The sequence below is a fragment of the Collinsella sp. HCP28S3_E12 genome (assembly GCF_052065595.1).
Taxonomy (GTDB): domain Bacteria; phylum Actinomycetota; class Coriobacteriia; order Coriobacteriales; family Coriobacteriaceae; genus Collinsella.
In genome coordinates, this window is record NZ_JBQHTS010000014.1 from 1 (window position 1) to 57,671 (window position 57,671).

The 57,671-nt window shown below is 60.6% G+C and carries 46 protein-coding genes, 1 tRNA gene and 1 other RNA gene (1 of these 48 running past the window's edge); 38 read left to right on the forward strand and 10 right to left on the reverse strand.

Annotated elements, in window-relative coordinates; genetic code table 11:
• Positions 1-584 precede the first annotated feature (584 nt).
• Positions 585-1,136 (reverse strand): LemA family protein, encoded by a 552-nt coding sequence (locus ACTNBY_RS06570; RefSeq protein WP_427719860.1) that lies wholly within the window; start codon positions 1,134-1,136, stop codon positions 585-587.
• A gap of 211 nt (positions 1,137-1,347) precedes the next feature.
• On the opposite strand from ACTNBY_RS06570, the gene ACTNBY_RS06575 reads away from it, so the two are divergent.
• Positions 1,348-1,932, forward strand: coding sequence for a TetR/AcrR family transcriptional regulator (locus tag ACTNBY_RS06575; RefSeq protein ID WP_195838605.1), 585 nt, complete (start codon positions 1,348-1,350; stop codon positions 1,930-1,932).
• 2 nt (positions 1,933-1,934) lie between these two features.
• Here ACTNBY_RS06575 and ACTNBY_RS06580 read toward each other — a convergent pair.
• Positions 1,935-2,024, reverse strand: a tRNA-Ser gene (locus ACTNBY_RS06580).
• A gap of 51 nt (positions 2,025-2,075) precedes the next feature.
• On the opposite strand from ACTNBY_RS06580, the gene tadA reads away from it, so the two are divergent.
• The 5 genes from tadA to bilS all read left to right on the forward strand — a co-directional run bounded on the left by tadA (position 2,076) and on the right by bilS (position 8,876).
• Positions 2,076-3,857: a tRNA adenosine(34) deaminase TadA gene (tadA, locus tag ACTNBY_RS06585; protein ID WP_441063874.1), complete on the forward strand. Its 1,782-nt coding sequence runs from the start codon at positions 2,076-2,078 to the stop codon at positions 3,855-3,857.
• 176 nt (positions 3,858-4,033) lie between these two features.
• Positions 4,034-4,129, forward strand: an RNA gene (gene ffs, locus ACTNBY_RS06590) — signal recognition particle sRNA small type.
• A gap of 341 nt (positions 4,130-4,470) precedes the next feature.
• Positions 4,471-6,354 carry an ABC transporter ATP-binding protein gene (locus ACTNBY_RS06595; protein ID WP_441063876.1) on the forward strand — a complete coding sequence of 628 codons (1,884 nt, stop codon included), beginning with the start codon at positions 4,471-4,473 and terminating at the stop codon, positions 6,352-6,354.
• The gene (locus ACTNBY_RS06600; RefSeq protein WP_441063877.1) at positions 6,355-8,214 is read left to right on the forward strand and encodes an ABC transporter ATP-binding protein; all 1,860 of its coding nucleotides are present in this window, start codon (positions 6,355-6,357) and stop codon (positions 8,212-8,214) included.
• Positions 8,215-8,324: 110 nt separating this feature from the next.
• On the forward strand, positions 8,325-8,876 hold the full coding sequence (gene bilS, locus ACTNBY_RS06605; protein WP_441063879.1) for a flavodoxin family protein BilS: 552 nt from the start codon (positions 8,325-8,327) through the stop codon (positions 8,874-8,876).
• Positions 8,877-9,566: 690 nt separating this feature from the next.
• Here the strand turns inward: bilS and ACTNBY_RS06610 are convergent.
• Complete coding sequence (locus ACTNBY_RS06610) at positions 9,567-11,867, reverse strand: LTA synthase family protein (protein WP_441063880.1); 2,301 nt, start codon at positions 11,865-11,867, stop codon at positions 9,567-9,569.
• Between the two features lie 213 nt (positions 11,868-12,080).
• On the opposite strand from ACTNBY_RS06610, the gene ACTNBY_RS06615 reads away from it, so the two are divergent.
• The 4 genes from ACTNBY_RS06615 to ACTNBY_RS06630 all read left to right on the forward strand — a co-directional run bounded on the left by ACTNBY_RS06615 (position 12,081) and on the right by ACTNBY_RS06630 (position 17,668).
• Positions 12,081-12,950 (forward strand): nitroreductase family protein, encoded by an 870-nt coding sequence (locus ACTNBY_RS06615; RefSeq protein ID WP_154517858.1) that lies wholly within the window; start codon positions 12,081-12,083, stop codon positions 12,948-12,950.
• Between the two features lie 158 nt (positions 12,951-13,108).
• Positions 13,109-15,136, forward strand: a complete 2,028-nt coding sequence (locus ACTNBY_RS06620; RefSeq protein ID WP_441063882.1) for a KUP/HAK/KT family potassium transporter — start codon at positions 13,109-13,111, stop codon at positions 15,134-15,136.
• Positions 15,137-15,324: 188 nt separating this feature from the next.
• The gene (locus tag ACTNBY_RS06625; protein ID WP_441063883.1) at positions 15,325-16,950 is read left to right on the forward strand and encodes a sensor histidine kinase; all 1,626 of its coding nucleotides are present in this window, start codon (positions 15,325-15,327) and stop codon (positions 16,948-16,950) included.
• A gap of 4 nt (positions 16,951-16,954) precedes the next feature.
• Entirely contained in the window at positions 16,955-17,668 is a 714-nt protein-coding gene (locus ACTNBY_RS06630; RefSeq protein WP_441063885.1) for a response regulator, read from the forward strand.
• A gap of 95 nt (positions 17,669-17,763) precedes the next feature.
• On the opposite strand, the gene rlmKL is transcribed toward ACTNBY_RS06630, so the two are convergent.
• Positions 17,764-20,331, reverse strand: coding sequence for a bifunctional 23S rRNA (guanine(2069)-N(7))-methyltransferase RlmK/23S rRNA (guanine(2445)-N(2))-methyltransferase RlmL (rlmKL, locus tag ACTNBY_RS06635; RefSeq protein WP_441063886.1), 2,568 nt, complete (start codon positions 20,329-20,331; stop codon positions 17,764-17,766).
• A 75-nt stretch (positions 20,332-20,406) separates the two neighbouring features.
• Here rlmKL and ACTNBY_RS06640 point away from each other — a divergent pair, with 75 nt between their 5' ends.
• Both ACTNBY_RS06640 and ACTNBY_RS06645 read left to right on the forward strand, forming a co-directional pair.
• Complete coding sequence (locus ACTNBY_RS06640; RefSeq protein ID WP_441063888.1) at positions 20,407-21,234, forward strand: HAD-IIB family hydrolase; 828 nt, start codon at positions 20,407-20,409, stop codon at positions 21,232-21,234.
• Positions 21,235-21,427: 193 nt separating this feature from the next.
• Positions 21,428-22,132 (forward strand): transaldolase, encoded by a 705-nt coding sequence (locus ACTNBY_RS06645; protein WP_441041423.1) that lies wholly within the window; start codon positions 21,428-21,430, stop codon positions 22,130-22,132.
• Positions 22,133-22,356: 224 nt separating this feature from the next.
• On the opposite strand, the gene ACTNBY_RS06650 is transcribed toward ACTNBY_RS06645, so the two are convergent.
• The 4 genes from ACTNBY_RS06650 to ACTNBY_RS06665 all read right to left on the reverse strand — a co-directional run bounded on the left by ACTNBY_RS06650 (position 22,357) and on the right by ACTNBY_RS06665 (position 29,074).
• Positions 22,357-24,504 carry a Tex family protein gene (locus ACTNBY_RS06650; RefSeq protein WP_441063890.1) on the reverse strand — a complete coding sequence of 716 codons (2,148 nt, stop codon included), beginning with the start codon at positions 24,502-24,504 and terminating at the stop codon, positions 22,357-22,359.
• Positions 24,505-24,848: 344 nt separating this feature from the next.
• Positions 24,849-26,768: an ABC transporter ATP-binding protein gene (locus ACTNBY_RS06655; protein ID WP_441063891.1), complete on the reverse strand. Its 1,920-nt coding sequence runs from the start codon at positions 26,766-26,768 to the stop codon at positions 24,849-24,851.
• Entirely contained in the window at positions 26,761-28,575 is a 1,815-nt protein-coding gene (locus ACTNBY_RS06660; protein WP_441063892.1) for an ABC transporter ATP-binding protein, read from the reverse strand. Before ACTNBY_RS06660 ends, ACTNBY_RS06655 begins: the two co-directional genes overlap by 8 nt.
• The gene (locus ACTNBY_RS06665; RefSeq protein WP_441048921.1) at positions 28,568-29,074 is read right to left on the reverse strand and encodes a MarR family winged helix-turn-helix transcriptional regulator; all 507 of its coding nucleotides are present in this window, start codon (positions 29,072-29,074) and stop codon (positions 28,568-28,570) included. Before ACTNBY_RS06665 ends, ACTNBY_RS06660 begins: the two co-directional genes overlap by 8 nt.
• 675 nt (positions 29,075-29,749) lie before the next feature.
• Here ACTNBY_RS06665 and ACTNBY_RS06670 point away from each other — a divergent pair.
• The 3 genes from ACTNBY_RS06670 (at position 29,750) to ACTNBY_RS06680 (ending at position 32,441) form a co-directional block, all read left to right on the forward strand.
• The gene (locus ACTNBY_RS06670; protein WP_441048922.1) at positions 29,750-30,574 is read left to right on the forward strand and encodes a PfkB family carbohydrate kinase; all 825 of its coding nucleotides are present in this window, start codon (positions 29,750-29,752) and stop codon (positions 30,572-30,574) included.
• The gene (locus ACTNBY_RS06675; RefSeq protein WP_441063893.1) at positions 30,567-30,896 is read left to right on the forward strand and encodes a TIGR04076 family protein; all 330 of its coding nucleotides are present in this window, start codon (positions 30,567-30,569) and stop codon (positions 30,894-30,896) included. The genes ACTNBY_RS06670 and ACTNBY_RS06675 overlap by 8 nt, the downstream gene beginning before the upstream one ends.
• Before the next feature lie 183 nt (positions 30,897-31,079).
• Positions 31,080-32,441 (forward strand): ATP-binding protein, encoded by a 1,362-nt coding sequence (locus tag ACTNBY_RS06680; protein ID WP_432317693.1) that lies wholly within the window; start codon positions 31,080-31,082, stop codon positions 32,439-32,441.
• A gap of 154 nt (positions 32,442-32,595) precedes the next feature.
• Here ACTNBY_RS06680 and ACTNBY_RS06685 read toward each other — a convergent pair whose 3' ends face one another.
• On the reverse strand, positions 32,596-33,042 hold the full coding sequence (locus ACTNBY_RS06685; protein ID WP_441048925.1) for a low molecular weight protein-tyrosine-phosphatase: 447 nt from the start codon (positions 33,040-33,042) through the stop codon (positions 32,596-32,598).
• Between the two features lie 372 nt (positions 33,043-33,414).
• Here ACTNBY_RS06685 and ACTNBY_RS06690 point away from each other — a divergent pair, with 372 nt between their 5' ends.
• From ACTNBY_RS06690 to ACTNBY_RS06785, 20 genes are all read left to right on the forward strand, one after another.
• Complete coding sequence (locus ACTNBY_RS06690; RefSeq protein ID WP_441063894.1) at positions 33,415-34,062, forward strand: isopentenyl-diphosphate Delta-isomerase; 648 nt, start codon at positions 33,415-33,417, stop codon at positions 34,060-34,062.
• 138 nt (positions 34,063-34,200) lie between these two features.
• On the forward strand, positions 34,201-35,517 hold the full coding sequence (locus tag ACTNBY_RS06695) for an ATP-binding protein (RefSeq protein WP_441063895.1): 1,317 nt from the start codon (positions 34,201-34,203) through the stop codon (positions 35,515-35,517).
• Between the two features lie 125 nt (positions 35,518-35,642).
• A complete protein-coding gene (locus ACTNBY_RS06700) occupies positions 35,643-36,509 on the forward strand; it encodes a hypothetical protein (RefSeq protein WP_441063896.1) in 867 nt (288 codons plus the stop codon).
• 114 nt (positions 36,510-36,623) lie between these two features.
• Positions 36,624-37,517: an aldose 1-epimerase family protein gene (locus ACTNBY_RS06705; protein WP_441063898.1), complete on the forward strand. Its 894-nt coding sequence runs from the start codon at positions 36,624-36,626 to the stop codon at positions 37,515-37,517.
• A gap of 388 nt (positions 37,518-37,905) precedes the next feature.
• Positions 37,906-38,973, forward strand: a complete 1,068-nt coding sequence (prfA, locus tag ACTNBY_RS06710; RefSeq protein ID WP_154518366.1) for a peptide chain release factor 1 — start codon at positions 37,906-37,908, stop codon at positions 38,971-38,973.
• Between the two features lie 630 nt (positions 38,974-39,603).
• Positions 39,604-40,854 carry a N5-glutamine methyltransferase family protein gene (locus ACTNBY_RS06715; protein WP_441063899.1) on the forward strand — a complete coding sequence of 417 codons (1,251 nt, stop codon included), beginning with the start codon at positions 39,604-39,606 and terminating at the stop codon, positions 40,852-40,854.
• Between the two features lie 201 nt (positions 40,855-41,055).
• Positions 41,056-41,859 (forward strand): L-threonylcarbamoyladenylate synthase, encoded by an 804-nt coding sequence (locus ACTNBY_RS06720; RefSeq protein ID WP_441063901.1) that lies wholly within the window; start codon positions 41,056-41,058, stop codon positions 41,857-41,859.
• On the forward strand, positions 41,813-43,354 hold the full coding sequence (glpK, locus tag ACTNBY_RS06725) for a glycerol kinase GlpK (RefSeq protein WP_154518372.1): 1,542 nt from the start codon (positions 41,813-41,815) through the stop codon (positions 43,352-43,354). Before ACTNBY_RS06720 ends, glpK begins: the two co-directional genes overlap by 47 nt.
• A 121-nt stretch (positions 43,355-43,475) precedes the next feature.
• Complete coding sequence (gene upp, locus ACTNBY_RS06730) at positions 43,476-44,123, forward strand: uracil phosphoribosyltransferase (protein ID WP_040359658.1); 648 nt, start codon at positions 43,476-43,478, stop codon at positions 44,121-44,123.
• Between the two features lie 468 nt (positions 44,124-44,591).
• Positions 44,592-44,885: a hypothetical protein gene (locus ACTNBY_RS06735; RefSeq protein WP_441031998.1), complete on the forward strand. Its 294-nt coding sequence runs from the start codon at positions 44,592-44,594 to the stop codon at positions 44,883-44,885.
• 45 nt (positions 44,886-44,930) lie between these two features.
• Positions 44,931-45,728, forward strand: a complete 798-nt coding sequence (gene atpB, locus ACTNBY_RS06740; protein ID WP_441032000.1) for a F0F1 ATP synthase subunit A — start codon at positions 44,931-44,933, stop codon at positions 45,726-45,728.
• Between the two features lie 98 nt (positions 45,729-45,826).
• Positions 45,827-46,018 (forward strand): ATP synthase F0 subunit C, encoded by a 192-nt coding sequence (locus tag ACTNBY_RS06745; RefSeq protein WP_427727739.1) that lies wholly within the window; start codon positions 45,827-45,829, stop codon positions 46,016-46,018.
• A gap of 21 nt (positions 46,019-46,039) precedes the next feature.
• Positions 46,040-46,636, forward strand: coding sequence for a F0F1 ATP synthase subunit B (atpF, locus tag ACTNBY_RS06750; protein WP_427727741.1), 597 nt, complete (start codon positions 46,040-46,042; stop codon positions 46,634-46,636).
• Positions 46,629-47,105, forward strand: a complete 477-nt coding sequence (locus tag ACTNBY_RS06755; protein WP_441049237.1) for a F0F1 ATP synthase subunit delta — start codon at positions 46,629-46,631, stop codon at positions 47,103-47,105. Before atpF ends, ACTNBY_RS06755 begins: the two co-directional genes overlap by 8 nt.
• A gap of 2 nt (positions 47,106-47,107) precedes the next feature.
• The gene (atpA, locus tag ACTNBY_RS06760) at positions 47,108-48,715 is read left to right on the forward strand and encodes a F0F1 ATP synthase subunit alpha (RefSeq protein WP_441063903.1); all 1,608 of its coding nucleotides are present in this window, start codon (positions 47,108-47,110) and stop codon (positions 48,713-48,715) included.
• Positions 48,716-48,720: 5 nt separating this feature from the next.
• Positions 48,721-49,629, forward strand: a complete 909-nt coding sequence (gene atpG / locus ACTNBY_RS06765; RefSeq protein ID WP_441049241.1) for an ATP synthase F1 subunit gamma — start codon at positions 48,721-48,723, stop codon at positions 49,627-49,629.
• Complete coding sequence (atpD, locus tag ACTNBY_RS06770) at positions 49,629-51,083, forward strand: F0F1 ATP synthase subunit beta (protein WP_427727748.1); 1,455 nt, start codon at positions 49,629-49,631, stop codon at positions 51,081-51,083. The genes atpG and atpD overlap by 1 nt, the downstream gene beginning before the upstream one ends.
• A 5-nt stretch (positions 51,084-51,088) precedes the next feature.
• Positions 51,089-51,481 (forward strand): ATP synthase F1 subunit epsilon, encoded by a 393-nt coding sequence (atpC, locus tag ACTNBY_RS06775; protein ID WP_441063908.1) that lies wholly within the window; start codon positions 51,089-51,091, stop codon positions 51,479-51,481.
• A gap of 88 nt (positions 51,482-51,569) precedes the next feature.
• Positions 51,570-52,853, forward strand: a complete 1,284-nt coding sequence (gene murA, locus ACTNBY_RS06780) for a UDP-N-acetylglucosamine 1-carboxyvinyltransferase (protein ID WP_154518387.1) — start codon at positions 51,570-51,572, stop codon at positions 52,851-52,853.
• 12 nt (positions 52,854-52,865) lie between these two features.
• The gene (locus tag ACTNBY_RS06785; RefSeq protein ID WP_441063905.1) at positions 52,866-54,101 is read left to right on the forward strand and encodes an LCP family protein; all 1,236 of its coding nucleotides are present in this window, start codon (positions 52,866-52,868) and stop codon (positions 54,099-54,101) included.
• A 253-nt stretch (positions 54,102-54,354) separates the two neighbouring features.
• Here the strand turns inward: ACTNBY_RS06785 and pepT are convergent, their stop codons facing one another.
• Complete coding sequence (pepT, locus tag ACTNBY_RS06790) at positions 54,355-55,602, reverse strand: peptidase T (protein ID WP_154518393.1); 1,248 nt, start codon at positions 55,600-55,602, stop codon at positions 54,355-54,357.
• Between the two features lie 120 nt (positions 55,603-55,722).
• Here pepT and ACTNBY_RS06795 point away from each other — a divergent pair, with 120 nt between their 5' ends.
• The 3 genes from ACTNBY_RS06795 to ACTNBY_RS06805 all read left to right on the forward strand — a co-directional run.
• Entirely contained in the window at positions 55,723-56,145 is a 423-nt protein-coding gene (locus ACTNBY_RS06795; RefSeq protein WP_441063906.1) for a metal-dependent transcriptional regulator, read from the forward strand.
• A gap of 12 nt (positions 56,146-56,157) precedes the next feature.
• Complete coding sequence (locus ACTNBY_RS06800) at positions 56,158-57,051, forward strand: homocysteine S-methyltransferase family protein (protein WP_154518399.1); 894 nt, start codon at positions 56,158-56,160, stop codon at positions 57,049-57,051.
• 175 nt (positions 57,052-57,226) lie between these two features.
• Positions 57,227-57,671, forward strand: the 5' portion of a protein-coding gene (locus tag ACTNBY_RS06805; protein WP_441063907.1) for a phosphoglucomutase/phosphomannomutase family protein. 956 nt of this gene lie beyond the right edge of the window; the window shows 445 of its 1,401 coding nt (coding positions 1-445); the start codon lies at positions 57,227-57,229; the stop codon falls past the right edge of the window.

The window sequence follows — 57,671 nt, forward strand, 5'->3', positions numbered from 1 at the left end:
CTCGAAGAGCCCGATCGCCGCCTTCCTGGCCTCGATGTCGTGCTTCACCCTCAAGTCGACACGCATAAAAAGCCTCCCATTTCTCATGTCCAAGAAATGGGAGGCAGTTCACACTACGTGCGGCGGGGGTTCTTTCGTCCTGCGGAGTGCGCCTGGGTGTGGGCTCCATAAGGAGCTTGGCCCTAGTGACCCCGCGCAGTTCTGTAGGAAAACCCGCACCAGGAAGAGGTGCGTGCGCGGTTTTCCGGTTGCCGCTCGCCTGGGGTGGGACGGGGCGTACATTTTTGGGAGTTTTCAGCAGCCGGGTGCGCATGCATACGGGATTTTGGGCGAAAGTCAGGCGCCGTGAGCCGCATCCTGTAGAAAATGAGTGATCCCTGAGGTGCTGAGGGCTCAGAATCAGGGTTTTCAACGCGGTTTTGTGGGCCCGTTCCTGTTCCTTTGGGCTCCAGGATGCTGAAAACTCCAAAATTTGCACGCCGCCCTCTGGGGTACCTGTGGGCAAAAAGCAACCGTCCCGCCGAAGTATGCATTCGACGGGACGGTTTATGCATATACCCGATTAAGGATACGCTGCGGATCTGTTAGAACTTGACGGTCGGTGCCTGGCGGGCAGCTTCGGCGGCCTCGAAGCCCTGGCGCTCCTTAAACTGGAAGATGCCGGCAAAGATAACGGCCGGGAACGTCTGGATGGCGTTGTTGTAGCTGAGCACGCAGTCGTTGTAGCTCTGGCGCGCGTAGCTCACCTTGTTCTCGGTGTCCTCGAGCGTAGCCTGGAGCTGCATAAAGTTGGTGTTCGCCTTAAGGTCGGGGTAGGCCTCGGCCACGGCAAAGAGCTGGCGCAGCGCACCGGTCAGCACGTTGTCGGCTTCCATTTTGGCCTCGGGGGTGGTGGCGCTTACGGCGGTGTTGCGCGCGTTGATCACGGCGGCGAGCGTGTCCTGCTCGTGCTTGGCGTAGCCCTTGACGGTCTCGACCAGGTTGGGGATCAGGTCGTTGCGGCGCTGCAGCTGCGTGTCGATGTTCTGCCAGGCGTTATCGATACGATTGCGCTTGGTAACCATGTTGTTGTAGATGCCAGCGATGGCGCAGACGATCACAACGACAACAACGATACCGATGATGACGGGAAGCATGATGTCTCCGTTTCGAATGGCAGCGGCGTTTTGCGCCGGCCGTTGTTGGTATAACGTATCTAGTATACCCGCAACCTTTGGCGGTGCCGAACTTTCCGGTAAGCGTTTTGTTTCAACCAGGGAGGGGGCGCCAATATCGAACGGTTGGTACAGGTGTAAGATATGCGACAAATTACGGAATGCTGTCTACGCCTTGAGGATGGCGATACGGATGGACCTTCGCATCAAGAAAACCTATCGTGCCCTGTTCGACGCCTTTACCGAGCTTTTGGAAGAGTATCGGTTTGAGGATTTGACGGTTGCCATGCTTTGCGACCGGGCCCTGATTCGCCGCACGACGTTCTATAAGCATTTTCGCGATAAAAACGATTATTTTGCCTTCTATATCGATGAGCTTATGACGGGCTTGCCGCAAAACCAGACCGACGCAGCGGACGCGGAGCCGCTTGTGGATGTACAGGCGCTTCGCCATGAGGTCTTTGACGATGCCATGAATATGGTACTGGCGCATGAGCAGCTCATGGATAACCTTTTGGCGAGCAGCATGTCGGGCATGCTGACCGGCATGATTTGCGACCGCATCGCGCATTCCATCCGTGAGCGCGTGATGAGCTCGCTTGCCGAAGACGCCCTGGCGCCCGTTTCGCTTGAGACGACATCGGAATTTATCGCCGGTGGCATTATTCGAGTGTTCACAAATTGGTGGGAATCGGGCCACGATCTTGAGCGTCGACCCGAGATGGCCGACGTGGTCGATGCGCTGTTTGAGCGCACCATGACGCCGGTGAATCACTAAGGTGGCGGAGAGAGGGGGATTCGAACCCCCGGAACGCTCTCGCGCTCAACGGTTTTCAAGACCGCCGCATTCAACCGCTCTGCCATCTCTCCGTGAGTCGTAATGATAGCATCGTTTTGAATTTGCAACAGGGAAGGCGAACGATGACGATCACCGAAATCGACGAGAAGTTCATGCGCGAGGCGCTGGCGGAGGCGCGCGCCGCTGCGACAGTGGGCGAGGTGCCGATTGGTGCTGTGGTGGTGCGTGCGGGCGAGATTGTCGCGAGGGCGCATAATCGCCGTGAGCTCGACCAGGACCCTTCGGCACATGCCGAGTTTTTGGCCCTGTGCGCCGCCGCTCAGACGCTTGGGCGTTGGCGCCTTTCCGATTGTACGGTCTACGTGACGCTCGAACCCTGCTGCATGTGCGCGGGGCTTATGGTTAACGCGCGCGTGGGGCGTTGCGTGTATGGTGCGGCTGATGCCAAGGCGGGCGCGGTGGGCTCGCTGTATGACCTCAATGCCGATTCGCGCCTGAACCATCGGTTTAATGTGACCGCCGGCGTGCTGGCAGACGAGTGTCGTGAGGTGTTGAGCGGCTATTTTAGTGGGCTGCGTGACACCGATGGTGCTGTCTGCGGTTGTGGGGCCGATCTTGAGACGCATGCCGCTCATGCCAAGGCACTCACGTGTGCCGAAGATATTGCCGTTGAGGCGGTCGATTTTGGTGTCGCGTGCCGCCGGCCCCGCCGTGTGCTGCTGGCGATCGACTCCTTTAAGGGCAGCGTTTCGAGTGCACAGGCGGAGTCGGCGGTTGTCGAGGGTGTACGCCGCGCTTGGCCCGATGCCGATGTGTGCACATTGCCGCTGGCAGATGGTGGCGAGGGAACGCTCGATGCCGTCGCCGCGCGCGGCGGCGAGCTTTTGACCTGCGAGGTTGCAGGGCCCTTGGGCGATCGCGTGTCTGCCCGGATGCTGGTGGACGGCGAGCACGAGTCGGCTGTAGTTGAGACGGCCGAGGCGGCGGGTATTGGGTATTCGCCCTGCACGGAATCGGCGGCGATCGCGGCTTCGACCTATGGCGTGGGCGAGCTCATGCTTCGCGCGGTCCGTGCTGGGGCAAAGACTATCTATATTGGCTTGGGCGGCAGCGCTACCAACGATGGCGGCGCCGGTATGCTGCAGGCGCTGGGCGCGCATCTTGTCGACGAGTGTGGCTGCAATATCGCCCCCGGTCTTGCGGGTCTCGAACACGTGGTGAGTATCGATTTGGCGCCAGCGCTTCGGGCGCTGAATGGCGTGCGTATCGTGGTGCTTTCCGATGTTGAGAATCCGCTCGTGGGGCGCCGAGGAGCCCTGACGGTGTTTGGCGGGCAGAAAGGCCTGCCGACGGGTGACGTCGAGGCGCTGCGCGGGTACGACGGATGGATGGTCGGCTATGGCCGCCTGCTCGATGCGGCGATTGCTAGGGCGCGGGCTCAGGGGTTGTTGCGCACACCCGAGGGCGCACGGGCATTTGGCTCGGTGCTCGGCGTGCCCGGCGCGGGCGCGGCGGGTGGCTTGGGTGCCGCGCTGCTGGCGCTCGGTGCGGAGCTGCGCTCGGGCGTGGAGACGGTGCTCGATTTGATTGGGTTTGACGAGTGCGTGCGCAATGCCGATCTGGTCATAACGGGCGAGGGCAATATGGACGAGCAATCCGCCGCCGGTAAGGCGCCGGTGGGCGTGGCCCGTCGTGCGAAGCGATATAGCAAGCCGGTGGTCGCCGCCGTAGGCGGTCGTGCCGACAACCTGGATGCGGTGTATGGACAGGGTATCGACTTGGTTCTGCCGGTTTGCCGCAGGCCCATGCCCCTTGACCAAGCGCTCGACCCCCAGGAAGCCACAACCAACCTCATCTGTGCCGGCGAGGCAGCCGCTCGAGCCTACGACCTCGGCCGTATTTGAGTTTATCCAGGCAAGTCTCAATAAGTTGCGGTGGAATAGTTCCTGTTTTTGGCCTTGGCCGTAAAACAGGAACTATTCCACCGCAACTCAAAAGTAGTCTTTTTGGCCCCGTCCCAAATTAGCTACCTTGCCCCATCGGGCGGGAGCGGGTAAGATATACCGAGCGCCAAGCGCGCTCGATGGGTTCGGATGACGACATGTTCCGAATCTGGTCAGGTCCGGAAGGAAGCAGCCATAAGGAGCCTCTGTCGGGCATCCGAATCCATCGAGCGCACGGGCGCTTTTTGGTGCCGCGATGCGGTCCCGGTGCCGGCGGGCTGTTTGGTGTCTCGCTGGTCCTCGGCTTTGCCTGCGGGATCGCTCGACTACCAAACAGCCCGCCGGCACCGGGACCACTTCGTCCAAAAATCACCCGTAGAGGGCGCATTTATCTGAAGAATTGAATCCCGTGTCTTGCGGCGCTCGCTGGCGTTGCCAAAGCATCGGCTGCTACATGCCTTGGGCGCTAGTGACCGTCGCCCTTACATCTGTAACGAGTTGCTTACGCATCTCCAGGGCTCGCCGTACTATCATGAATCAGATTGAAGAGAGATGATGATAGGGAGCGCCTTCTATGATTGAGCTGCTCAGGCGTTTTGGTGGTAAGTTTCGCCGGTATATGGTGATTGGCCCTGCGTGTAAGTTGATCGAAGTGATTTTTGACCTGCTTACGCCGCTCGTGATTGCCCAGATGATCGATAAGGGTATTGGCGCACGCGATGTCAACGCCGTCGTCCACTACGGTATGGTGCTCGCCGCCATGGCTGTGATCGGCATCTCGTTTACGCTCGTCTGCCAAAAGATGGCGGCGCTCACCTCGCAGGGCATGGGCACCGACATTCGCGGCGCACTCTACCAGCACATCAATAAGCTGAGCTATGCCGAACTCGATCGCTTTGGTACGCCGTCGCTCATCACGCGCATCACCAACGATGTCAACCAGGTGCAGCTTGCCGTGGCGCTGGGCGTGCGCATGCTCATTCGCTGGCCCTTTTTGGCGGTGGGCTCTATGTGCGCGGCCCTTGCCATCGACCTTAAGCTCGGCATCATCTTTTTGATTTGCACGCCCGCCATCGGCTTGGTGTTTTGGTTTGTCATGGCGCGCTGCATTCCGTATTACAAGCAGCTGCAGGCAAAGCTCGACCGCATCGCGCTTGTCTGCCGCGAGGGCCTTTCGGGCGCCCGCGTGGTCCGCGCCTTTGTGCGCGAGGATCACGAGCGCGAGCGCTTTGCCCAAGCCGCCGACGACCAGGCCCATACCGCCATCGCGGTAGGCAAGCTCTCGTCGATCCTTAACCCCGTAACGTTTTTGATGATGAACCTAGGCGTGTGCGCCATCCTGTGGGTGGGCGGCATCCAGGTCAACGTGGGCGAGCTTACGCAGGGCCAGGTTATGGCGTTCGTCAACTACATGACGCAGACGCTCACCTCCATCGTGTACGTCGCCAACCTGGTCGTGGTCTTTACCAAGGCGAGCGCGAGCGCTTCGCGCATCAACGAGGTGCTCAATTGTGAGCCGAGCATCACCGACGAGGGCAACCAGCCGGTCGCGCTGCCCAAGCCGAGCGACCTGGCGGGTGGCTCGGCTCCAGTCCCCGCGCTGAGCTTGAGCCATGCGAGCTTTTCGTTTGGCGCCGGCGCTGTCAACGCCGTCAACGATGTGACCCTGGAACTGCCGCTGGGCAAAACGCTCGGCATTATCGGTGGCACGGGTAGCGGCAAGTCCACACTCGTCTCGCTTATCCCACGCCTGTACGATGCGGGCGTGGGCAGCGTGAGCGTGATGGGTGCCGACGTGCGCACCTGGCCGCTCGACCAGCTGCGCCACGTGGTCGCGACCGTTCCACAGCGCGCGTCGCTGGTGAGCGGCACTATCCGCAGCAACCTGACCTGGCGCGACGAGGCGGCAACCGACGAGGAGCTGTGGGCGGCGCTCGATATGGCGCAGGCCAGCGAGTTTGTGCGCAACAAGCCGCAGGGCTTAGATGCCCCGGTCGAGGCGGGCGGCAAGAACTTTAGCGGTGGCCAGCGCCAGCGCCTGACCATCGCACGTGCCCTGGTGGGCTCTCCGCAGATTCTGATCATGGATGACTCCGCCTCGGCGCTCGACTTTAAGACCGACGCAGCGCTTCGCCGTGCCATTCGTGAACGAAGCGTGTGCGGTGCTGCCGAGGGCGGGCTGCCGCTGACGACCATCATCGTGAGCCAGCGCGTCTCGACCGTGCGCGACGCCGACGTGATTTGCGTACTCGACCACGGCTCGGTCGCGGGCTTGGGCACGCACGATGAGCTGTATGCAAGCTGCCAGCTCTACCGCGAGATTTGCCAGTCGCAGCTTCGCCGCGAGGAGCTCGAGGGTCAGCAGGGGAGTACGGCGCCCACGCCCGCTCCAAGCCCCGCGTCCGCCTCAGGCGCCCCGACCGCCCCCGCATCCGTCTGCGCAAGGGAGGGCTGCTAAATGAATCCCTACACTTCCTCCGGTTCGGTTGCCACGATGACGGCCAACGTGTCCGGCAACGATAACCTCAACGACCTGGGCGACGGTCCGCGCCAGCCCGGCGATCCCGAGCGCTATCCCGTGGGTGCGGTGACCCGCCGCCTGCTGGGCTATGTTCGTCCGCACCGCATTTCGTTTGTAGCGTCGTTTGTGAGTGCCGCCGCTTCGGTGATCTTGCAGCTCTACACGCCCATCCTCGTCGGCGAGGGCATCGACCTGATCGTCGCCGCCGGGCAGGTGGACTTCGATGCGCTGCTGCCGCTTGTCACCAAGCTCGCGATTGTCGTCGTAGGTGCTGCGGCTTTCCAGTGGCTGCAGGGCTACTGCGTCAACCGCCTGTCCTACGAGACGGTGCGCGACATGCGCGTGGAGGCGAGCGACAAGCTCAGCCGCATGCCGCTCAGCTTTATCGACAGCCATGCCCACGGCGACCTTATGGGCCGCGTGGTCAACGATGTCGATCAGGTGGGCGATGGCCTGCTGCAGGGCTTTACCCAGCTTTTCACCGGCGTTATCACCATCGTGGGCACGCTCGCGTTTATGCTTTCCATCAACCTGACCATGACGCTCGTGGTGGTGCTCGTCACGCCGCTTTCCATTTTTGCAGCCGGTGCTATTGCCAAGCTCTCCAACAAGAGCTTTACGGCACAGCAGCGCATCCAAGGCCAGCTCGGTGGTCATATCGAGGAGTACGTGGGCGAGCAGAAGCTTGTCGACGCTTTTGCCTATGGCTCCAACGCGCAAGCGAGCTTCGATGCCCTCAATGCCGAGCTCTACACCGCGGGCGAGCGCGCGCAGTTTATGGGTTCGCTCTCCAACCCCGGCACGCGCTTTATCAATAACATCATCTATGCCGTGGTCGCTGTGATCGGCTGCGTGGGCGTGATCACGGGCGTGCCCGCGGCGCTTACGGTGGGCGGCGTGCAGATCTTTCTGTCCTATGCTAACCAGTACACCAAGCCGTTCAACGAGGTCACCAACGTTATTACGCAGATCCAGTCGGCGTATGCCTCGGCGCGCCGCATGTTTGCGCTGCTCGATGCGCGCGAGCAGGAGCCCGACGCGTCGGACGCTGTAGAGCTTGCCGCACCGCAGGGCGAGGTCGCCTTTGAGCATGTGGACTTTAGCTACGTGTCCGACCGCAAGCTGCTGCAGGATATCTGCATCGAGGCCAAGCCCGGCATGCGCTTTGCCCTGGTCGGCCCTACGGGCTGTGGCAAGACAACGCTCATCAATTTGCTGCTGCGTTTTTATGATATCGATGCCGGCCGCATTGCGGTCGATGGCCGTTCCTCGCGTGACTACACGCGCGCAAGCATGCGCCGTGCCTTTGGCATGGTGTTGCAGGATACGTGGCTGTTCGAGGGCACGGTGGCAGATAACATCGCCTACGGCTGTCCCGATGCCACGCGCGAGCAGGTTATCGAAGCTGCCAAGCGCGCGCATGCGCACAAGTTTATCGTGCAGCTGCCGCAGGGCTACGACACGGTGATTGGCGAGGACGGCGGCACGTTTAGCCAGGGTCAAAAACAGCTGCTGTGCATCGCGCGCGTCATGCTCACCGACCCGGCGATCTTGCTGCTGGACGAGGCGACCTCGAGCATCGACACCCGCACCGAGCTGCAGGTGCAGGCGGCATTCGACGAGCTCATGGCCGGTCGCACAAGCTTTGTGGTGGCGCACCGCCTGAGCACCATTCGCAACGCCGACTGCATTCTGGTGATGCGCGACGGCGAGATTATCGAGCGCGGCACACACGACGAGCTGCTGGCGGCAGACGGCTTCTATGCCGATCTTTACCGCAGCCAGTTTGCCCAGTAGGGGCCACCGATTAGCGGCAGGTGGTTTACATCTGTCACGTTGGTACTAAGATATTCATCTAATAAATTGCATTAGTGGCTTTAGTTTTGGGGAAACGAGGCAACGTGACTATGACGTGCTCTTTGGTGGTTAACAGCAAGAGCGGCAATACCAGGATGGTTTCGGGCGCGATCAAGCGCGCTCTGCAGGCTGCGGGTGTTGAGTTTGTCCATGCCGCGGCGTTGAGCGACGATGCGGATGCAGATCAGGTTGCGCTCGAGGCGCAGGGCGCCTGCGCGGCCGACACGGTGCTCGTCGGTTTTTGGTGTGACAAGGGCGCGTGCACGCCTTCGGTCGCGGCGTTGCTCTCCACCTTGCACGGCAAGCGCGTCTTTTTGTTTGGCACCTGCGGTTTTGGCGCCGACCAGAGCTATTATCAGCAGATTATCGATCGCGTGACCTCCAATTTGGCCAATGATGCCGAGCTTGTAGGTTGGGCGATGTGCCAGGGCAAGATGGGCCTTGCGGTCAAGCAGCGCTACGAGGCCATGCTCGAGCAAGATTCCGACAACGCCCGCGCTAAGTTGCTGCTCGACAACTGGGTTGCCGCGAAGGACCATCCGACCAAGGAAGATCTGGACAACATGGCGGCAGCCGCCAAGAAGGCCGTGCTGGGCGAGTAGGTCTATCGCCGTCGTGCGTGCGAAATAATACAGAAGCGTAAGCCCCGAAATTCTCGAGGCTTTTTCTTGACACTCGCGGGAGCAACCGTGGCAAGCGTGTGGGGCGACATTTTCCATCACCCCGATGACGAGGCCGTCCTGGAAGACACGCTCTCCTGCGTCCGCTGGATGTATTGAGCGTGGGACGGGCTTTCCAGATGGGCAGGGTTTCGGGAAGTGTGTCCCAGAATCGGCGCTCAGACTGGGATACACTTTCCGCTTTACGCCTTGTCCGGAAACTGTGTCCCGGAATTAAGGCTTGGAATGGGATGCACTTTCCGGTTGAGAGCCTTAGCGGAAAGTGCGATCCGGAATTTACTCTTGAAGTGGGATGCGCTTTCCCAACAGGCCCTCAAGCGGAAACTGCGTCCCATTCCGGACGTGAATTCTGGGACACAGTTTCCGCGATTCGCATGACAGGCCACGCTTCTACCATGAGGTGAGCGCAGTTTCTTTATCAGCCCACTCAACCCGCAACGGGTGAGGGGCGGCGGCAGGCGAAGGCACGGGAAAGGTCTGTCGCGAGTTCCGCACGCAAAGGGGGCCACTTAATGTGGCCCCCGTCTTGCGCAGGACTGTTTGAGCAGCAGACCTTTCCCGTGCCTCCGCCTGCCGCCGATTCGGGCCCCCGACCCCGTTACTTGATCCCCGCTACTTGATCTTGGTCGTACCCGGCGCCAGGTTGGGGTCGGTCTCGTTGGCCTCGGTCTGGAGGTGCTCGGTGTACACGTTCTTGCCGTCGCGGAACATCTCGTAGTACTGCATCTTGGCGTAATCCTCGAGCGCCTTGGTGGCCGCTGCGGCGACGGCGTCGTCACCGGTGACGTTGGAGGAGAGCGCCCAGCGCAGGCTAGCGTCCTCGTAGCCCACCGAGTTAATGGCGGGCAGCGACTTGCGCAGCGTCATGTGCGCTTTCTGGTAGTCGGTCAGTGGTGCGCCGATCAGCTGCATCAGCTGGGTGGACAGGTAGTTGGTGGACAGGTCGTCGACCTCGCTTGTCTGGTCGCAGCCGGCAACGTCGTAGTTGGCCCAGATGATGTAGTCGGTCTGCCACAGGCGCTCCTGATGCGTAGCGTCGTCCTCGCCGGTAAACCACTTATCGTTGAACTTGGACGGGAAGAACGGCTGATGGTCGCCCCAGAACACCACGACCACCTTGCGGTCGAGATTGCGCAGGGCATTGAGGAAGTAGCGCAGCGCCTGGTCGGACTGCTCGATGCACGAGACGTACTCGTCGACATCGGAGAGTGTGCCGTCCTCGATGGTCTTGGCGTCCAGATCGGTCGTGTCGATGTTCAGGTGCATCTGCTTATCTGCCGGCAGCAGGCCCGTATCGTAGCCCGAGTGGTTCTGCATGGTCACGTCAAAGATGAACTGCGGGTCGGCGTTCTGGTTGAGCAGCTCAAGGATTTTGTCGTAGGTTGCCTGGTCGGTCACCATGCCGCGCAAGGTGTCGGCTCCCTGGAAGTCGTTGATGGACAGGAACTGGTCAAAGCCAAAGTCCTTGTAGACGTTCTCACGGTTCCAGTTGGTTGCGTGGTTGGGGTGCATGGCCGTTGTGGAATATCCGAGCGACTTGAACTGCTCTGCCAGGTTTCCGGTCGTTTCCATGTTGTAGATGGTGTAGGGGTACACGCCCGAGCCCAGGTTGGCCATGGAGTTGCCGGTCATAAACTCAAACTCGGTATTGGCGGTACCGCCGCCGTAGGCACTCACGTAGAGCTTGCCGCGGCTGAGGCAGTCGGACAGGTTCTTAAAGTACTGCGGGCCCTCGTAGCCGGCGTGCATCTCCTGATAGATCGAAAGATCCGAGAAGGTTTCGTTCATAATGGCGATGACCGTGGGCTTCTCGCTATCGAACTGCTCTTGGGCGGCGGTACGGGCGTCGCTTGTGGCGGCATCGGACTTGTCATAGGCCTTGGCATACTTTTTGAGCGTTGCCTTGGCGTCGTCGGCGGAGTAGTTGGCGGGTTTGGGCGGCTTGATGGACTGTGCCGCACTAATAAAGGCAGGCAGATAACCCTCGCGCCAGTAGCTCTCGAGCGGGCGCCAGGTGTAGACGGTGATGCCGAGGGTGTTGTAGTAGTCAATAAGCGTGACATGCGCGGTCACGCCGCCCAGGCACAGCACCGCCACGAGCAGGTTGGTGAGCAGCATGCGCTTGGCGTTGGCGGCGCCCTTCTGACGGTGCGGTGCTACCAGGCCGGCGTACTCGCATAGCAGCATGGCGATGGCGGTAAAGCCCATGGACAGCACGCAGAACAGCGAGATCGAGTAGGTGTAGCCGCTGCCGGCGACCGCGGCGGCGGTGGAGATGGCCGAAAGGTCGCCCGGCTGGATGGGCATGGATTTAAACGTGATGACGAAGAACTCGGCAATGCCCAGGATAAAGAGGGCGAAGGTCAGGACGGCGGGAGCTGCGCCGCGGCGCTGGAACAGGAAGAACAGGCCGACCATGAGCGTGGTGATGATGGCCCACTCGAGCAGTATGCACAGGGGGTAGACCCAGGTAAAGTCGTGGTTGGACGAGACCTCCATGCCCAGCAGCGCAAAGACGCCGGCGAGCAGCAGGCACAGCACGGCGGCGACGAGCGGTTTGCCCACAAAGGCGCCGCGCAGACGGGCGAGCTTGCCGGTGGGGGCGGGGGCGTCGGGCGCGGCGAACGCAAAGACGCGCGGGGCGATGCGGTCGCGTGCGATGCTGGCCCAGGCGCAGCCGGTGAGGATGGCGTTGGTCAGGATGAGCATCACAAAGGCGAGCGGCTCGTTTTGGGCGACGAGGCCCATGGCGCCCCAAATGGTCAAAAAGACCTGGAACAGACCGAAGGCGACGCTCCATCCAAGAGCGCCCTTGGCAACGGTGCCCAACTGCGCGCGAATGGCCTTGGCCTCGCGCAAGACAAGGAAGACGGTCGCCGCAAGACCGACGAGCGAGATGGCGGCAGCGAACATGCTGAGACTCCTCACAAACTTAAAACTACGAAAGCGGGGGTTTACCCGATTGTTACCAAGATATGCGCTGCGATTGGTGGCTGCGCACAACAACCAGCCATATTAGCGCGCATGTGTGGCGGTGTGGCGCAATGTAGTGGCGACCTGCGCGATAATGGACGGGAATTACACGGAAACGTAAAGGCTTCCTAAAGAAATGGCGAGGTTAAGGCGATGAACGAGCAGGTTTGTATGACGAGTGCGGGCGACGTGGGCGCTGGCATGGGCGCGGGCGGCTATCCGGTCGAGACCACGGGCAATGCGGTGCTGGACATTTTGGAGCACCGTTCGTCCACGCGTGCCTTTGCGCGCGATGACAACGACCGTCCCGTAGCGGTGACCGACGAGCAGCGGGCGGCGATTCTGCATGCGGCGAGCCGCGCGCCGTCGGCAGGCGCCATGATGATGTATTCCATCGTGAGTATCCGCGAGCAGACAACGCTCGATCGCCTGGCCGACCTGTGCGACCACCAGCCCATGATCGCCAAGGCGCCCTGGGCACTTATATTTGTGGTCGACTATGCCAAGTGGATCGATCTGTTTGAGCACGTGGGTTGCTTTGAGCCCGAGTTTGTCGAGCGCACGGGCAAGGCGCCCCGCCGCGCGCCGGGTTTAGGCGACTTTGCCATCGCGGCGCAGGATGCCGTGATCGCTGCCCAAAACGCCGTGGTCGCCGCCGAGGCCCTGGGGCTGGGGAGCTGCTATATCGGCGATGTCGTCGAGAACGCCGAGGAAGTTGCTGCGCTGCTGGACTTGCCGCCCTATACCATGCCGCTGTCGATGCTCATCATCGGCACGCCCCGCAAGGAGCGCCCGGCGATTGCGCATCCCGTGGTGAACCTGGTGCACGAGGAGCGCTATCGCCGCGCCGATGCCGCGACCATGGATGCGCAGGTGGCCGAGATGGACGCGATGTTCCGTCCGCATGCCCGCGAGGTGGGGGAGCGCGTCGTGGATATCTACACCCGCAAGCACACGAGCCCCTTTATGGCCGAGATGAGCCGATCCATGGAGTGGTGGTTCAAAAACTGGCTCGGAAAATGACGAATGTGACAAAGGGACAGTCCCTTTGTCGCATTCCATATCGCCGCGGTGGCCTAAAGGCCGTATAAATGTTTATCTAGCTGGGAAAACAGTGCATTAAAACATGGGACGATTATCTATAATCCCCTCGAACGTTAAAGTTGGGAGGAAACCGGCTTATGGAACAAAAGGCCAAGGAGGCAGCCTCGCACGCTGCGATTCCTGTGAGCATCTCGGCGATGCTCGTCACGCTGGGCGTGGTGTATGGCGATATCGGCACCAGCCCCATGTATGTAACCAAGGCGCTCGTTGCCGGCAACGGCGGCATCGGAAGCGTCACGGAGGAGTTCGTGCTCGGCGCGCTCTCGCTCGTCGTGTGGACGGTCACGCTGCTGACGACCGTCAAGTACGTGCTCATCTCGCTGCGCGCCGACAACCATGGCGAGGGCGGTATCTTTGCTCTGTACAGCTTGGTTAAGCGCTGCGGCAAATGGCTCATCATCCCCGCCATGCTGGGCGGCGCGGCACTGCTCGCCGATGGCATCCTCACGCCTGCCGTTACCGTGACTACGGCTATCGAAGGCCTGCGCACCATTCCGGCAGTCCATGCCGTGCTGGGCGACGATCAGGCCCGCGTCGTGGCCATCACGCTTGCCATCATCATTGCGCTCTTCTTGGTGCAGCGCATCGGCACGGCCAAGATCGGCCACGCCTTTGGCCCCATCATGACGCTGTGGTTCCTGTTCCTGGGCGGCACGGGTCTGTTCTTTGTCTTCCAGCACCCCGCCGTGCTGCTGTGCCTCAACCCGGTGCGCGGCATCGCCTTTTTGTTGAGCCCCAACAACCATGCGGGCATCATGATTCTGGGCAGCTGCTTCCTCGCCACCACCGGTGCCGAGGCGCTCTACTCCGACATGGGCCACGTGGGCCGTGGCAACATCTACGCAACCTGGCCGTTCGTTAAGTGCTGCTTGCTGCTGTCCTACATGGGCCAGGGCGCGTGGCTTATCAACAACGCCGGCAACCCGGAGCTCATGGGTATCGCCGACCTCAACCCCTTCTACCAGATGCTTACCCCGGGCCTGCGTCCCTTTGCCGTCGGCCTTTCCACCGTCGCGGCCATCATTGCCTCGCAGGCGCTCATCACCGGCGCTTTCTCGCTGGTGTCCGAGGCCAGCCGCCTGGACCTCATGCCGCACATGCAGGTCTTCTACCCTGCCGAGACCAAGGGCCAGCTCTATATTCCCATGGTCAACAACGTCATGCTTGTGGGCTGCGTCATCGTGGTGCTGCTGTTCCAGAGCTCGGCGCACATGGAGGCCGCCTACGGCTTGGCGATCACCCTGACCATGATGTGCACGACGCTGCTGCTCTTCTTCTACTTGCATGTTGATCGCGGCCTTAAGGTCGTCCCGTATATCTTCGTTGCGTTCTTCCTTATGCTCGAGGGCTTCTTCTTTGTGAGTTCGCTCACCAAATTTTTCCACGGTGGCTATTTCACTATTCTTATGGCCATGCTCATCATGGGCGTTATGCTGTGCTGGTACAACGGCACGGCGGTCGAGCGGCGTCAGTTTACGCTGCTGCCGCTGCGCAGCTATCTGCCGCAGCTCAAGCGCCTGCGCGACGACGATCGCTATGAGCTTATGAGCGACAACATCGTGTACCTGACCAAGGACACCAATACCGACTACATCGACCGCGATATCGTCTACTCGATTCTGGACAAGCATCCCAAGCGCGCCCGCGCCTGGTGGTTCGTGAACGTCGAGACCATGGACGAACCGCATACCTTTGCCTATTCGGTCGAGACGTTTGGCACCGACTATGTTTTCCGCGTGCATCTGTACTTGGGCTACAAGGTTAACCAGCGCGTGAACGCCTACCTGCGCCAGGTTGTTCAGGATCTGGCCGCCACTGGCGAGCTGCCGCCGCAGATGCATGACTACTCGGTCTACAAGGATCCGGGCAACATCGGCACGTTTAAGTTCGTCATGATCCGCAAGCTCCTGGCGCCCGAGAGTGACGTGGAGCCGAGCGAGCGCACGGCCATCACGCTCAAGTACATCATCCGCCGCTTTGCCGGTACGCCGGCGCGCTGGTATGGCCTGGAGAACTCCAACGTGAGCTTTGAGTATGTGCCGCTGTTCACCAAGTTCAAGGCTGTGAACAAGATGCGGCGCCTGGCCCCCAACGAGCGCCCGTAGTCGCCGACAGGTTGCATGGAGTTGGCCTTCGATGGACAAGAGTGTGTGCCCTGCTCGCGCACGTACTGTTTGTCTAACGACCGCAGACTGCAAAGGCTATACACTTGGAACCACCACAAGGGAAACCACCACAAAGGTGCTGTCCCCTCTGTGGTGGTTTTTGTTTTTAAGAGAGGGGCGGGGTGCCGATGGACGTCCGTGCGGACGGCGATATTGCCGATAGCTTTTGGTGGCGGCGCACAACGCTGACACGTCGCAGCCCTCTGTATGACGCCTGCGTATCGGCGGGGCTGCTGGTCGCGGCGACGATTGTGGGTGCGCTGCTCGACCATCCTGGTCTCGCGCCGAGCATCATGATCGTCTATGTGTTCGCCGTGCAGCTGTGCGCATTCTTTACCTGGAGCCGCCTGTATTGCTTGCTGAGCTCGGCTGCCGCCGTAGCGCTCTACAACTTCTTGTTTGTCGACCCGCGCTGCTCGCTATCGTTTATCGACCGCGTCTATCCCGGCATGTTCTTCATCATGTTTGTGGTCTCGCTTGTGTCGAGCTCGATTGCGTTGGCCCTGCGCCGCGCCTTGGCACAGGCTGCCGCCAGCGACCGTCGCACGCATATGGTGCTCGAGACCAACCGCATGCTGCAGCGGTGTCCCGATCAGCAGCAGATTGTGCATGCCATGGCAACGCAGCTGGCGCGTCTTTCGGGCTGTCCGGTCGTGTGGTACAGCGCCGACGCCGACGATGATGACTTGCTGCCGCGTGCGACGTACACGGCCGTGGGTGACGCCTCGCCGGTGCACCAGCTGACGCCCCAGATGCCGCCGCGGCTCTCGGCGTCCGCCTATGTGGGAACGCCGCTCGATGCCACCTATGGCGGCTCGGCGTTTTATGGCATCTACCTGACGGTTTGCACGGGCGACGGCTTCGTGCGCTCGGGCGACCCCGCCTCGGTGGTGGGCGTGCTGGCTATCGTTGCCGAGCCCGACGTGCTGACGCACGAGGAACGGACACTTGCCGACGCCATCGTGAGCGAAGGCGAGCTGGCACTCGATCGCGCCCGCGCCATGGAGGCCCGCGAGGAGGCGGCGGTGCTCGCCAAAAACGAACAGCTGCGCGCCAATCTGCTGCGCTCCATCTCGCACGATCTGCGCACGCCGCTTACCAGCATTTCGGGCAATGCCGACGTGCTACTCGACCAGGGTTCGACCGGCACGGCCGTGCTCGATAGCCAGACGCGCCGCAGCATGCTCCTTTCCATTCGTTCGGATGCGCAATGGCTCAACGCCACCGTCGAGAATTTGCTCGCCATCACAAAGCTCGAGGGCGGCGGCATGCATCTGTCGACCACGCTCGAGCTCATGGACGATATCGTCGAGGAGGCGCTGCGCCACGTGAATCCGGCCGTACGCGAGCACGATCTTAAGGTGGTGCCGTGCGACGAGCCGGCGCTCGTCAACGTCGATGCGCGCCTGATGGTGCAGCTGGTAGTGAACCTGGTGAACAACGCTATTGCCTATACGCCGTCGGGCTCGCATATCGTGATCTCGATTATGGCGAACGATGGACAGGTGGCATGTTCCGTCGCCGATGACGGTCCCGGTATTGCGCCCGAGGAGCAGGGCCGGATCTTTGAATCGTTCTACACTGTCAACCATGGCTTGGCTGATAGCCATCGCAGCGTGGGCTTGGGACTTTCGCTCTGTCGATCCATTATGTTGGCGCATGGCGGTAGCATAGAGGTTGCCGCGGCGGACCCGCACGGCTCGGTCTTTACGATTGGGCTTCCCGCCGCCGACGTTTCGTTTGATAAGGAGTAACGCTGTGTCGAACTCTGCCATGAAACCGCTCATCTTGGTCGTTGAGGACGACCCCGCCGTCCGCAACCTTATCGTTGCCGCGCTCGAGTCGCACGGCTTGCGCCATATGGCCGTGGAGACCGCCCATGCCGCCATCGCCGCCGCCTCATCGCAGGCACCGAGTATTGTGCTGCTCGATCTGGGCCTGCCCGATATGGACGGCGTCAAGGTGGTGGAGTCGGTGCGCGCATGGTCGGGCATGCCGATCATTGTGGTTTCGGCGCGCAGCGAGGATGCGGACAAGATTCGCGCACTCGATGCCGGTGCCGACGACTACCTGACCAAGCCGTTTTCGGTCGAGGAGCTGCTCGCGCGCATTCGCACGACGCTCAGGCGCCTTTCGTATGCGCAAACGGGCGGCGTTGCCTCCGAGGGCTCGTTCGATACCGGTGAGCTGCATATCGATTTTGATGCCGGCATCGCCACGATGGATGGCGAGGAGCTGCATCTGACGCCGATCGAGTACAAGCTCTTGTGCCTGCTGGCGCACAACGCCGACAAGGTGCTGACGCACCAGTTTATCCTGCACGAGATTTGGGGCACGGCAACTAAGAGCGACCTGGCGAGCCTGCGTGTCTTTATGGGCACGTTGCGTAAGAAGATCGAGTCCGATCCGGCGCATCCGCGCTATATCCAGACGCACGTGGGTATCGGCTATCGCCTGGTCACCCAAGGCTAGATCGCCAACCACCATCCCAATATGAGTTGCGGTGAAATACGGTCTAAATTTGCCTAATTCCAGGCAAAACAGTCCGTATTCCACCGCAACTTGGTTTATCTGCCCTTGGGCTTGCTGGCGTATAACTTCTTCTTTTTGGGCTTGCCGGCGCAGGCAGGCTTGCCGTCGCCGCGCGACCCTCGGTCTCCGGCCTGCCCGTGCGCGGGCGCCGTTGCGCGGGGCTTGCGGGCCTCGGGGTTGCGCAGCTCTTCGGTTCGCTCTGCAATCTCCTCGGCGCTAAAGCCGACTTCGGCCATGGCGTCCTCGATGGGCAGGCGGCGCACGATATAGCAATGGTGCACCTTCTGGTTGCGCGCAAAGTCCTCGGGGATGGTCTGCGCCGTAATGTCCTCTAGCACGACGCCCGCGCGCGCGAGCTTGCGCGTCTCGGGACGGAAGCCGCGCAGGTTGCAGCTAAAGATGGCGTGGCCGCCCTGTGCGAGCAGGCGCGATACGCCGGCCAAAAGCTCAACATGGTCGCGCTGGACGTCCCAGGTGCGGCGGCCCATCTTTGATGAGTTCGAAAACGTGGGCGGATCGACAAAAATCAGGTCCCAGCGGTTGCGCGTCTGGCGCTGGACGCGAATCCAGGCAAGCACGTCGTCGCGCACAAAATGATGCTGCGGACCAACAAAGCCGTTCTGGCGCATATTGCGCTCGGCCCAGTCCAGGTAGGTGTTGGAGAGGTCGACCGTCACAGTTTCCTCGACGCCGCCGTCTGCCGCATAGCAGGTAGCGGTGCCGGTATAGGCGAACAGGTTGAGAAAGCGCCGCGCCTGCTTGGCGTGCTCGCGCACCAGGTTGCGGGTGACGCGGTGATCCAAGAAGATGCCGACGTCCAGGTAGTCGTCAAAGTTGACGGCAAAGGTAAGGCCGCCCTCCTCGATGAGCGGCAGACGACGGTGTGCGATATTGGCGCGCTCGCCCGAGCCGCCCTTGCCGGCGCCCTGCTTGCCGTACTGCGAGCCGCCGCGCGAACGCATGCGGGCCTTGGCGTGCACGTGCTCGGCGGGAACATCTAGGATGCGCGGCGCGATGGCCAGAATGTCGAGCATGCGGGCCTGGGCAAGCGCGGGATCGATGGTCTTGGGCGCGGCGTATTCGGCGATGACGAGCCAGCGGCCCGGCGTCTGCGGGCAGCCCTCGTATAGATCGATGGCGGCGGAGTAATCGGGCAGGTCGGCATCGTAGACGCGGTAGCAGCTCACGCCCTCGCGCTTTGCCCACTTGCGGCGCAGACGGGCGTTCTTGCGCAAGCGGTTGGCGAACTGCTCGGACTCGGGGATGAGCACGGGCAGCGGCTTGCCGTCGCCCAGGTCGAGTTTGGCGGCAGGTTCGGGCATGGGGGTGCTGGCGGCTTTGTCGTTGACTTCGTTGGTATCCGCAACCTCGGCCTCGGCATCTGCGCTGGTCGCAGCCTCAAACGCTGCGGCGGCGTGGTCGAGCGACGGCCAGACTTCGACGGTCGCCTCCTCGTTGTTGGGCATGACGGCGATCGAGCGCTCGGGCTCGGCGTGGAGCGAGCGGGCCAGCAATCCATCGCGGGTGAGCGCGGCGACCGGCGCCGCGGCAAGCTCGGGCGCGCGGCGCAGCTCGCCGACCAGCGTCATGGCGTCGTGCATGAGCGAAAGCGGTGTCTCGGTGGTGTCTGCGACCACGGCGGCACCGGCGACAGCGCCTGCATGGTCCAGCACGGTGGCTGGCTTGGCAGCGCAAAAGTCGACAAAACGCTTGTAGCCGGCGCACTTGACCATGCGCTCGGCAGTCTTGCGGGCAGCGGGGTCAATGTCCACGGCGACGATGCGCGCCTGGCGCTCGCGCGCCGCCGCCTCGCGCTCGCGTGCCTCGGCAAGCAGCTGCTCCCACAGGGCGGCGTCGTGCGGCTGCCAGCCCTCAAAGCCCCAGCGCTCGCGTGCAGCGCCCGGGGCGCGGTCGGTCAGAATGTTCACGGCTTCCAGCAGCAGACCGCCGCCGGCGCACGAGGCGTCGATCAGCGTGGGCAGGGCTTCGTTCTCGTAATCGTCGGCCGTCAACTTGCGCTCGCATAGTGCGGTCCAGCCGACCTGCGCCAGCACCAGGGCGGCGTAGTCGGGGCGCAGCACGTGCGCGCCCTCGCCGGCGCGGGTCGCTGCGGGCGGCAGGCGTTTGAACAGCGGGTCGCCCGAAAGGTCCAGGCTTATGCTCGCGCGGCGCTGACGCAGCGAAAGCAGCAGGTGAACATCGGGATCGGCGGCATCGACATCGGCGCGACGGCCCGTGGTTTCGGCCAGGCGGTCGCACAATGCGTCCTTGGCGCGCAAGGCAGAGAAGCGTGTGTTGCGCAGCTGCTCGGTCACGCCGCGGGCGGTGATGGCGATGGTGGCGCCGGGACGGATGATGTTCTCCCAGGCGATGTCGTAAACGCTATCGTACAGCTCGTCGGCATCCTGCGCCTCAAAGCGCCCAAGAACCACGAACACGCGGCTCGCCAGGCGCGACCACAGACAGGCGCGGTAGCCTTCTTCGAGCTCGCCCTCAAACGTAGCGCGGCCCTTCAGCCGGCGGACATGCGAAAGCCCGAGGCGTTTAAGCTCATCGGCGAGTGCGGACTCAAAGCCCTCGGGGCAGCTTGCGTAAAATTCCATGGGTGACCTCTCTGGTTGCGTCGCTCCATTATATGATGGATGCTTCGTTTGCCCTTATCCCCGAAAGGAACCCATATGATTGATGCGTGCCCCGATTCCGCCGTGCTCTTTTTTGACGTGGACGGCACGCTGACGTCGTTCGATCCCGACGATATGACCGATAAGGACTTTTCGGCGGTTCGCCCCTCGCAGACGGTGGTTGAGGCGTTCCGTGCACTGCGCGATGCAGGGCACAAGGCATTTATCTGCACGGGTCGCCCCCTGTGGCTTATCGCCGATAGCCTGCGTGCGCTCGACCCCGCGGGCGTCGTGGCCATGGCAGGCGCCACGCTCGAGGTCGAGGGACGCGTGGTACACGAGGACTGCTTTGACGAGGACGTTATCGAGGAGCTTGCGCGCCGTATGGCCGCGGCAGGGATTGAGGCCTTTTTCGAGACCAACGTGGCTACTTTTGCCCTGGAGCCTGTGGGCGTTGAGCAGTCGTCTCTGATCGGCACTTCTGTGGTGCACAGCACCGAGGAAATGCGCGTCGACGGCAGTCTGCGCGTGGGCAAGGTATGCCTCAGTGTGCCCAGTTTGGCTCGCGTAGCCAACGATGACGGCTTTATCGATCGCGAGTTTGAGCTGTGCAACACCGGTGGTCAGAATCGCGAGCTGAGCCCCAAGGGCATTGACAAGGGCGTGGGCGTGGCGCGAGCGCTGGCGTATCTGGGCCGCGAAGGAAATGCGCGCACCTTTGGCTTTGGCGATTCGGGCAACGACCTGGGCATGCTCGCTGCGGTCGAGACGGCTGTCGCCATGGGCAACGCCATGCCCGAGGTCAAGGCGGTCGCCGACTACGTGACCGACGATGTCGCACACGACGGCACCGTCACAGCGATGCAGCATTTCGGCCTTATCTAATGAATCCCGCGTTCTGACGTTTGCTCAAACTGCGACTCTTTGCTTATGCATGCTCAATCGATTTATCAATCCAAACACTGAGGTGTTTATACCGTTCGCCGAGAAGATAAAAAACCGCAGTTCACGCCTTAATAAACGTAGGTAAAGTGTTTAGCAGTTTATCGGCCGTATGCAAACGAAAGGAATCAGGCAGATGGCAATCAAGGTGTTCGCTGACGGTGCAAACCTCGAGGGCATGCTCGACATGTACGAGAACGGCAACGTTCAGGGTTTCACGACCAACCCGTCCCTTATGAAGAAGGGTGGCGTGACGGATTACCGCGCGTTTGCCAAGGAGGTTCTGGCCCACATCACCGATGTGTCCGTCTCGTTTGAGGTCTTTGCCGACGACGTCGAGACCATGGAGGTCGAGGCCCGCGAGATTGCTACCTGGGCCGAGAACGTCTACGTCAAGATTCCATGCGTGACCACCAAGGGCGAGTCCACCTCCGAGCTGGTCCGCAAGCTTTCGGCCGATGGCATCAAGGTCAACGTCACCACTATCTTTACGCCTACGCAGGTCGATGAGATGGTCGAGGCCGTTGACGCCGAGACGCCGTCCATCATCTCGCTTTTTGCCGGCCGCATCGCCGATACCGGCGTCGATCCCATTCCGTTTATGACGGAGTCGGTCAAGAAGGCCGCCGCCAAGCCCAACTGCGAGGTCCTGTGGGCGTCCACGCGTGAGCTCATCAACATTTACCAGGCTGAGGCCTGCGGTTGCCAGATTATCACGGTGCCAAATAGCATCCTGGCCAAGCGCAAGAACATCGGCCGTGACCCGTACGAGGTTTCGCTCGATACCGTACGCGGTTTTGCCAAGGATATCGCCGCTTTGGGTTTCCATATTCTGCCCTAAGCAAGGGTACCCCCTGCAGCGACGTGCAAAATCGCGAGTTTTCAGCATGGTAAAGACTTTTACCATCTGGTTGAAGCGCGGAACGGCCCCCGTTTTGGCCCTAAAACGCCAAAACGGGGGCCGTTTTTGCTTTTATGGCCCTCTGAAGCGCCGCGGGGCTATCGGGAGATGCTGAATACTCGCAATTTTGCACGCCGCGAAGAGGGGGACGTCCGCTTTGGCGGCTATTTGCCCTGCACCATGGTGAGGGAGATTTTCTTGCGGTCGCGATCGACCTTTTCGACCCACACCTTGACCGTGTCGCCGACGCGCACCACGTCGCTGGGGTGCTTGACAAAGCGGTTGGCCAGCTTGGAGATATGCACGAGGCCGTCCTGGTGCACACCCACGTCGACGAAGGCGCCAAAGTCCACGACGTTGCGCACCGTGCCCTTGAGCTCCATGCCGGGTTCCAGGTCGTCGATGGAAAGTGCTGAGCGGCTAAAGACCACCTCGGGCGCGTCGTCGCGCGGGTCTCGGCCGGGCTTCTTGAGCTCGTTGACGATGTCGATGAGCGTGAGGATGCCGCAGTCCAGGTCGCTTGCCAGCGCCGAGATGCTGCCGATGCGTCGCTCGATGTCGGGCACGCCGCCGCGGCTGAGCTCGCTTGCCGCCACACCCGCACGCTCCAGGACGGCCGTGGCCACCTCGTAGCTTTCGGGGTGGACGCTCGTCGCATCGAGCGGGTTCTTACCGCCGCTGATGCGCAGGAAGCCCGCGGCGTTGAGATATGCCTTGGGCCCCAGCTTGGGGACCTTCTTAAGCTGGCGGCGATCGGTAAAGGCGCCGTTCTCCTCGCGGTAGGCCACGATGTTTTTGGCTACGCTCGGCGTGATGCCCGATACGTATCCCAGCAGGCTCGCACTTGCGGTGTTTACGTCGACGCCCACGCGGTTGACGACGTCCTCCACCACATGTCCCAGGGTGCGCGAAAGCTCGGCCTGGTCAAGGTCGTGCTGGTACTGGCCAACGCCGATGGACTGAGGCGGAATCTTGACGAGCTCTGCCAACGGGTCTTGCAGGCGGCGGCCCAGGCTCATGGCGCCACGCACGGTGACGTCCAGGTCGGGATATTCCTGACTGGCGAGCTCGGAGGCGGAGTACACCGATGCGCCGGCCTCGTTGACGATGGTGTATCGCAGTCCAGGCGCCTGCTCGGCGATGAACTCCGAGACGACTTCTTCGGTCTCGCGGCTGGCGGTGCCGTTGCCGATGACAATGGTGTTGACGCCGTCCTTCTTGACGAGGCGGGCGAGCTCGCGCTTGGTGCCGGCGACGTCGTGGCGCGGCTTGGTGGGGTAGACCACGCCGTGGTCGAGTAGCTTGCCGGTCTCGTCCATGACGGCGACCTTGCAGCCGGTACGGTAGCCCGGATCGAGTGCGAGCACACGGGCGCCGTGTACGGGGCGTGCCGAGAGCAGGCCCTCGAGATTCTTGGCAAAGACGTTGATGGCCTCGGTCTGCGCGCGGGCGGTGAGCTTGGCGCGGGCCTCGCGCTCCAGCGAGGGGGCCATGAGGCGCTTGTAACCGTCGGCGATGGCGGCATCAAAGACGGGCGCAAACACGCCCTGGCGTCGGGGCCAACGGCTGCCGAGGCGTGCCGTGGCGGCAGTGCCGTCGACGTTCACGCGCACGCGGAGCTTGCCCTCGCGCTCACCGCGGTCGATAGCCAGCACGCGGTGGTTGGGAATACGGCGCAGCGGCTCGTCATAGCTGTAGTACGGCTCGTAGGGAGTCTTCTCGGTGGGGTCGGTGGCCTCGACGACGATGTCGGCGGTGTTCTGCGTAAAGGCGCGCAGGTCGGCGACGTTCTCGGGGTCCTCGGCCACCGTCTCGGCCACGATGTCCGCCGCGCCGGCAAGCGCCTTTTCGGGCGTGTCGAAGCCGGCCTCCTCGTTGACGTATGCCGCGGCGGCGTCGAGTGCGCTGCCCTTGGCCGAGGCCTGCATGATGATCATGTTGGCGAGCGGTTCAAGGCCTGCCTCGCGGGCCTTCTGCGCGCGAGTCATGCGCTTTTTGCGGTAGGGCTTGTAGAGGTCCTCGACACGCTGGAGCTGCGTGGCCTCGCGAATCTGCTGCTCGAGTTTGGGCGTGAGTTTGCCCTGGGCGTCGATGAGCAGGATGACGTCCTCTTTACGCTGCTCAAGATTGCGCAGGTAGGACAGGCGCTCGTCGAGTGCGCGCAGGGCGACGTCGTCCATGCCGCCCGTGGCTTCCTTGCGGTAGCGCGAAATAAAGGGGATGGTGTTGCCCTCGTCGATGAGCTTGACGGCTGCCTCGATGTTGGCGGCCTGAAGGTTGAGCTCGCGGGCGAGCTGGGCGATAAGATTCATGGGACTCCTTGCGTTTAAGGTGCGTTTGCAGCACAGGGCTACCAAGGATACCACCCGACGTTCTGCCAAAGCAGTCTTTTTGGGACGGGGCTTTTTTAGCTACGGGACTGCGGACGGGAGACGGTGGAGTCCCTCCTTACAAAACGAGGCCCTGGCCAAACGGCCAGGGCCTCACCACTTCTTTTCAGGCTGCGAGAAAAGACCGTGTGCGCAGGCGCTCCCCGAGGGAGACGGGGGTGTTTGCTCCGCGCGCAGTTTCGCAGCGAAGCGAGAATGTTTGAGCACGGAGTAAACACCCCGTCTCCCTCGGGGAGCTCCGTTGGGAGCGTAGGGGCTGTTTTGAGCTACTCCAGCTCAAACGCTCCGGTGTAGAGCTGGTAGTAATATCCGCGCTTGGCGATCAGCTCGTCGTGGTTGCCACGCTCGATGATGCGGCCGTGATCCAGGCAGATGATTGCGTCGGCGTTGCGCACGGTGGACAGGCGGTGCGCGATGACAAACGTCGTGCGGCCCTCCATGAGCTTATCCATGCCCGCTTGCACGATGGCCTCGGTGCGGGTATCGATGCTCGACGTGGCCTCGTCCAGAATCATTGCCGGCGGATCGGCGACGGCGGCGCGTGCGATCGAAATCAGCTGGCGCTGGCCCTGCGACAGCTGCGCGCCGTTGCCGGTGAGCATGGTGTCGTAGCCGTCGGGCAGGCGGGTGATAAAGTCGTCGGCGCCCGCGAGCTTGGCCGCCGCGATGCACTCCTCGTCGGTGGCGTCCAGGTTGCCGTAGCGGATGTTGTCCATCACAGTGCCGGTGAACAGGTTCACGTCCTGCAGCACCACGCCCAGCGAGCGACGCAGGTCGGACTTGCGAATCTTGTTGACGTTGATGCCGTCGTAGCGGATCTTGCCGTCGGCAATGTCGTAGAAGCGGTTGATGAGGTTGGTGATGGTCGTCTTACCGGCACCGGTGGCACCGACAAACGCGACCTTCTGGCCCGGCTTGGCATATACGGACACGCCGTGCAGCACCTCGTGGTCGGGCGTATAGCCAAAGTCCACGTTATCCATGACCAGGTCACCACGCAGCGGCACGTACTCGATCTCGCCGGTTGCACGGTGCGGGTGTTTCCATGCCCACATGCCGGTGTGGTGGTCGGCCTCCTCGAGCTGCCAGGTCTCGGGGTTGACCTGCGCGTTGACGAGCGTCACGTAGCCTTCGTCGGCCTCGGGCTCCTCGTCGATGAGCTCAAAGATGCGGTCGGCGCCGGCGAGACCCATGACCACGGCGTTGATCTGCTGAGAGATCTGACCGATCTGTCCGCAGAACTGCTTGGTCATGTTGAGGAACGGCACCACGACGGCGATGGACAGCGTCATGCCCGAGATGCTCAGGTTGGGCACGCCCAGCGCCAGGAAAATGCCGCCCGCCAGCGCGACCAGCACGTAGAGCAGGTTGCCCAGGTTCATAAGGATGGGCATGAGGATGTTGGCGTACATGTTGGCCTTTTGCGAGACCTCGAAGAGCTTTTCGTTGCGCTCGTCAAAATCGGCCTCGGCGGCAGACTCGTGGCAGAATGCCTTGACGACCTTCTGGCCGTTCATGACTTCCTCGATATGGCCCTCGACCACGCCGAGCTCGGTCTGCTGCGCAATAAAGAAGCGCGCGGAGTTGGAGCCGAGCAGCTTGGTCATAAAGGTCATAAAGGCGACGCCGGCAATAATCACCAGACACATCCACACGCTGTAGTACAGCATGATAAAGAACACCGTGACGATGACGATGGTCGTCATGAGCAGGTTGGGCAGCGACTGGCTGATCATCTGGCGCAGCGTGTCGATGTCGTTGGTGTAGTGGCTCATGATGTCGCCGCGCTGGTGCGTGTCGAAGTATCGGATCGGTAGGTCCTGCATGCGGTTGAACATCTTCTCGCGCAGCTTTTCCAACGAGCCCTGCGTGATGATGGCCATGGTGCGGTTCCAGAACAGCGAGGACAGGATGCCGACGCCGTAGATGCAGGCGAGGGTGGTCACGAGCTGCGCGATCTTGGGCTGTGCGGCTTCCCAATCGCCCGACTGCCACGATTCGCTAATAATCTGCAGGGCGCTCTGAAGGAAGGTCGCGCCGATGGAGTTGATGACGGCGCAGAGCACCACGCCGGCGACGACGAGGGGCAAAAGCACGGGGTAGAAGCCAAAGAGCGTCTTGATGAGGCGCGACATGGTGCCGCTCTTGCGGTTGAGCGCGCGCTCGGCGGTGGTTGCCTTACTCATGTGCCTCGCCTCCTTCCTGGTTCTGGGCTTGCGTTGCGGATGCCTCGGTGTCGGTCTCGACGGCCCCTTCGCCCTCGGCAGACATCCTGTTTTGCGAGGTAAAGGTCTCGCGGTAGATCTCGCTCGTCTTGAGCAGCTCGTCATGGTTGCCGATCTGAGCGATGCGGCCGCCCTCCATGACGATGATGCGGTCGGCGTCCTGCACGGAGCTGATGCGCTGGGCGATGATGAGCTTGGTCGTGTTGGGCAGGTAGCTCGCCAGGCCCTCGCGGATCTTGGCGTCGGTCTTGGTGTCGACGGCGCTCGTGGAGTCGTCCAGGATCAAGATCTTGGGGCGACGCAGCAGGGCACGCGCAATGCACAGGCGCTGCTTCTGACCGCCGGAAACATTGGAGCCGCCCTGCTCGATCCAGGTGTCGTAGCCCTTGGGGAAGCCGTCGACAAACTCATCGGCGCAGGCCAGATGTGCCGCCTCGCGAACCTCTTCGTCGGTGGCGTTCGGGTCGCCCCAGCGCAGATTCTCGGCGATGGTGCCGCTAAACAGCACGTTTTTCTGCAGCACCATGGCGACCTGGTGGCGCAGCGCGTCCAGGTCGTAGTCGCGCACATCCACGCCGCCCACGCGCACGGTGCCTTCGGTGGCGTCGTACAGGCGGGCGATGAGGTTTACAAGCGTGGACTTGGCCGAGCCGGTACCGCCGATGATGCCGATGGTCTCGCCGCTCGTAATGTGCAGGTCGATATCGTCGAGCGCCTGGCGCTTCGCATGCGCGGAATACTTAAAGCTCACGTGGTCAAAGTCGATGGAGCCGTCGGCAACCTCGCGTACGGGCACGGCGGGATCGGCGATCGTGGGCTCGGCGGCCAGCACCTCGGTAATGCGGTGCGCCGATTCGTCGGCCATAGTTACCATGACAAAGATCATCGACAGCTGCATCAGGCTCATAAGGATCTGGAAGCCATAGGTAAAGATCGAGGAGAGCTGGCCCACGTCGAACAGCGTGCCCTGGCTCGTGATGATGAGCTTGGAGCCCAGGTAGATGATGACGACAAACGCGCCGTTGACGCAGATGTTCATCATGGGGTTGTTAAAGGCGAGCAGCTTCTCGGCGCGGGTGAAGTCCATCTGGACGTCGCGTGCGGCGGTCGCGAACTTCTCCTTCTCAAAGTCTTCGCGCACATAGCTCTTGACCACGCGCATGCCGGTGACGTTTTCCTCGACGGACTCGTTAAGGGCGTCATACTTGTGGAACACACGCGAGAAGATGGGGCGCACCTTAAAGATGATAAAGAACAGCCCAAAGCCCAGCAGCGGAATGATAACCAGGTAGACCATGGCAACGCTGCCGCCCATGATAAACGCCATGGTAAAGGCGAAGATCAATACCAGCGGCGCGCGCACGGCGATACGGATGATCATCATAAAGGCCTGCTGCACGTTGTTGATATCGGTGGTCAGGCGCGTGACGAGCGAGGAGGTCGAGAACTCATCGATGTTGGCAAAGCTGAACGTCTGGATCTTGTAGAACAGGTCGTGACGCAGGTTCTTGGCGAACCCGCAGCTCGCATGGCTGCAGGTGACGCCGGCAGCGGCGCCAAAGGCAAGCGACGTCAGCGCGATGAGCACCAAAAAGCCCGCGGTGGGAAGCATCTCGGCTACGGTGGCGCCGTCTTTGATGGCGTCGATTAGGTTGGCGGTGATAAATGGAATCAGCATCTCGCAGAGCACCTCGCCAAGCACGAGCAACGGCGTGGCAACGGTGACTTTCATATAGTCGCGGATGCTGCCCATGAGGGTTTTAATCATCCAGTTCCTCCCAGGTTTTGCGGATTTTATCGAGCATTTCGGCGAGCTGCTCGCGCTCGTCGTGGGTGAGCGCGCTAAAGGCCCGTTCTCTAAAGCGGATGCGGGCCGCCTGGTCGATGCGGGCGTTTTCCCGGCCGGTTTCGGTCAGGCGAATGGTGAGTTGCCGTCGATCCTTGGGGTTACGGCTGCGCTCAATGAGGCCGTTGAGCTCGAGCTTGGACAGGATCTCGGAAAGCGACCCCGGCTTGAGGCCGAAGTGCATGCCGAGTTCCTGCTGCGACATCTCGCCGCCGGGCTGCTTGGCCAGTAGGCAGATGATGGGCGCCTTGCCGGACACGCCTCCGCCATGAAAATGCATGTAATGGCCGCAAAAGCCCAGGTTATTGAGGATGCGCTTGGCAAGCTTGTCTTCCGAGCTAACCGCTTCGGGTACATCCGCCGGCTGTGACGGGTCGCCGCCGGGCTCGTGCGAACAAAGGCTAAGAGGTTCATCGCACATAAATTAGTGCTGCTCCTTTCTTTAGTTAGGTAGTGGAATTGTTTTGTGCCTAACCAATTTAGGAGCGTGAGAAATCAATGTCAAGGTACCAAACTTATAGTTACGGCGTTTTGCCAAACGCCGTAACGGCTCGACGCTGCAAACCCGCCAGAGCGGCAATCTGCCTTTCAACTTCGGCGGCATGACCAGAAGGTCAATGCCGCCTCGTTTCAAGGCACCTTGCTCACTCTGGCGGGTTTTCGCTGACTTCGCCAAAACATCGGCGTTGCCCTTGTTGGGATAGTCGTTGGGGACGTTCTTGTTTGACTAGTCGTTTAAGAACGTCCCCAACGACTAACTTAAAAACTATGCCGGATTACGGGGCTGAATGACGGATTGCCGACCATGCCGAAATTGGTAAAAAGAAAACCGCAGGTAGAAGGTTCGCTATGATTTGAAAATAAGGGGTGTGGTTGGCTCATTCAGGTTCAGCCCCGTAATCCGGCATAGTTTTGAAATGGCACTGAATAAGTGGCGGCAAATGAGCCGCAATGAAGCAAGCTAGCCCCTCGTTTCCGAAACCTTTCCGCAACAATTTGCCCTTCGTGCCGCTCGACTCCGCTCGCAACGTCCCCTGCGCTACACTTAGTCGCACTGTGGCGCTGCCGCGCTGCGCCCGAAACAAGGGAGACTCTCATGAAGAACACTCAGCTGTTGCTGATCAACGATATGTGCGGCTACGGCAAGGTCGCGCTTTCCGCCATGCTGCCGGTGCTGTCGCACATGGGTTACCGTATCCACAATCTGCCGACGGCACTTGTGTCCGATACGCTCAACTATCCCAAGTTCTACATCCACGACACCACGGAGTACGTGCGTCAGAGTCTTGCCATCTGGGAAGAACTCGGCTTTGAGTTCGACGCCATCTCGACCGGCTTTATCGTGACCGAGGAAGAGACGCGCATCATCTCGGACTTTTGTCACCGCCGTGCGCAAAAGGGCACTAAGGTGTTCGTCGATCCCATCATGGGCGACAACGGCAAGCTCTATGCGGGCGTGCCCGAGTCCACGATTGGCCTTATGCGGCACCTGCTGGAGTGCGCAGACTACGCGGTGCCCAACTACACCGAGGCGTGCCTGCTTGCCGATAGGCCTATTGCCGAGCAAATTACGCCCGAAGAGGCCCGCGCCCTTGTGGACGCCGTGCGCGAGCTGGGTGCCAAGTCGGTGGTCATTACGAGCACCGTGGTCAATGGCACGAACGCGGTTATCGGTTACGACCATGTGGCGGGGGAGTACTTTACGATTCCCTTTGAGCTTATTCCGGTCTATTTCCCGGGCACGGGCGATACGTTCTCGGCAGTGCTCGTCGGCCGCGTTATGGCAGGTTGGAGTCTGCAGCGCGCGACGTCCGATGCCATGCGTGTGGTGGCCGAGCTTATCGAGCGCAATGCCGACCAAGAGGACAAGTCGGCCGGTCTTCCCATCGAGGCCTGCCTGGATGTGATTGACCATGAGTAATGCTGGCGAGGGCGGCATCAAGCCTGCGGGCGAGAACAAGCCGCTCGGTGCGCCGCGGGGCAAGCGTCCGCGTATCCGCGTGAGCTGCGTGGACCAGCTGGGGACGTGCTGCTGCCACCATGGTCACAAACCGGGCGACGTCTTCGACTTCGACCGCGATCGCGGCAAGATGTGCGCCATGGCCTGTCACGTTGGCTTTCCCTATATCGACATTCTGCGCTATGGCGGAACTGTGCCCGGCAACGAGCCCGGCACGGCAAAGTTCTGCTGCCCCGAGGTCGATACGCTGAACGTCTGGCTTGCCGAGATCGTCGACGAGTAGTTGAGCGCAATGTGGCAAAGGGACAGTCCATTTGCCGCATTCGCCGGTGGTGCCCCTTCTTTTTTGCTTATAATCTCAAATCTCTGCATTTCATCAGATTTTAGGTTCTAAAAATTCTGCGTTTCATCGATAATTAAGCGTATAAAACTTTGCATTTCATTTGATGACACTGAGGGGGAGCCTATGCTGCGCAGGAAAATAGCGGCAGAGCTGGAGCGTTGGCTGAAGTCTTCCGAGCAAAAGGCCTTGTTCATTACGGGTTCTCGCCAGATTGGCAAAAGCTATTCGATTCGCGCATTTGGCAAAGCCAACCATGCAACCTACATCGAGCTTAACCTCATGGAAAACCGCCAGGCAAAAGATGCTCTTCTCGAGGCGCGGGATGCCGATGATTTCATCAGCAGGGTGACGCTTCTTTCGGGAAAGTCGATTGCGCCAGGCAAAACACTCGTGTTTATCGATGAGGTCCAAGAGGCCCCCGACATCATGACGATGGCAAAGTTCCTTGTTGAGGACGGGAGGTGCCGTTGGGCGTTTTCGGGGTCAATGCTCGGGACTCAGTTCAAGGGCGTCAGGTCCTATCCCGTGGGGTATGTCCACGAGCTTAGGATGTTCCCGCTCGATTTTGAGGAGTTTTGCTGGGCAATCGGGGTGAGCGAGGGGGCTCGCCAAACGATACGTGACGCGTGTATCAGCGAGAGGCCCATTCCTGATTACATTCATGACGCGATGATGGCAAACTTCAGGACCTATACCGTTGTCGGCGGAATGCCGGAGGTCGTGCAGCGTTTCCTTGACACGCAGGGCGACCTTGCCTCTGTTCGTCAGCTACAGTCAGAGCTCAATGAACAGTACCGGCGGGATATCTCCAAGTATGCAAGCGGGCGAGCCCTTCAGGTGCAGAGCATCTACGATCAGCTCCCTATTATGCTCGAGGGCGAAAACAAGCGCTTCGTGCTCAATTCCATTGACCCCAAGGCTCACTACGAGAAGTATCAGCGAGATTTTGTATGGCTTGTCGATGCCGGCGTTGCTCTCAAAGCCGATATCGTAACCGAGCCAAAATCGCCCCTGCTCAAGACGGCACGGCCATCGCAGTTCAAGCTCTATCAATCGGATACGGGTATGTTGATGGCGCGCTATCCCGTTGGAGTCGCCCAAGCGGCGTATCTTGATAGCAAGGAGCCCAACCTGGGCGGCATTTACGAAAACGTGGTGGCCCAGCAGCTGGCTGCCCAAAATCGCCAGCTTTACTACTATCAGACAAAAAAGCGCGGTGAAGTGGACTTTGTGGTCGATGGACCGGATGGGACGGCTGTTCCGATCGAGGTTAAATCGGGCTCCTATTACCACGCGCACGCAGCGCTCGGTCATGTGCTTGATACGGCTGAATATGGCGTAAGGCTCGGGATTGTTTTCTCGAGAGGCAACGTTGAGCGCAACGGAGCAGTTCTCTATTTGCCGCTATATGCGACCTGGGCCCTTTCGGATGTTTTGGGCGACTCCTGCGCCGAGGGGATAAAGCTGGAGGTCAAGCCGGTCTAGGGCTAGTCCCTTTGTCACATTCATGAGCGTGGGTTTTCTCCCGTTTAGAGCGCACTTGAACGCTCAAAGTGGGAGAAAACCCACGCTCATTTTTCATGTGGAAGATTATCCGCGCTTGTTTCGCGCCGAAGGCGTGGCCCGCGACCTCGCTTGCCTACAGCTGCTCGAGCATGGCCGTGCAGCCGGCGAGCACATCGCGGTACGTGGCATCGAAATTGCCGGTGTACCAGGGATCGGCCACGTCGCCGGGCCGCTCGGTCCAATCGAGCAAGCGCGTAATCTTGCCGTCGGGGTCGTCGCCAAAGATGCGACGCAGGCCACGCGCGTTCTCGTCGTCCATATAGACAATGTGGTCCCAGTCGCCATACTCCGCGCGACGCACCTGGCGTGCGCGGTGGGCGACGACGGGAATCCCGACTTCGCGCAGCTTGGCAACGGTGCCGTGGTGTGGCGGGTTGCCAAGCTCCTCGGTCGAGGTCGCGGCGGAATCGATGACAAACTCCACCTCGCGCCTAGCGCGGCGCACGAGCTCGGTAAACACCGACTCGGCCATCGTCGAGCGGCAGATGTTGCCGTGGCAGATAAACAGTACGCGTTGCATAGGGCGATACCTTTCATATAGAAGGCTGCTAAAGAGTCGAAGCCGGGCGCATGCCAAGTTTTATTTCTTGGCCAGTTTGAAGTAGCGCTCAAATATCAATTCGAAAACGTAATAGAACATCAATCGGCTGTCGAGGTCCATGCTGCCCAAGCGGATTTCTTTTTGCACGGTGTAGATGGGGTAGTCGGCTAGTTTCGAGAGGGAATTTCGAGAAAAGCAAGTGCGTGAAGCATGACACCGAGAACAGGCACATGAGCAGCGCCAAGCTAATGTGACAAAGAGGCAGTCCCTTTGTCGCAGGCTGCGCTTGCCTGTATAGTCGCAATACAGGCGAAGATGGTCTCAGGTACATCGCGGGCGACAGGGGACCCCATGGGTGTGCACACGACAAAGATTGCAGTGGGCGAGGGCAAGTTTGCGCTCATGGCCCAGCTGACGGTGACGCCGCGAGGTATGGCGGTGTACGCCTGCTCGCCGGAGTTCGCGCACCTGGGCGCCACGGCACAGGCCATTCCGCGTCCCGAGCCCGGCCGCATCGAGGCCCATGCCGGCGAGGGTATTCTGCATCAGGCATTTCTGACGCTTCTGGTAGAGGGCCGGGGCGAAGACGCGCGCCTGCTGCTCTGTCGCCGCAGTCCGCTCAAGCGCCTGTGGGGCGGGGTGCTGGCCGATAGCTGCGCCGGCCATCCGCTTCCCGGGGAAGACGTCGCGGCCGCCACGGCGCGCCGCATTAACGAAGAGCTTGGCATTACGCGCGAGCCCGATCAGCTCGAGCACCTCGGACACGTGGTGTACCGCGAGGACCACGGCGACGGTCGCTGCGAGTGCGAATGGTGTGAGGTCTACCTTGCCCATGTTGAGCCGGGCGAGCTGCATATCAACCAAGAGGAGATTTCGGAGGTGCGCCGCGTGGCCCCGTCCGAGCTCGACGGCTACCTGCAGGGTCACCCCGAGCAGCTGGCCCCTTGGCTCCGCGAGGCCCTCGAGGCCCCCTCCATTCGCGCTGCCCTCGCGATGTGACAAAGGGGCAGTCCGTTTGTCACATTCCATACCTTAGAAACTTGCAAATTCTTCAAGTTTCTAAGGTAACATCTTATAAACTTGCAAAAAATGCAAGTTTATAAGATTTCATGTCTGGTCGGGCGCTAGGGAGACTCTATGGATATCGTTCGCCGAAGCCGTTATCTTGATCGACTCATTGCTTTTCAGGATACCGACCTCATCAAAATCGTGACGGGCATACGCCGTTGTGGCAAATCAACGTTATTGGACATGATGAGGGACTATCTGGCGCAACAGGGGGTGCCAGCCGAGCGTTTGCTGACCTTTAAGATGGAATCTCTAGAGTACGCGGGAATTACGGATTATCTGACGTTTTATCGTATGGTTCGGGAGCGCATCGACGGCATCGATCATCCCTACCTGTTCTTTGACGAGCTCCAGAATGTCGAAGGTTGGGAAAAGGCGGTCAACTCGCTCCGAGTGGATTTGCCGTGCGATATCTATGTCACGGGCTCCAATGCCTTTTTGCTATCGAGCGAGCTCGCAACGCTTATCTCGGGCCGATATGTCGAGGTCAAGATGCAGCCTCTCACGTTTGGCGAATATCTTGATTTTCGCTCGATTGATGCGGTCGCCGCTGAAGGGCTTGGTGAGAGGGTCGAACTTGTTTCCAAGACGGGCGATCGCCTTAATTCAAATACCGTGCTTGAGCAGTACATAACCTATGGCGGCATGCCGTTTCTGGCCCATGATGAGCCGAGACGTGAGCTGTGTCGCGACTATATCCGTAGCCTCTACCAGACGATCGTCGCGCGCGATATCCTGTCGCGTGTGACGCGTAGGGGTCGCGGAGCTATCACCAAGCGCGATGTTCTCGAGCGGCTCTGTGCGTATCTGGCAGACAACATCTCCAACCAAACCTCGGTCAACAAAATCGTAGGGACGCTCAACGAATCAGCGGGCGGTAAGACCAACGCATCGACGGTGTCGACATATATTGACGCTCTGGAAGAGACGTACCTGTTTACCAAAGTAAAAAGGTATGACATCAAGGGGCGGGAGCTTCTTAAGACAGGCGGTAAATATTACATAGCTGATACGGGAATTCGCAGCTATCTTGACGGATATAGAGGTAACGATAGCGGAAGGATGCTCGAGAACGTTATCTACAACCAGCTTGTCTTTGAAGGATACGAAGTGTTTTGCGGCCATCTACGCGCGGGGGAAATCGACTTTGTCGCAATCGGCGAGGGGTCAGACCGCAAATATATCCAGGTTATCGAACGGATCGATGCCGAGGCGACGAGGGAACGCGAGCTGCGACCGCTCAAGCTAAGCACGCTAGGAAAAATTCCTGATTCGTATGAGAAGATCCTGATTGTCAGGGATGGCGACCATCCAACGGACATCGATGGCATCAGAATCGTGGGGGCAGTCGACTTCTTGTTGAGAAATAATATTACCCGCGGCTAAACGTAAACAGATCCGTTTCGATGCGACAAAGGAGCAGTCCTTTTCGCATTCCGTGCGAGCCCTCGTGCCGTCTGGGGGTATAAGGCTAGCAAGTGTTTATTTGCGAGGCCTAAGGGGCGCCCCGTATGGATATCGATAACTTTGAATGGTGGTATAGCGAGGGCGAGGTTCCGGACGAGGAGTGGGACGAGCCCGCGCCGCATGACGTGTCGAGCGACGAGGACGAGAGCGGCGACGATGCCGTCGAGACGGACGCCGCTTCCGACTCGGCCGAACCCCTAACCTTTGAACAGGCCTGGGCCCAGGCTGAGGCCGACGAGGCAAAGGCCGACGCCACGGCCACACTGGGTGAGCCGGCCGACATGTCCATCTCGCCGGCAAGGACCCCACAGCCGCGTCACACTATCGACCCCGACAGCACGGCATCCTTTAGCATTCTCGACGTGCCCGCGCAGGGCGCCCAGGCGCCTGCGCCCACGCATCGCCCCGATCTGGCTCGCGAGGAAGGCGCGGGCCGGCGCTCTCCGCTCGGCCCCATCCTCATCGCCTTCATGGCCGGCGTTATCGCCTGCTCGGCAATCGGCAGCGTTTGGAGCCATGTTGAGCGGCAGCGCCAAGACGCCGCCAAGGTCGAGATCTCCGTCGAACAATCGCTCAACCGTACGCGCTCGGTGCATGTGTCGGTCGAGGTCAAGGACGGCGCGACGTGGGATACCGCGCGCGGCGACAGCCAGATGCTCATTCATATCGTGGGCCGTACGCTCAAGGGACAAGCGATCGACGAGCACCAATACGTCAATTCCGAAGGTGACGGTATCGAGCTCAAGCCCGGCGACTACGAACTTACGGTCGATGAGCCACCTGTCGCCACCGACGGCACGCGTTTTCGTGCCTCGAAAAGAATGGTTCCCGCGAGCTTTAACTCGCGGGCGCCCGATACGGTCGACACCACCTCGCAGGGCGGGTTTGACCTTTACGTGGATACCCAGTAGGCGCTCGCCGCCCATTTCCGCTATGGCTACTCAATAATCGCCTGCCGTCCCGTCCCGCCGCCAAGAGTGGGACAATAGTTCTCGACACTATTGTTTACTTTTGGAGGAAGTAGCATGTCTACCGTCACTACCATCAGGCGCGGCGGCCTCACCGCGGCCATCGATTCCATGGGCGCCCAGCTCACGAGCCTTGCCCTCAACGGCAACGAGTATCTGTGGCAGGGCGATCCCGCTTTTTGGGGCAAGCATGCGCCCGTCCTGTTCCCCATTGTGGGCTCGCTGCGCAACAACACGGCGACGTCTGCGGCCGGCAGCTGCGAGATGGCGCGCCACGGCATCGCGCGTATCGTGGAGCACAAGCTGGTCGAGGTGTCGGAGGACGGTTCGTCCGTCACCTACGAGATCACCGATACGCCCGAGTCGCTCAAGGCCTTCCCGTTCCACTTTAAGCTCAACATGACCTATGCCCTGACTGGCGACGCCACTCTTACGCAGACCTTTGCCGTCACCAACACCGGCGACGTGGACCTGCCGTTTTCGGTGGGCGGCCACCCCGCATTTAACGTGCCCGTTCCCGGTGCCGAGGACGAGGCGTTCGAGGATTACGAGCTGGCGTTTACCGAGGCTTGGACTAACGAGGCGCCCATCATCACGCCCGATGGCCTTATGACGTTCGAGGGAAGCTACAAGGCTCCCGATAACTCGGACGTGCTGCCCATCACACACCGTAGCTTCGACAACGACGCCATTATGTTCACCGATACCCCGGGCTCCACGCTCACGCTGCGCAGTCGCAAGTCGGGCCACGGCGTCAAGATTGACTTTGAGGGCTTTAAGTACATTGGCGTGTGGTCTGCCGCCAACGACGCCCCGTTCGTGGCGCTCGAGCCTTGGACCGGACATACCACCATGGACACCGAGGACGACGTCTTCGAGCACAAGGTCAACACCATCACCTTGGCTCCCGGCGCCACCGACAAGCGCGCCTTCGAGGTTACGCTGCTCTAGAGGTTCCGCCGTTCTAACGAACGGCGGACCGGTCGACGCTGCGCGCCACCCAGAGCGACAATTTGTCATTCAAAAGGCAAGGCATGACCAGAAGGTCTATGCCTTGCCTTTTTCATGCCAACTTGTTCGCTCTGGGTGGCGCTCGCTGGCATTGCCGAATCATCGACGTCCCCAACGACTGCGTCCACTCATTCCGTGCGGGTTATATGCAGGTTTGCCTGCGCACGCTATCATATATGGGTTAGACCGCAACTATGTACCCTATACGCGAAGGGATGCGCATGTATCTGAAAATCGACATGTTCTAGCTGGGCTTACCCCGCAACGGCGCCATGCGCCCCATCAATTCCGCCGATTTTCACCTTCACGCATATAAAGGAGTTCCGCCATGCGCGACAAGCTCGAAAAGATCATCAAGGCCTACGAGGAGCTCGAGAAGAAGCTTTCCGACCCGGCCGTCGCCTCCGACATCAAGGAGTTCACGCGTCTCAACAAGGAGTACGCGCACCAGTCCGACCTCATTGCCGCTGCGCGCGAGTACATCGGCGCGCTCGACGACATCGAGGCTGCCAAAGAAATGCTCCGTGACACTACCGATGCCGACGAGAAGGAGATGCTCCAGATGGACATCTCCGAGAACGAGGACAAGCTTCCCCAGCTCGAGGAAGACATCAAGTACATGCTCATCCCGAGTGACCCCAATGACGACAAGAACACCATCGTCGAGATCCGCTCCGCCGCAGGTGGCGACGAGGCGGCCATTTTCGCCGGTGACCTGTACAAGATGTACCAACGCTTCTGCGAGTCGCGTGGCTGGAAGACCACCGTGCTCGACTCCAGCCCCAGCGAGGCCGGCGGTTTTAAGTCCATCGAGTTCAAGGTCGAGGGCGACCGTGTCTACTCCGTCATGAAGTTCGAGTCCGGCGTGCACCGTGTCCAGCGCGTTCCCAAGACCGAGTCCCAGGGCCGCATCCAGACCTCCACGGCAACTGTCGCCGTGCTTCCCGAGGCCGAGGAGATCGACGTTCAGATCAACCAGTCCGACCTGCGCATCGATACCTACTGTGCCTCCGGTCCTGGCGGTCAGTGCGTTAACACCACCTACTCCGCCGTGCGCATTACCCACCTGCCCACCAATACCGTGGTGCAGTCGCAGGAGCAGCGTTCCCAGATTCAAAACCGCGAGGTCTGCATGCAGATGCTGCGTGCCCGTCTGTACGAGATGGAACTCGAGAAGCAGCAGGCCGAGCTCGGCGCCGAGCGCCAGAGCCAGATTGGCCACGGAAACCGTTCCGAGAAGATCCGTACTTACAACCAGCCCCAGGACCGCGTGACCGACCACCGTATCGGTTTCAACTCCACCTACAACGGCGTCCTTCTGGGCGACCAACTCGGTGCCGTCATCGAGGCGCTTGCCGCCGCCGAGCGTGCCGAGAAGCTGGCACAGGCCGTGTAGTAGGTTCCGCCGTTCTACCGAACGGCGGACCGGCCGACGCTGCGCGGGCCGCACCTGTACAATCTGACGTTCAACTTCAAGGGCGCGACCAGAAGGTCAGCGCCCTTTCGTTCCACGTCACCTTGTCTCAAATGCGACCCGCTCGCTGTCCGTCCTCTACCTGCGGCGGGTAGTCATTGGGGACTTATGCTCAACCTGCGGCGCCTAGAGGTAGTCATTGGGGACGTTCTTAAATGACTAGGTTGGGTAAATCACTTTTCGAGTTTATTTAATCTACTTTGTTGGAAATTAAGCTGCCTGCCTGCTTAAAGTAATTAACAATCTTCATCTACTATTGAAAATATTGCTCGAAAAATCGTCCAAGAAGTCGCGGGGCCCTTTTTGGTGCGTCGCACGTCAAGTGATTTGGCAAGTTCTTGGTTAGATATTGGCCAGTTTTGGGGCAACCTTGCCAAAAGCTTGACGAATGCAAATCTAGACGTCGGCGAATGAACACTTTGAGCGAGCCCGGTGCAAAATTCTGGGCTGATTCTCGATAATCGCTTCCAATCGTCTCTCGCCGCGTGCCGCCCTCGCGTACAATCTGCTCCGACATTCGCGCGCCGCCCGGCGCTTAAGAGGGGAGGACCCATGGCAAACGAGATCTGGACCATCAGGCGTTGTCTCGAGTGGACCAAGGAGTACCTAGCCGAGCGCGGCGAAGAGCACCCCCGTCTTTCTGCCGAGTGGCTGTTGTGCGCAGCCACGGGCCTAGCGCGCATCGACTTATATATGCGTATGGACGACACGCTCGATGCAGCGCAGCTCGAGACCATGCACGCGGCGGTTGTCCGTCGCGCCAAGGGCGAGCCGCTGCAGTACATCACCGGCAGCACGCAGTTCCGCATGATCGACGTCGCGTGCGCCCCCGGCGTGCTCATTCCACGTCCCGAGACCGAGATGCTCGTCGAGGAAGTCCTCAATTATCTGGATGCCGAGGTTCTGAGCCCCGAGGCTGCCACCCGCCAGCGCGTAGAGTTGCCATGGAACGACGAGGTCGAGCAGGCGCGTAAAGCCGAAGTCGCATTGGCTGACGAACGCGCGACTGCCGAGCGCCGTGCCGCCAACCTCACGGCTGCCGATGAGGCGGCGTTGGGCGGAGACGTGCTGGGCAGCCGAGCTTATGCCGAGGAGCTGGCCGATCGTGAGGCCGAGGAAGCCGCCGCGCAGGCAGCTGAGGCCGAGACCGCGGAAGTCGCTGAGCCCGAGCTCGACGAATACGGCATTGCCATCGAAGGCGTCGAACAAGAGACGGCCCTAGTGCAGGATGCCGCCGCGTCTGTGCCTGCCGACCCCCGCATTGCCCGCGTTCTCGAGGTCGGCTGCGGCACAGGCTGCATTTCGCTCTCCCTTGCTTGGGAGCGTCGCGGCCATGTCGCCTGCACCGCTACCGATATCGAGCCGCGCGCCATCGACCTGGCCGCCAAAAACCGCGATGCACTCGGGCTGACGTCCGATGAGGTCGCCTTCAGCCTCACGAACCTGGTGAGCTCTATCCCCCGCGAGGAGTGGGGCACCTTCGACGTGCTCGTTTCCAACCCGCCTTATATCCCGACTGACGTCATGCGCTCGCTGCCGCACGAGGTCAAGGACTTTGAGCCCGATTTGGCGCTCGAGGGCGGAGCCGATGGCCTTGATATCTTCCGCCGCCTGCTCAATGCGGCGCCCTATATGCTGCGCGCCGGCGGCCTGTTTGCCTGCGAGCTCTATGAGGGCGCCCTCGACGCCGCGGCCGAGCTCTGCCGCCAGGCGGGTCTTTCGGACGTACGCATCGTCCGTGACCTCACCGATCGTCCCCGCATCGTTCGAGCTATCGTCACCGAGCCCAAACAACGTCAGTAAAGTACGAAGCGTATTGGCGGCGGGAGCGCTGCGCCGGAAATGTAAAGAGGCTTGTCACGGCTTAATTACCCCTCACTTTCACCGACTGCTATAGCCGCTCACCAAACCAACATGCGCTGTGGACAAATAGGTTAAACGTTTCGTGCGAGAATGCCCCTCAGTAAACAAACTTTCACCAGAGCGTAAGGGGCTGGCATACACATGCAGACGGTCTATCGGGTATTCGAGGGAGCGCGCGAGCCGCATCGGCTCGCCGTCGAGCGTACGGCCGAGGTGCTCGGCCGTGGCGGCCTGGCCCTGATCCCAACCGAGACCGTCTATGGCGTCGCTGTGGCAGTCAACGCCTTCTCGGACGCCGTGCCCCAAGATACAAGCGAATCTCTGCCGTGGCCGCGCGATCCGCAGGCTACCGTCAACGGCGCCGCGGTGCCCGCGCTCGGTACCGGCTACCGCCGCATCTTTACCCTCAAGCAGCGCGAGCTCACCCAAACGGTTGCCTGGCTGGTCGATGATGCCGAGGCCCTCGACCGCTACGGCGTGGATATCCCAGAAGAGGCACGCATACTTGCCCGACGATGCTGGCCGGGTGCCCTGACTATTGTGGTCAAGGCGGCTCCCTGCGTGCCGACCTTTATGCGTGCCGCCGACGACACGGTGGCTCTTCGCGCGTCGGCCTCGCCCGTGGTACAGGCGCTCATTCGCACCTGTGGCAGCCCACTTGCCTGTACGAGCGGCAATACACACGGCGCGCCCGCGCCGGCAAGCTTTGCCGACGTTGAAGACCGCATTCTAGAAGGGGTCGACGTGGCCGTCGACGCGGGCGAGACGCCGTGCCGCGACGCTTCGACCATCGTGTCGTTCCAGCACGGCGGGCTCCAGATCCTGCGCCAAGGCGCACTTCCCGCGTCAGAGATTGAGCGGGTCCTGTCCGACCCGATGCAACAGAAAGGTGTAAGCGATGTCGTTGAATCTGGGCAGCCTGGGCATGGAAGATGCCTCGTTTGACTTTGGCGGTTCCTACATCATGGCGCTCGACTGCGGCACCACCTCGGTACTTGCGACCATCGTTGACGAGTACGGCTGCATTGTCGCCCAAGCGCGCCGCAGCGTCAAAACCAGCTTCCCGCGTCCCGGCTGGGTGGAGCAAGACCCCATGGCGGTCCTTGCCAGCCAGATTGCGGTCATGATGGAGGTTCAGTTTAAGAGCGGGATTCATTCCGATCGCATCGCCGCCATCGGTATCTCCAATCAGCGTGAGACCACGGTGGTCTGGGACCGCGTGAGCGGCCAGCCCATCTATAACGCCATCGTATGGCAGTGCCGTCGCACTGCGTCTCTGATCGATAATTTGGTTGAGCAGGGCGCAGAAGAGCTGGTGCGCTCCCGCACGGGGCTTACGCTCGACCCGTATTTCTCGGCCTCCAAGGTGCAGTGGATTCTCGACAACGTCGACGGCGCACGCGAGAGCGCGGCGGCGGGCGACCTCATGTTTGGCACCATCGACACCTGGCTCATCTACAACCTCACCGGCAGCCAGGTCTTTGCCACCGACTACACCAATGCCAGCCGCACGGCACTCTTTAATATCCATACGCTCGATTGGGACGACGACCTGCTGGCGCTCTTTGACGTTCCGCGTTCCATGATGCCCGAGGTTCGCTGGAGCTCGGGCGACTACGGCCGCGTCGCGAGCGACATCATGACCAACATGCCACCCATCATGGGCGTGGCGGGCGACCAGCAGGCGTCGCTGTTCGGCCACTGCTGTTTCCATCCCGGCCAGACCAAAAACACCTATGGCACTGGTTGCTTTATGCTCATGAACACCGGCGACGAGGTCGTCGAATCCAAGAACGGTCTGGTCTCCACCATCGGTATCGCCGCGGACGGGAAGATCAGCTATGCACTCGAGGGTTCCATCTTTGCCGCCGGCTCCACCATGAACTGGCTTCGCAACAACATGGGCATCATCTCGAGCGTGAGCGAGTCTGCACAACTCGCCGCTTCGATTAACGACAACGAGGGCTGCTACTTCGTTCCCGCCTTTGCGGGTTTGGGCGCTCCCTGGTGGGACCCGCGTGCCCGCGGTATCGTGTGCGGTCTGACCGGCGCCTCGAGCCGTGCGACCATCGTACGTGCCGCCTGCGAATCCATGGCATATCAGAGCTACGACGTGCTGCGCGCCATGGAGCAGGACGTGGGGCTTTCGATCGAACGCCTGTCTGTCGATGGCGGCGCGTCGCGCAACGAGTTCATCATGCAATTCCAGGCCGACCTGCTGGATATCCCCGTGCTGCAATGCGAGACGGTGGAGACCACGGCAATCGGTGCCGCGTACTTGGCGGGCCTTGCCGTCGGCTATTGGGAAGACCTGGAAGAGCTGGAGCAAAATGCCCAGATCGTTAGGACCTTCCTTCCCCACATGTCCGCCGAGCGCCGCGAGCAAAACCTTGCGGGCTGGCGCGATGCGGTCAAGCGCTCGCTCAGTACCGCACAGTAGGGCTGCGATGGGATGCTCGATACAACAAACCGCTAAACTGATGCATGGCGTGCAGCGGCAACATTGCTGCGCGCCTTGTCAGCAAGGCCATTTTGTGGCCGCAACGAAAGGGGAAAGACCCATGACCGTTACCTACGATGCGTCCCGTGTGACGCTTGTCGATCATCCGCTCGTCCAGCACAAGCTGTCGATCCTGCGCGACAAAAACACCGGCACCAATCAGTTCCGCCAGCTCGTGCGCGAACTCGCGCTTTTTGACGGCTACGAGGCCATGCGCGACCTGCCTATGGAAGACGTCGAGGTCGAGACCCCCATCACTACCGCCACGTTCAAACAGCTCGCCGGCAAGAAACTCGCCATCGTGCCCATCCTGCGTGCGGGCCTTGGCATGGTCGACGGCATCCTCGACCTGGTGCCCTCCGCTCGCGTGGGACACATCGGTATGGAGCGCGACGAGGTTACTCACGAACCGCATGAGTATTACTGCAAAATGCCCAAGGATATCGACCAGCGCATCTGCCTGGTTGTCGACCCCATGCTCGCCACGGGCGGTTCGGCCGAGATGGCCATCAGCTACCTGCGCGAGCGCGGTGTCAAGGACATCCGCATGCTGTGCATCGTCGCGGCCCCCGAGGGCCTCAAGTCGCTGACCGAGAAAGACCCAGATGTGCATATCTATACCTGCGCCATCGACGACCATCTCAACGAGGCTGCCTACATCGTTCCTGGCCTCGGCGACGCCGGCGACCGCATCTACGGCACGCTCTAGTCGCTGGGCATGGGCAGCTGCACGTGCCCATTCGTGCATGATTGGTGCGTGCGGGTGTACGAGTGACGCCTGCACGCATATTTATGAGTGTCGTCGCAGCCACCGAGGGCCCAAAACGCGCTATACCGTAGGTACGGTATAAAGAGTGTCTTAAGAAAATGTACAGTTGTGTATTAACTTACGTTTTCCCACTTGTCATCGCGTATTCGGTTCGTACAATAGTCAACAACGCTGTCGTGATGCGCTTACGCGGGTGCGGCGGCGTTTGTCAAGTACGCTCGTCGGCCATCGCGACCCATTCGTCCTCAGTGCTCGGCCTTTTGTCCGTTTGACACCCCAAGGGGCTAAAGACGCGATTAAGGTTGGGTGACAGTGCATTGATTTTGCAATCACGCGCCCTAAAATACTAGGACGATGTGAGCGGGGTATGGCTCCATGTGGGTTATATGTCGCGAGAAGGGAACGCACATGCCGGTTGAGCTGGCAGGCCACGTGCCGTTCATCGCAACGGGATTCGTCGTCGGTCTTGTTGCATTTTTGCCGTTGTACCTTGCGCTTGCTTCGGTGCTGGCGCATCGACGCGATGCCAACATGACGGTAGGCATGTTGGGTATCATGGTGTCGTTTGCGGTGCTCTTTATGGGCGTCGTAATTGTGCACCTGGTAGCCCCCGTGGCGCTCATCGCCTTTTTGTGCGGCGAGCTCGCCGGGTTTTTGATTTGTTGGATCGTGATCGCCTGCATGGTGATTATGAAGGATTAAAGGCGTTGCCCCACCTTGGTGCGGGCAAACAGGGAAGGTGGAATCTTGGACGCATTTGCCAAGTTACCCAGCGCGATCGCCGAGCTCGTCGCTGAGTTTTCCTCGGCTCCGGTCGTGGGTGACCTTAACGCGGGCCTGACGCAGTACTCGTTCTGGCTGCTTATCGCCGCTGTCGTCATGTTCGTGGTCTTTTTCGCGTTTACTAAGAAGCAGAAGGTTGTCCCCGAGGGCTTCTTCGTTAACGGCGTCGAGTGGGTCATCGAGTACGTGCAGGACGATATCGCCAAGGGTGTCGTTGGCGACAACTGGAAGAAGCACTTCCCGTTTTTGGCCTCGCTGTTCTTCTTTATCCTGATCAACAACTTTATCGGCCTCATCCCCGGCATGAAGCCCGGCACCGGTGCCATCGGCTGTACCGCCGCCCTCGCACTCGTGTCGTTTGTGTACTTCATCTATTTTGGTATCAAGAAGCACGGCTTCTTTGGGTACTTCAAGAGCCTCGCCCCTGCGGGCGTCGCCTTCCCCATGAACGTCTTCGTGTGGGTCATCGAGCTCTTCTCGCTGTGCCTGCGCCTGGTCACGCTCGCCGTCCGTCTGTTCTGCAACATGTTCGCCGGCCACATCGTCATGGGTTCGTTCGCCATCATGGCCACGCTCTTTGCCCAGCCGATGCTGGAGCACTTTACGGCCATGAACGCCGTGGGCGCCCTGCCCAGCGTGGCGTGGGTTTTGATTCTTTTGGTAATCTACGCCGTCGAGCTGATCGTTGCCTTTGTTCAGGCATACGTTTTTACGGTCCTCGAGGCCGTGTACATTCAGATCGCAGAGGCTGACGCCCACTAGCGGTCGCATTTATTTGGTGTTCGGAGGCGCGGCACCCGCGTGCGCCTCTACAACATAGGTATTTATCCTGCGCACACGCGCACGACAAAGGAGGAATCGTGGGAGTTATCGGATATGGTCTCGGCGTTATCGGTGCCGGTCTCGCAATTGGTCTTGCAGCACTCGGTGCTACGGGCGCTATGGCTCGTCAGCCTGAGGTCCAGGGCCGTGCCTTCACCGTCTTCATTCTTGCATCTGCATTCACCGAGGCTCTGGGCCTGATCGGCTTCGTCGTTACGCTGATTTCGTAATTGAGCACGAAGGTAGTCGCCATGAAGCATTTCAACCACGCGAAAGTCGCTGCTGCGCTGACGGGCGCCATGCTCGCCATGCCGGTGTCGGCATTCGCCGAGGAGTCTGAGAACAAGGCCGAGATCCTCGTCCCCAAGATGGCGGAATTCGTCCCTGCACTCATTGCCTTCCTCATCATCTTCATCGTTTTGGCCAAGTTCGCCTGGCCGCAGATTCTGCAGACGATGGAAGAGCGCGGCAAGCGCATCAAGGACAGCCTCGATGAGGCTGAGACCACCAAGCGCAAGGCCATCGAGGCCCGCAAGGAGTCCGACGCCCTCCTCACCGACGCCCGTCGTCAGGCTGCCGACATCGTGACCGCCGCCCGTCAGGACGCCGAGTCCGAGCGCGCCCGCATTATCGCCAAGGCTCACGAGGAGGCCGAGGACATCATTGCCAAGGCCCACGCCAACGCCGAGGACGAGCGCAACTCCATCTATGCCGCCGCTGCCGGCTCCATCGCCGATCTTTCCGTCTCCGTTGCGACCAAGATTGTCGGCGAGGCCCTCGAGAACGACGACGAGCAGCGTCGTCTGATCGAGCGCTACATCAAGGAAGCAGGTAGCCTGAATGCCTAACAGCCGCATGGAGAACAGGGTTCTCGAGACCTATGCACGTACCCTCCTGGAGGCCGCTAAGGCCGAGGGCCGTGTGTTCCGCGATCTTCACGAGCTTGAGGTCATCGCGAACGCCAGCCCCGAGGTGCTTGCTGTCCTCAGTACCGTGTTCGAGCGCGGCCAGCTCGATCTTCTGCCGCAGATTGCATCGGCTTATCGGATGGTAACCGCGACCGACGAGGACGTCGTAGGCGTCACCGTCACCACGGCTGTCCCGCTCGATGACGAGCTGCGCCGCACGATTACCGAGAAATGCGAGGCCGATCTAAAGCGCAAGGTGTTCCTGATCGAGAAGGTCGATCCGTCCATCATCGGCGGTCTGATTCTCGAGGCCCGCGGCCAGCGTCGCGACGTTACCGTCAAGACCCAGCTGCGCGCAGCGCGTGAGGCCCTCGGTTCCACGATTTTGAATAACGGAGGTGAAGCCTAGTTATGTCCGATACCCTCAATGCCGAAAGCATCGCCCGCGCCCTGCAGGCGAAGCTCGATGGCCTGGCGGCTACCGTCGACACGCAAGAGGTTTCCCATGTTGACGAGGTTGGCGACGGCATCGCGCGCGTCTCGGGACTGCGCAACGCCATGGCCGGCGAGCTCTTGGAGTTCAAGAGCTCCGAGACCGGCGAGACCGTCTACGGCCTTGCCCAGAACCTCGACCGCGATGAGGTCGGTGCTGTTCTGTTCGGCGCCGTCAACGTCATCAAGGAAGGCGACGAGTGCCGTACCACCGGTCGCGTCATGGATATTCCCGTGAGCCGCGCCATGCTCGGTCGCGTCGTCAACCCGCTGGGCCAGCCCATCGACGGCCTGGGCGATATCGTCGCCACGCACCGTCGCCCCATCGAGTTCAAGGCCCCCGGCGTTATCGACCGCACCCCGGTCTGCGAGCCGGTTCAGACTGGTCTGCTCGCTATCGACTCCATGGTTCCTATCGGCCGTGGCCAGCGTGAGCTCATCATCGGCGACCGTAAGACCGGCAAGACCGCCATCGCGATCGATGCCATCCTCAACCAGCGCGGTAAGGACATGGTCTGCATCTACGTCGCTATCGGCCAGAAGGCCTCTACGGTTGCCAACATCCGTGAGACCCTCGCCCAGCACGGCGCACTCGACTACACCATCATCGTCTCGGCTACCGCTGCCGACTCGGCCCCTATGCAGTACATCGCCCCTATGGCCGGTGCCGCTATCGGCGAGTTCTTTATGTACAACGGCGAGAACGGCGAGCCCGCCAGCGAGACCAACCCCGGCGGCCATGTGCTCGTCATCTACGATGACCTGTCCAAGCAGGCTGTTGCCTACCGTCAGATGTCGCTGACGCTGCATCGTCCGCCCGGACGCGAGGCCTATCCTGGCGACATCTTCTACCTGCACTCTCGCCTGCTCGAGCGTGCCGTCAAGATGTCCAAGAAGAACGGCTACGGCTCCATGACGGCCCTGCCGGTCATCGAGACCCAGGACGGCGACGTTTCGGCCTACATTCCGACCAACGTCATTTCCATTACCGATGGTCAGATCTACCTGCAGTCCGAGCTCTTCTTCCAGGGCCAGCGCCCGGCAGTCGACGTCGGCATCTCGGTGTCGCGCGTCGGTGGCTCCGCTCAGACCAAGGCCATGAAGCAGGTCGCCGGCAACCTCCGTCTGGACCTTGCCGCCTACCGTGAGCTCGCCGGTTTTACCCAGTTCGGTTCCGACCTGGATGCAGCCACCCAAAAGCAGCTTACCCACGGTGCGCACATGACCGAGCTTCTTAAGCAGGCGCGCTTTAAGCCGTTCGACGTCGCCGAGCAGATCGTTACGCTGTTCGCCGGCAACGAGGGCTTTATCGACGACCTGCCCCTTTCCGAGGTGCTGCCGTTCCGCGCCGAGCTGCTCGAGTACATGAATGCTGGCTTTGGCGGCTTGCTGCAGAAGGTCCGTACCAACAAGATCGACGGCGAGACCAAAGAGCAGCTGCTTCAGGCCATCACCGATTTCAAGAACGAGTACGCCTCCAAGCATGCCTCCACCGCGAGCGCAGCTGAGGGCGCAGAGGAGAACTAAGCTCTATGGCTAACCTTCGCGACATTAAGAAGCGAATCTCCTCGGTCACGAGCACCAAGCAGATCACGCGCACGATGGAGATGGTCTCTACGGCCAAGATCCGTCGCGCGCTCGATCGAGCCACGCAGGCTGAGCCCTACAAGAAGGCGCTCACCGACGTCATGCACACCGTTGCGAGCGATACAGAGACTGCCGGCGACAACCCCATGCTCAAGACGCATGAGGAGTTCAAGCGCGGTCTGATCATCGCGATCACGTCCGATCGCGGTCTGGCGGGCGGCTTCAACGTCAACGTTGAGCGCACCTGCGAGAAAATCGCTCGCGAATGGGCACATGATGGCGCCGAGTGCGAGATCATCGCATGCGGTCGCAAGGCGAGCGAGTATTTCCGCAGCCGTGCCAACACGGTCATGCACTTCGAGGGTTCCTCGGCCGACCCGAGCCTCGAGGATGCCCGCATGATCGCGAGCTATATCTGCGACGAGTACTCCAAGGGTCAGCTCGACCGCGTCGAGATCGTGTACCATCACGCTCGCAACCGCGTCGATCAGGTTCTTCGTACCGAGCATTTGCTTCCGCTCGACCCCGAGATGATCGCCATGGCACATGGCCCGCGCAAGAACGCAGACGAGGGCCCCGAGCGCGTCTCGTCCTCGTTCAAGTTCGTGCCGAGCGCCCAGCATGTGTTGGCTGAGCTGGTCCCCAGCTACATCCTGACCGTCATTCACCAGGCGCTGATCGATTCGGCCGCCGCCGAGCAGGGTGCGCGCCGTAAGGCCATGCACTCCGCCACGGAGAACGCGTCGTCGATCATCTCGACTCTTACCCGTACGTATAACCGCGTGCGTCAGGCTTCCATTACCACGGAGATCAACGAGATCGTGGGCGGAGCCGCAGCATTGGAGGAACACTAATGGCAGATACCACCGTTAAAGCGGCGGTCGAGGAGGCCACGGCACGTCAGACGGCCGGTGAGGGGCGTATCGTCCGTATCATCGGCGCAGTTGTCGACGTTAAGTTCGATGGCGCTGTCCCCTCGATCTACAACGCGCTCACGGTCGAGGCCGATACGCCGATGGGTCACATCAGCACCATCCTGGAGGTTGAGTCTCAGCTTCCCGGCGGTGTCGTTCGTACCGTCGCCATGACGTCGACCGACGGCTTGCAGCGCGGCGTCGTCGCGGTCGACACCGGCGCACCCATGAAGATGCCCGTCGGCCCCGAGACCCTCGGCCGCATTTGGAATGTTATGGGCCAGCCTGTCGATGGCAAGCCCATGCCCCAGATCGATGAGTTTTATCCCATCCATCACCCGGCACCTCATTTCGACGAGCTCACTACCAAGACCGAGATTTTCGAGACCGGCATTAAGGCCGTCGACCTGCTCGAGCCCTACATCCGTGGCGGCAAGACGGGTCTGTTTGGCGGCGCCGGCGTCGGCAAGACCGTTCTGATTCAGGAGCTCATCAACAACCTCGCCCAGGAGCATGGCGGCACCTCGGTGTTCACCGGCGTTGGCGAGCGTACCCGTGAGGGTACCGACCTGTTCCTCGAGATGAGCGAGTCTGGCGTTATCGACAAGACCTGCTTGGTCTACGGTCAGATGAACGAGCCGCCTGGAGCGCGTCTGCGCATCGGTCTGGCCGGCCTCACCACCGCTGAGTACTTCCGCGATCGTGGCCAGGACGTCCTGCTGTTCATCGATAACATTTTCCGCTTCTCCCAGGCCGGTTCCGAGGTTTCCGCCCTTCTGGGCCGTATGCCGTCCGCTGTTGGCTACCAGCCCACGCTGGCTACCGAGATGGGCGACCTCCAGGAGCGCATTACCTCGACCAAGACGGGTTCCATCACCTCCGTTCAGGCTGTCTACGTCCCTGCAGACGACCTGACCGACCCGGCTCCCGCCACGACGTTTACACACCTCGACGCCACGACCGTTCTTTCGCGTTCCATCGCCGAGCTCGGTCTGTATCCCGCAATCGACCCCTTGGCTTCCTCTTCCGATGCCTTGGATCCCTCGATTGTCGGCGAGGAGCACTATCGTGTGGCCGTCGCAGTCCAAGAGCTGCTCCAGGAGTACTCCGACCTGCAGGACATCATCGCCATTCTGGGTATGGACGAGCTTTCCGAGGAGCAGCGCCTTACGGTCAACCGTGCCCGTAAGCTCCAGCAGTTCCTGTCTCAGTCCTTCCACGTCGCCGAGCAGTTCACCGGCAACCCCGGTGTCTACATCCGTGTCGAGGACACGGTCCGCTCGTTTGCCGCCATTGTCGACGGCGAGTGCGACGACCTGCCCGAGCAGGCGTTCCGTTATGCGTCCACGATTGACGACGTGCGCGAGCGCGCCGCCAAGATGGAGGAGAAGTAGTGGCTATGCAAATCCGCATCGTGTGTCCGGAGAGCTGCGCCTATGAAGGCGAGGCGGCATTTGTCGCCCTGCCTTCCACGGACGGCGAGTTCGGCATTCTTCCGCGTCACGCTAGCGAGATCTGCACGATCGATCGCGGCTACGTTCGCGTTTGTGATAAGCAAATGGGCACCGTCGACCACACGTTTGCCGTGGCCGGCGGCTATGCCCAGGTTGCGGACGATGTCGTGATTGTCCTCGCCGAGCGCGCTTGCGATTTGGCGACCGTCGATGCCGACAAGCTTAAAGCTGATATTCAAGGTTTTGAAGAGAAGCTGGGTAATTTGTCGGAGGATGATGCACGCCGCGCCTACCTCTATAATGAAATCGCATGGTGTAAGCTCATGCTTGCCCAATAGTCAAACGATTTGGCGTTCGACCATTTGCGAACACATCATGCCCGGGATGGCCCAGCCATCCCGGGCATGCTTTTTGAAAGGGTAGACCTTGGATATTATCCGTGTTGAAGGTGGCCACACCATCGGAGGCTCCGTGCCCGTTTCGGGTGCAAAGAACTCTGCACTCAAACTCATGGCGGCAACGCTTCTGGCACCGGGGAAGACGACGCTGCAGAACGTGCCCGATATCTCGGATGTCCATGTTATGGGCAAGGTGCTCAAGGGTATGGGCGCCAAGATTGACGTTCTCGATGAGCATACGCTCGAGATTGATACCTCTCAGGTTGATTCCTGGGAGGCTCCCTACGAGCTTGTCGCCAAGATGCGCGCCTCCACGGCCGTGATGGGTCCCCTGCTGGGCCGTTTCCATCGTGCCAAGATTGCCATGCCGGGTGGCTGCAATCTGGGTGCCCGTAAGATCGACATGCACATCTTGGGTCTTGAGGCGCTGGGCGTAGAATTCGACACTGCACACGGTTACATCAATGCCAACGCTCCTCAGGGGTTGCGCGGTACCACGGTTACGCTTGAGTTTGCCAGCGTCGGCGCTACCGAGAACCTCATCATGGCGGCCGTGCGCGCGCAAGGCACTACGGTTATCGATAATGCGGCTCGCGAGCCCGAGATCGTCGACCTTGCCAATATGCTCAACGAGATGGGCGCCAAGATTGTTGGCGCCGGCACGCCCGTCGTGACCATCGAAGGTGTGGACGAGCTGCATCCCGTTACCCATCGCGTGGTGGGCGACCGCATCGAGGCCGGCACCTTTATCGTTGCCGGTGCCCTGATGGCCGATGACCGCGGTGTCGACGTTACGGGCTTTTGCCCCATTCACTTGGGCATGGTGCTCAAGAAGATGGAGCTCATGGGTATCGAGTGTGAGCGAATCGAGAATGGCGTTCACGTGAGTCGTGTCGAGCACATCAGGCCGGTCGATATTCAGACACTTCCGTTCCCGGGCTTCCCGACGGACATGCAGGCGCAGATCATGGTGCTTTCCGCTCTCGCTGATGGCAGCTCTGTGATTACCGAGAATATCTTCGAGAACCGCTTCATGTTCGCGTCGGAGCTGGTCCGTATGGGCGCAGATATCCGCATCGAAAGCCATCACGCCATGATTCATGGCGTCAAGGGGTTCTCGGGTGCACAGGTTACCTCGCCTGATCTGCGCGGCGGCGCCGCGCTCGTCGTTGCTGGCCTTATCGCCGACGGCGTTACCGAGGTCTCGGCCATTCATCACATCAAACGTGGCTATGAGCAGTTTGTCGAAAAACTGCAGGCACTTGGTGCAAACGTCGAGCACGCCACTGTTCCCGATCCCGTCATCTACTAATGCAGGTTGCCTATGTTTAATAATAAGAAGCCCTTAGCGGATACTCGAAGACCTTCAACCGGCGCACAGGCCAAGATCTACAGTCGCGATAATGTTGCACGCTACTCCGAGCGCGCTCGTCAGCGCCGCCGCGGCCAGACAATCCGTCGCGTTGCGCTTATCGCCGTGCTTGGCGTGCTGCTGAGCGCTACGACTGCCGCCGGGCTGTGGTTCGCCAACATTATGGGCAAGCTTGGCGATTCCAATGTCATTACCGACAATCTGCGCCATATCTTGGTGGATACCAATGAGGCCAAGGATCCGTTCTACGTGCTTCTTTTGGGTACCGATGGTCGTCCGGGCGAGGACACGTATCGCGCCGATTCAATTATCTTGGCGCGCATCGACCCTACGCAAAAGCAGGCTACGCTTATATCCATTCCACGTGATACCAAGGTTGTCTATAACGGCGAAACCATGAAGGTCAACGCCTGCCATACCTATGGCGGTGCCGAGGCCATGGTTCAAGCGGTCAATGAGCTGTGCGGCGTGCAGATTTCCCACTATGCCGAGGTTAGCTTTGACGGTATGCAATCATTGATTGACTCTGTGGGCGGTATCGACATCAACGCCACCGATGATGTCGATGACCCCGAGCATCTGGACATTAAGATTACGGCAGGCCAGCAGCACATGGACGGTGCTACCGCGCTCACCTATGCCCGTTGCCGCTATACCTATGCCGACGGCGACTATACGCGCATGCGTCACCAACGCCAGGTGCTTGGTGCCCTTGCCAACCAGATTCTCAACAACTTTGATGCTACGAAGGTCTTCGACCTGGTTAATTCGCTGTCCGATATGCTTGTGACCGATATGAGCGTTCAGGACATCGTGTCTACGGTCAATGCTATGCGCGGCATGGATGTCGATGGCATCTATTCGGCGAATCTGCCCTCCTACGCAGATGAAACCACCATGATCGACGGCCAGAGCTATGTCTTTGTCTACGAGGACGAGCTTAAGGAGATGATGGCGCGCGTCGATGCCGGCAAGGATCCTAAGGGACCAAACACCATGGGCCTATCCGACGGAACCAGCTCTACAATCGGTGATTTGAGCAACCATACTTCTGACGATTACGCCTACGGTACGGCCGGTTCGTTGGAAAGCTCGGACGATTCGAGCTATTCGGACGATTCGGATTACAGCTCATATTATTACGAGGAGCCCACTGGCGACGGCAACGGTTACGAAGCCAACTACTAGGGTTGCGCGGGCTTGCTAGCCCGCGCAACGGCTTGACGCTGCGCGCCGCCCAGAGCGACTATTTGTCATTCAAAAGGCAGGGCATGACCAGAATCAATGTCCTGCCTTTTTCATGCCAACTTGTTCGTTCTGGACGTCGCTCGCTGACGTTGATTCAACCAGCGATGCCGACTACTCCCCTTGCACCAAAAAATCGCCCCGTTCTCGGTTTTGAGGACGGGGCGATTTTGCTTACCTAGATTATTCGAGTTCCTTATGCGAAGCGGGCGACGAGTTCCTGCAAGACGTCGGTCATCTTAACGAGCGAGCTGACCGGGACAAACTCGTTGACGCCGTGGTAGCAGTAGCCGCCCGTCGAAAGGTTGGGACAGGGCAGGCCGCGGAACGACAGCTGTGCGCCGTCGGTGCCGCCGCGAATCGGCAGCACCTGGGGCTCAACATCGCAGGCAAGGAAGGATTCCTTGGCGACTTCGATCAGCTCTGGGTAGTCGCGGACAATCTCGGCCATGTTACGGTACTGGTGCTTGATCTCGACCGTTACGCGCTCCTCGCCCAGACGCTGGTTGAGCAGCGCGGCGGCAGCATCCATCAGATCGAGCTTCTGCTGGAACTTGGCGGCATCGTGATCACGGACGATATAGCGCGCCGTGGCATGGTCGACTGTGGCAGAAACGCCCTCGAGGTGATAGAAGCCCTCGTAGCCCTCGGTGTATTCCGGACGCTGCACGTAGGGAAGCAGGGCATTGAAGTCGCAGAACAGATTGCCCGCGTTAACCATGCGGCCCTTGGCGTCGCCGGGGTGAATGGACTGGCCCTCAAAGCTAACGGTAGCCTCGGCGGCGTTGAAGCACTCCCACTCAAGCTCGCCAACCGGACCGCCGTCGACTGTGTAGGCATACTTACAGCCAAAGTCCTCGATATCCAACAGCTCGGCACCGTGGCCGATTTCCTCGTCCGGGCAGAAACAAATACCAAGCGTGGGGTGGGGCAGGCTGGGGTCCTGTGCAATGCGTGCGACGAGCGCCATAATCTCGGCGACACCGGCCTTATCGTCGGCGCCCAGCAGCGTGGTGCCGTCGGTGCAAACCAGGTCCTCGCCCAAAAGGTTGTTGAGGGCGGGGAGCTTGGCGGTGCTCATGGATACGGGCTTGCCGTCGACGATGCCGCAAACCAGGTCGCCGCCCTCGTAGTGCACAATGTGCGGCGCTACGCCGGCGCCCGGTGCGACCTCGGTGGTGTCGAGGTGCGCGATCAGGCCCAGGGCGGGCTTATTCTCGGAGCCGGCGCTCGCGGGAATGTGAGCGCAGACATAGGCGTTTTCGGTTACATGGGCATCGGTTGCACCAAGCTCGCGCAATTCCTCGGCAAGCACATTGGCAAGATCAAACTGGACGGTGCTCGACGGAACCTGGTCACAGTTGGCATCCTCGGACTGTGTGTTGATCTGGACGTAGCGCAAAAAACGCTCGAGTACGTCGGGGTTCGTGGTGGTGTTTTCCATAGAGACCGCTCCAATCTTGGTTGTCGTATGCAACAAGAACTCTAGCACGGTATGCCGCGGCATACCGCGACGCTTGGATGGGGTAGAATCAGCCATTGAATGCAGAAGGGACGGATGTTCATGGATACGACAAATAGCTCGCGCGAGCTACATCTAACGGTGGCGAACGAAGACTACTTGGAGTGCATGGTTCGCATCGAAAGCGAGGATGGGGAGACTAATGGCGTGCGGTCGGTCGATATCGCACAGCGCCTTGGCGTTTCGAAGGCATCGGTCAACAAGGCGGTTTCGGCTCTCAAGGCATCCGAACTTGTCGAGCAGTCTCACTACGGCAAGGTTATCCTGACCAACCGTGGGCGCGAGGTCGGTTTGGCTATCTGGTATCGCCATCGCCTGATTCGCACATTTTTGGTCCAGGAGCTCGGCGCCGACTTTGAGCGCGCCGATGCCGAGGCCTGCATGATGGAGCACGCGCTTTCCGAGGACACAATGGTCCGTTGGCTCGCCTATCTCGAAAAGCAGGGAATCAGCATCGAGGAATAGCGAAACATATATATGGATACGAGTTATTACAATCGCTTCGGCGGCGAGGAGCTTATGCGCCGACTTGCCAGCGAGACGCTGCTGGCACAGGGTCCGATGGGCAGCGTGCTGCTGAGTGAATACGGTGCCGCCGATATTCCGCCGGCATTTTGGAACCTCGCCGAACCACAGACGGTTTCTCGCATCCACCGACTGTATGCCGCCGCTGGTGCACAGGTGCTTATTACCAATACGTTCCAGGCATCGGGTTTTGCGCTCGATCGCGATGAAATCGCTCCATCTATGGCAGAGGTCAATCGCGGGGCGGTCGACGATGCCCGCCAGGCAAATCCCCAGCTATTGCTGGGGTCCATGGGGCCTATTGCGATTGAGTGGTTTGTCGAGGATTCTTCCGAGTATCGAGAGATTCGCGCAAATGCTCGCGAGCAGGCGTCCGCCCTGCTCAACGCCGGCGTCGACGGGATTCTGGTCGAGACGATCACGTCTATCCGCAATCTGCAGCCCGTGCTCGCCGGTGTCCATGATGCCGCTGATGGCATGCCCGTTCTGGTGAGCTTTGCTATTGATGACAAGGGCGACCTGCTGGGTGATGGCCTAAACATCGAAGGTGCCATCTTGTATGCCGAGAAGCACGGTGCGAGCTCGGTTGGGGTCAATTGCTGCACCCTGACAGCGGCTACCGCTGCGGTACCAAGAATGGTCAAGATAGCCACGACGCCCGTTACTGTACGTCCCAATGCGGGAAATCCGGTCCAAACGCAAGATGGGCCCGTGTGGCACGAGGACCCCGAAGCTTTCGCGCGCGCATGCGTCGAGTGGAAGCGGGCTGGCGCCGCAATGGTTGGTGGCTGTTGCGGAACCACGGCGATCACGACGGCTGCTATGGCAGACGCGCTCGATATATAGAGTCCTAAGAAAAGCACATTCGAATTACCGCCCCAACCGGGGCGGTTTTTTTGTCTATATGCGCCCTCGACGGCTTTTGCCTAAACGGTGAATGCGTGCGCCGGCGGCTTGCCGGGCGCTCGTTGCGGGTATACCACCTGCGTACCATGATCCAAACACTGCGAGGTGTCTGCGTGTGTGCGCGATAATTCATTTTGGAACTGATGGCTGGCGCGCTCGCGTCGGCGAGGATTTTAACGCTGACAATGTTGCCCGTATCGCTGATGCCGCTGGCGAGCTCTGGCAAAAGACATATCCCGGCAAGACGGTATATATCGGGTATGACACCCGTCCCCGGGCGCGCGAGTTTGCAGAACTTGCAGCTGGCGTGCTTGCGGCCCATGGCCTTGATGCCGTGCTCGCGGCCCGTTTTGTACCCACGCCTGCCATCACGTGGGCTGCCGCATACGATGGCGAGGCGTGCGGGGCGCTCATGGTGACCGGTTCACATCATCCGCAGGGCTATCTCTGTCTCAAACTGCGCATGGGCGATGGTTCCACGGCAAACCAGGACGTCATCGAAGAACTCGAGGCAACGATGGCCGCCGAACCTCTGGGGCTCGAGGAGCAGTATCGCACGG

Coding starts and splice junctions, on each gene's coding strand:
- ACTNBY_RS06570 (WP_427719860.1), bottom strand. CDS start 1,136: ATGCTTCCCGTCATCATCGGTATCGTTGTTGTCGTTGTGATCGTCTGC.
- ACTNBY_RS06575 (WP_195838605.1), top strand. CDS start 1,348: ATGGACCTTCGCATCAAGAAAACCTATCGTGCCCTGTTCGACGCCTTT.
- tadA (WP_441063874.1), top strand. CDS start 2,076: ATGACGATCACCGAAATCGACGAGAAGTTCATGCGCGAGGCGCTGGCG.
- ACTNBY_RS06595 (WP_441063876.1), top strand. CDS start 4,471: ATGATTGAGCTGCTCAGGCGTTTTGGTGGTAAGTTTCGCCGGTATATG.
- ACTNBY_RS06600 (WP_441063877.1), top strand. CDS start 6,355: ATGAATCCCTACACTTCCTCCGGTTCGGTTGCCACGATGACGGCCAAC.
- bilS (WP_441063879.1), top strand. CDS start 8,325: ATGACGTGCTCTTTGGTGGTTAACAGCAAGAGCGGCAATACCAGGATG.
- ACTNBY_RS06610 (WP_441063880.1), bottom strand. CDS start 11,867: ATGTTCGCTGCCGCCATCTCGCTCGTCGGTCTTGCGGCGACCGTCTTC.
- ACTNBY_RS06615 (WP_154517858.1), top strand. CDS start 12,081: ATGAACGAGCAGGTTTGTATGACGAGTGCGGGCGACGTGGGCGCTGGC.
- ACTNBY_RS06620 (WP_441063882.1), top strand. CDS start 13,109: ATGGAACAAAAGGCCAAGGAGGCAGCCTCGCACGCTGCGATTCCTGTG.
- ACTNBY_RS06625 (WP_441063883.1), top strand. CDS start 15,325: ATGGACGTCCGTGCGGACGGCGATATTGCCGATAGCTTTTGGTGGCGG.
- rlmKL (WP_441063886.1), bottom strand. CDS start 20,331: ATGGAATTTTACGCAAGCTGCCCCGAGGGCTTTGAGTCCGCACTCGCC.
- ACTNBY_RS06640 (WP_441063888.1), top strand. CDS start 20,407: ATGATTGATGCGTGCCCCGATTCCGCCGTGCTCTTTTTTGACGTGGAC.
- ACTNBY_RS06645 (WP_441041423.1), top strand. CDS start 21,428: ATGGCAATCAAGGTGTTCGCTGACGGTGCAAACCTCGAGGGCATGCTC.
- ACTNBY_RS06650 (WP_441063890.1), bottom strand. CDS start 24,504: ATGAATCTTATCGCCCAGCTCGCCCGCGAGCTCAACCTTCAGGCCGCC.
- ACTNBY_RS06655 (WP_441063891.1), bottom strand. CDS start 26,768: ATGAGTAAGGCAACCACCGCCGAGCGCGCGCTCAACCGCAAGAGCGGC.
- ACTNBY_RS06660 (WP_441063892.1), bottom strand. CDS start 28,575: ATGATTAAAACCCTCATGGGCAGCATCCGCGACTATATGAAAGTCACC.
- ACTNBY_RS06665 (WP_441048921.1), bottom strand. CDS start 29,074: ATGTGCGATGAACCTCTTAGCCTTTGTTCGCACGAGCCCGGCGGCGAC.
- ACTNBY_RS06670 (WP_441048922.1), top strand. CDS start 29,750: ATGAAGAACACTCAGCTGTTGCTGATCAACGATATGTGCGGCTACGGC.
- ACTNBY_RS06675 (WP_441063893.1), top strand. CDS start 30,567: ATGAGTAATGCTGGCGAGGGCGGCATCAAGCCTGCGGGCGAGAACAAG.
- ACTNBY_RS06680 (WP_432317693.1), top strand. CDS start 31,080: ATGCTGCGCAGGAAAATAGCGGCAGAGCTGGAGCGTTGGCTGAAGTCT.
- ACTNBY_RS06685 (WP_441048925.1), bottom strand. CDS start 33,042: ATGCAACGCGTACTGTTTATCTGCCACGGCAACATCTGCCGCTCGACG.
- ACTNBY_RS06690 (WP_441063894.1), top strand. CDS start 33,415: ATGGGTGTGCACACGACAAAGATTGCAGTGGGCGAGGGCAAGTTTGCG.
- ACTNBY_RS06695 (WP_441063895.1), top strand. CDS start 34,201: ATGGATATCGTTCGCCGAAGCCGTTATCTTGATCGACTCATTGCTTTT.
- ACTNBY_RS06700 (WP_441063896.1), top strand. CDS start 35,643: ATGGATATCGATAACTTTGAATGGTGGTATAGCGAGGGCGAGGTTCCG.
- ACTNBY_RS06705 (WP_441063898.1), top strand. CDS start 36,624: ATGTCTACCGTCACTACCATCAGGCGCGGCGGCCTCACCGCGGCCATC.
- prfA (WP_154518366.1), top strand. CDS start 37,906: ATGCGCGACAAGCTCGAAAAGATCATCAAGGCCTACGAGGAGCTCGAG.
- ACTNBY_RS06715 (WP_441063899.1), top strand. CDS start 39,604: ATGGCAAACGAGATCTGGACCATCAGGCGTTGTCTCGAGTGGACCAAG.
- ACTNBY_RS06720 (WP_441063901.1), top strand. CDS start 41,056: ATGCAGACGGTCTATCGGGTATTCGAGGGAGCGCGCGAGCCGCATCGG.
- glpK (WP_154518372.1), top strand. CDS start 41,813: ATGTCGTTGAATCTGGGCAGCCTGGGCATGGAAGATGCCTCGTTTGAC.
- upp (WP_040359658.1), top strand. CDS start 43,476: ATGACCGTTACCTACGATGCGTCCCGTGTGACGCTTGTCGATCATCCG.
- ACTNBY_RS06735 (WP_441031998.1), top strand. CDS start 44,592: ATGCCGGTTGAGCTGGCAGGCCACGTGCCGTTCATCGCAACGGGATTC.
- atpF (WP_427727741.1), top strand. CDS start 46,040: ATGAAGCATTTCAACCACGCGAAAGTCGCTGCTGCGCTGACGGGCGCC.
- ACTNBY_RS06755 (WP_441049237.1), top strand. CDS start 46,629: ATGCCTAACAGCCGCATGGAGAACAGGGTTCTCGAGACCTATGCACGT.
- atpA (WP_441063903.1), top strand. CDS start 47,108: ATGTCCGATACCCTCAATGCCGAAAGCATCGCCCGCGCCCTGCAGGCG.
- atpG (WP_441049241.1), top strand. CDS start 48,721: ATGGCTAACCTTCGCGACATTAAGAAGCGAATCTCCTCGGTCACGAGC.
- atpD (WP_427727748.1), top strand. CDS start 49,629: ATGGCAGATACCACCGTTAAAGCGGCGGTCGAGGAGGCCACGGCACGT.
- atpC (WP_441063908.1), top strand. CDS start 51,089: ATGCAAATCCGCATCGTGTGTCCGGAGAGCTGCGCCTATGAAGGCGAG.
- ACTNBY_RS06785 (WP_441063905.1), top strand. CDS start 52,866: ATGTTTAATAATAAGAAGCCCTTAGCGGATACTCGAAGACCTTCAACC.
- pepT (WP_154518393.1), bottom strand. CDS start 55,602: ATGGAAAACACCACCACGAACCCCGACGTACTCGAGCGTTTTTTGCGC.
- ACTNBY_RS06795 (WP_441063906.1), top strand. CDS start 55,723: ATGGATACGACAAATAGCTCGCGCGAGCTACATCTAACGGTGGCGAAC.
- ACTNBY_RS06800 (WP_154518399.1), top strand. CDS start 56,158: ATGGATACGAGTTATTACAATCGCTTCGGCGGCGAGGAGCTTATGCGC.